At 55.5% G+C, this 56,289-nt stretch carries 57 protein-coding genes and 3 tRNA genes (2 of these 60 running past the window's edge); 34 read left to right on the forward strand and 26 right to left on the reverse strand.

Going from position 1 to position 56,289, the window contains the following annotated elements:
• Positions 1-382, reverse strand: the 5' end (the start) of a protein-coding gene (acnB, locus tag HCU74_RS10860; RefSeq protein ID WP_168450431.1) for a bifunctional aconitate hydratase 2/2-methylisocitrate dehydratase. It extends 2,246 nt beyond the left edge of the window; only the first 382 of its 2,628 coding nucleotides appear in the window; the start codon lies at positions 380-382; the stop codon falls past the left edge of the window.
• A gap of 202 nt (positions 383-584) precedes the next feature.
• Here acnB and HCU74_RS10865 point away from each other — a divergent pair, with 202 nt between their 5' ends.
• Together HCU74_RS10865 and HCU74_RS10870 are read left to right on the forward strand one after the other, a co-directional pair.
• A complete protein-coding gene (locus HCU74_RS10865; RefSeq protein ID WP_246864575.1) occupies positions 585-1,052 on the forward strand; it encodes a DUF1289 domain-containing protein in 468 nt (155 codons plus the stop codon).
• 49 nt (positions 1,053-1,101) lie between these two features.
• A complete protein-coding gene (locus HCU74_RS10870) occupies positions 1,102-1,713 on the forward strand; it encodes a MiaE family protein (protein ID WP_168450433.1) in 612 nt (203 codons plus the stop codon).
• Between the two features lie 107 nt (positions 1,714-1,820).
• On the opposite strand, the gene HCU74_RS10875 is transcribed toward HCU74_RS10870, so the two are convergent.
• The 7 genes from HCU74_RS10875 to HCU74_RS10905 all read right to left on the reverse strand — a co-directional run bounded on the left by HCU74_RS10875 (position 1,821) and on the right by HCU74_RS10905 (position 8,589).
• Complete coding sequence (locus tag HCU74_RS10875; RefSeq protein WP_168450434.1) at positions 1,821-2,390, reverse strand: ANTAR domain-containing response regulator; 570 nt, start codon at positions 2,388-2,390, stop codon at positions 1,821-1,823.
• 5 nt (positions 2,391-2,395) lie between these two features.
• Positions 2,396-3,694: a CmpA/NrtA family ABC transporter substrate-binding protein gene (locus tag HCU74_RS10880; protein WP_168450435.1), complete on the reverse strand. Its 1,299-nt coding sequence runs from the start codon at positions 3,692-3,694 to the stop codon at positions 2,396-2,398.
• Between the two features lies 1 nt (position 3,695).
• Positions 3,696-4,568 carry an ABC transporter ATP-binding protein gene (locus tag HCU74_RS10885; RefSeq protein ID WP_168450436.1) on the reverse strand — a complete coding sequence of 291 codons (873 nt, stop codon included), beginning with the start codon at positions 4,566-4,568 and terminating at the stop codon, positions 3,696-3,698.
• 10 nt (positions 4,569-4,578) lie between these two features.
• Entirely contained in the window at positions 4,579-5,598 is a 1,020-nt protein-coding gene (locus tag HCU74_RS10890; RefSeq protein ID WP_168450437.1) for an ABC transporter permease, read from the reverse strand.
• Positions 5,599-5,654: 56 nt separating this feature from the next.
• A complete protein-coding gene (locus HCU74_RS10895; protein ID WP_168450438.1) occupies positions 5,655-7,016 on the reverse strand; it encodes a CmpA/NrtA family ABC transporter substrate-binding protein in 1,362 nt (453 codons plus the stop codon).
• A gap of 352 nt (positions 7,017-7,368) precedes the next feature.
• Positions 7,369-8,091, reverse strand: coding sequence for a UDP-2,3-diacylglucosamine diphosphatase (locus HCU74_RS10900; protein ID WP_168450439.1), 723 nt, complete (start codon positions 8,089-8,091; stop codon positions 7,369-7,371).
• Positions 8,092-8,094: 3 nt separating this feature from the next.
• Positions 8,095-8,589 (reverse strand): peptidylprolyl isomerase, encoded by a 495-nt coding sequence (locus tag HCU74_RS10905; protein WP_168450440.1) that lies wholly within the window; start codon positions 8,587-8,589, stop codon positions 8,095-8,097.
• A gap of 153 nt (positions 8,590-8,742) precedes the next feature.
• Here HCU74_RS10905 and HCU74_RS10910 point away from each other — a divergent pair, with 153 nt between their 5' ends.
• Both HCU74_RS10910 and cysS read left to right on the forward strand, forming a co-directional pair.
• A complete protein-coding gene (locus tag HCU74_RS10910; protein ID WP_168450441.1) occupies positions 8,743-10,425 on the forward strand; it encodes a glutamine--tRNA ligase/YqeY domain fusion protein in 1,683 nt (560 codons plus the stop codon).
• Positions 10,426-10,506: 81 nt separating this feature from the next.
• Complete coding sequence (cysS, locus tag HCU74_RS10915) at positions 10,507-11,910, forward strand: cysteine--tRNA ligase (protein ID WP_168450442.1); 1,404 nt, start codon at positions 10,507-10,509, stop codon at positions 11,908-11,910.
• Here cysS and HCU74_RS10920 read toward each other — a convergent pair.
• From HCU74_RS10920 to folD, 3 genes are read right to left on the reverse strand one after another with little or no spacing between them, the layout of a single operon-like run.
• Complete coding sequence (locus HCU74_RS10920) at positions 11,891-12,289, reverse strand: VanZ family protein (RefSeq protein ID WP_168450443.1); 399 nt, start codon at positions 12,287-12,289, stop codon at positions 11,891-11,893. The two genes, cysS and HCU74_RS10920, sit on opposite strands and share 20 nt — an antisense overlap.
• A complete protein-coding gene (locus HCU74_RS10925; RefSeq protein WP_168450444.1) occupies positions 12,286-12,939 on the reverse strand; it encodes a DUF374 domain-containing protein in 654 nt (217 codons plus the stop codon). Before HCU74_RS10925 ends, HCU74_RS10920 begins: the two co-directional genes overlap by 4 nt.
• 10 nt (positions 12,940-12,949) lie before the next feature.
• On the reverse strand, positions 12,950-13,795 hold the full coding sequence (gene folD, locus HCU74_RS10930) for a bifunctional methylenetetrahydrofolate dehydrogenase/methenyltetrahydrofolate cyclohydrolase FolD (protein ID WP_168450445.1): 846 nt from the start codon (positions 13,793-13,795) through the stop codon (positions 12,950-12,952).
• Positions 13,796-13,962: 167 nt separating this feature from the next.
• On the opposite strand from folD, the gene HCU74_RS10935 reads away from it, so the two are divergent.
• From HCU74_RS10935 to HCU74_RS10945, 3 genes are all read left to right on the forward strand, one after another.
• Positions 13,963-14,039: transfer RNA gene (locus HCU74_RS10935), tRNA-Pro, on the forward strand.
• A gap of 26 nt (positions 14,040-14,065) precedes the next feature.
• Positions 14,066-14,142: transfer RNA gene (locus HCU74_RS10940), tRNA-Arg, on the forward strand.
• A 26-nt stretch (positions 14,143-14,168) separates the two neighbouring features.
• Positions 14,169-14,244 (forward strand) — tRNA-His (locus HCU74_RS10945).
• A gap of 168 nt (positions 14,245-14,412) precedes the next feature.
• Here HCU74_RS10945 and HCU74_RS10950 read toward each other — a convergent pair.
• The 5 genes from HCU74_RS10950 to HCU74_RS10970 all read right to left on the reverse strand — a co-directional run bounded on the left by HCU74_RS10950 (position 14,413) and on the right by HCU74_RS10970 (position 17,522).
• Positions 14,413-15,171, reverse strand: a complete 759-nt coding sequence (locus HCU74_RS10950) for a pyridoxine 5'-phosphate synthase (protein WP_168450446.1) — start codon at positions 15,169-15,171, stop codon at positions 14,413-14,415.
• Between the two features lie 10 nt (positions 15,172-15,181).
• A complete protein-coding gene (locus HCU74_RS10955; RefSeq protein ID WP_345889679.1) occupies positions 15,182-15,754 on the reverse strand; it encodes a peptidylprolyl isomerase in 573 nt (190 codons plus the stop codon).
• 2 nt (positions 15,755-15,756) lie between these two features.
• Positions 15,757-16,428, reverse strand: a complete 672-nt coding sequence (locus tag HCU74_RS10960; RefSeq protein ID WP_168450448.1) for a TIGR04211 family SH3 domain-containing protein — start codon at positions 16,426-16,428, stop codon at positions 15,757-15,759.
• A gap of 84 nt (positions 16,429-16,512) precedes the next feature.
• A complete protein-coding gene (locus tag HCU74_RS10965) occupies positions 16,513-16,812 on the reverse strand; it encodes a YciI family protein (protein WP_168450449.1) in 300 nt (99 codons plus the stop codon).
• 2 nt (positions 16,813-16,814) lie between these two features.
• Entirely contained in the window at positions 16,815-17,522 is a 708-nt protein-coding gene (locus HCU74_RS10970; RefSeq protein ID WP_168450450.1) for a VC0807 family protein, read from the reverse strand.
• 225 nt (positions 17,523-17,747) lie between these two features.
• Between HCU74_RS10970 and HCU74_RS10975 the strand changes: the two genes are divergently transcribed.
• The 5 genes from HCU74_RS10975 to rluB all read left to right on the forward strand — a co-directional run bounded on the left by HCU74_RS10975 (position 17,748) and on the right by rluB (position 21,702).
• Entirely contained in the window at positions 17,748-18,569 is an 822-nt protein-coding gene (locus tag HCU74_RS10975) for a PHP domain-containing protein (RefSeq protein WP_168450451.1), read from the forward strand.
• Positions 18,570-18,619: 50 nt separating this feature from the next.
• Positions 18,620-19,249 (forward strand): L-threonylcarbamoyladenylate synthase, encoded by a 630-nt coding sequence (locus HCU74_RS10980; protein ID WP_168450452.1) that lies wholly within the window; start codon positions 18,620-18,622, stop codon positions 19,247-19,249.
• Between the two features lie 148 nt (positions 19,250-19,397).
• Positions 19,398-20,219, forward strand: a complete 822-nt coding sequence (locus HCU74_RS10985) for a segregation and condensation protein A (protein ID WP_246864606.1) — start codon at positions 19,398-19,400, stop codon at positions 20,217-20,219.
• A complete protein-coding gene (scpB, locus tag HCU74_RS10990; RefSeq protein ID WP_168450453.1) occupies positions 20,216-20,899 on the forward strand; it encodes an SMC-Scp complex subunit ScpB in 684 nt (227 codons plus the stop codon). The genes HCU74_RS10985 and scpB overlap by 4 nt, the downstream gene beginning before the upstream one ends.
• Complete coding sequence (gene rluB / locus HCU74_RS10995) at positions 20,899-21,702, forward strand: 23S rRNA pseudouridine(2605) synthase RluB (protein WP_168450454.1); 804 nt, start codon at positions 20,899-20,901, stop codon at positions 21,700-21,702. The genes scpB and rluB overlap by 1 nt, the downstream gene beginning before the upstream one ends.
• 78 nt (positions 21,703-21,780) lie before the next feature.
• On the opposite strand, the gene rmf is transcribed toward rluB, so the two are convergent.
• Positions 21,781-21,984 carry a ribosome modulation factor gene (rmf, locus tag HCU74_RS11000; protein ID WP_168450455.1) on the reverse strand — a complete coding sequence of 68 codons (204 nt, stop codon included), beginning with the start codon at positions 21,982-21,984 and terminating at the stop codon, positions 21,781-21,783.
• Between the two features lie 262 nt (positions 21,985-22,246).
• On the opposite strand from rmf, the gene rlmKL reads away from it, so the two are divergent.
• Positions 22,247-24,421, forward strand: a complete 2,175-nt coding sequence (rlmKL, locus tag HCU74_RS11005) for a bifunctional 23S rRNA (guanine(2069)-N(7))-methyltransferase RlmK/23S rRNA (guanine(2445)-N(2))-methyltransferase RlmL (protein ID WP_246864576.1) — start codon at positions 22,247-22,249, stop codon at positions 24,419-24,421.
• Between the two features lie 130 nt (positions 24,422-24,551).
• Here the strand turns inward: rlmKL and HCU74_RS11010 are convergent, their stop codons facing one another.
• On the reverse strand, positions 24,552-24,758 hold the full coding sequence (locus tag HCU74_RS11010; RefSeq protein ID WP_168450457.1) for a cold-shock protein: 207 nt from the start codon (positions 24,756-24,758) through the stop codon (positions 24,552-24,554).
• A gap of 201 nt (positions 24,759-24,959) precedes the next feature.
• Positions 24,960-27,086 carry a YgiQ family radical SAM protein gene (locus HCU74_RS11015; RefSeq protein ID WP_168450458.1) on the reverse strand — a complete coding sequence of 709 codons (2,127 nt, stop codon included), beginning with the start codon at positions 27,084-27,086 and terminating at the stop codon, positions 24,960-24,962.
• A gap of 168 nt (positions 27,087-27,254) precedes the next feature.
• Between HCU74_RS11015 and HCU74_RS11020 the strand changes: the two genes are divergently transcribed.
• The 10 genes from HCU74_RS11020 to phoU all read left to right on the forward strand — a co-directional run bounded on the left by HCU74_RS11020 (position 27,255) and on the right by phoU (position 38,415).
• A complete protein-coding gene (locus tag HCU74_RS11020) occupies positions 27,255-27,710 on the forward strand; it encodes an NfeD family protein (RefSeq protein ID WP_168450459.1) in 456 nt (151 codons plus the stop codon).
• Between the two features lie 99 nt (positions 27,711-27,809).
• Positions 27,810-28,655, forward strand: coding sequence for an SPFH domain-containing protein (locus HCU74_RS11025; protein ID WP_168450460.1), 846 nt, complete (start codon positions 27,810-27,812; stop codon positions 28,653-28,655).
• A 32-nt stretch (positions 28,656-28,687) separates the two neighbouring features.
• The gene (purU, locus tag HCU74_RS11030) at positions 28,688-29,542 is read left to right on the forward strand and encodes a formyltetrahydrofolate deformylase (protein ID WP_168450461.1); all 855 of its coding nucleotides are present in this window, start codon (positions 28,688-28,690) and stop codon (positions 29,540-29,542) included.
• Positions 29,543-29,628: 86 nt separating this feature from the next.
• Positions 29,629-30,336, forward strand: coding sequence for a phosphate regulon transcriptional regulator PhoB (phoB, locus tag HCU74_RS11035; protein ID WP_168450462.1), 708 nt, complete (start codon positions 29,629-29,631; stop codon positions 30,334-30,336).
• Between the two features lie 10 nt (positions 30,337-30,346).
• Entirely contained in the window at positions 30,347-31,639 is a 1,293-nt protein-coding gene (gene phoR, locus HCU74_RS11040; protein ID WP_168450463.1) for a phosphate regulon sensor histidine kinase PhoR, read from the forward strand.
• 113 nt (positions 31,640-31,752) lie between these two features.
• Positions 31,753-32,721 (forward strand): PstS family phosphate ABC transporter substrate-binding protein, encoded by a 969-nt coding sequence (locus tag HCU74_RS11045; protein WP_345889680.1) that lies wholly within the window; start codon positions 31,753-31,755, stop codon positions 32,719-32,721.
• Between the two features lie 119 nt (positions 32,722-32,840).
• The gene (locus HCU74_RS11050; protein WP_168450464.1) at positions 32,841-35,063 is read left to right on the forward strand and encodes an ABC transporter permease subunit; all 2,223 of its coding nucleotides are present in this window, start codon (positions 32,841-32,843) and stop codon (positions 35,061-35,063) included.
• 16 nt (positions 35,064-35,079) lie between these two features.
• Entirely contained in the window at positions 35,080-36,786 is a 1,707-nt protein-coding gene (pstA, locus tag HCU74_RS11055; RefSeq protein WP_168450465.1) for a phosphate ABC transporter permease PstA, read from the forward strand.
• Positions 36,787-36,798: 12 nt separating this feature from the next.
• Positions 36,799-37,653: a phosphate ABC transporter ATP-binding protein PstB gene (gene pstB, locus HCU74_RS11060; protein WP_246864577.1), complete on the forward strand. Its 855-nt coding sequence runs from the start codon at positions 36,799-36,801 to the stop codon at positions 37,651-37,653.
• A 33-nt stretch (positions 37,654-37,686) separates the two neighbouring features.
• The gene (gene phoU, locus HCU74_RS11065) at positions 37,687-38,415 is read left to right on the forward strand and encodes a phosphate signaling complex protein PhoU (RefSeq protein ID WP_168450466.1); all 729 of its coding nucleotides are present in this window, start codon (positions 37,687-37,689) and stop codon (positions 38,413-38,415) included.
• An 83-nt stretch (positions 38,416-38,498) separates the two neighbouring features.
• On the opposite strand, the gene HCU74_RS11070 is transcribed toward phoU, so the two are convergent.
• A complete protein-coding gene (locus HCU74_RS11070; RefSeq protein ID WP_168450467.1) occupies positions 38,499-40,007 on the reverse strand; it encodes an AbgT family transporter in 1,509 nt (502 codons plus the stop codon).
• Complete coding sequence (locus HCU74_RS11075) at positions 40,000-40,212, reverse strand: hypothetical protein (protein WP_168450468.1); 213 nt, start codon at positions 40,210-40,212, stop codon at positions 40,000-40,002. Before HCU74_RS11075 ends, HCU74_RS11070 begins: the two co-directional genes overlap by 8 nt.
• Positions 40,213-40,605: 393 nt before the next feature.
• Here HCU74_RS11075 and HCU74_RS11080 point away from each other — a divergent pair, with 393 nt between their 5' ends.
• From HCU74_RS11080 to HCU74_RS11105, 6 genes are read left to right on the forward strand one after another with little or no spacing between them, the layout of a single operon-like run.
• Positions 40,606-42,942, forward strand: a complete 2,337-nt coding sequence (locus HCU74_RS11080) for a FimV/HubP-related protein (RefSeq protein ID WP_168450469.1) — start codon at positions 40,606-40,608, stop codon at positions 42,940-42,942.
• Entirely contained in the window at positions 42,917-43,654 is a 738-nt protein-coding gene (locus tag HCU74_RS11085) for a TIGR01621 family pseudouridine synthase (protein ID WP_345889681.1), read from the forward strand. Before HCU74_RS11080 ends, HCU74_RS11085 begins: the two co-directional genes overlap by 26 nt.
• Positions 43,655-43,680: 26 nt before the next feature.
• Complete coding sequence (locus HCU74_RS11090) at positions 43,681-43,998, forward strand: DUF2288 domain-containing protein (RefSeq protein ID WP_168450470.1); 318 nt, start codon at positions 43,681-43,683, stop codon at positions 43,996-43,998.
• Position 43,999: 1 nt separating this feature from the next.
• Positions 44,000-44,293: a hypothetical protein gene (locus HCU74_RS11095; protein WP_168450471.1), complete on the forward strand. Its 294-nt coding sequence runs from the start codon at positions 44,000-44,002 to the stop codon at positions 44,291-44,293.
• A gap of 4 nt (positions 44,294-44,297) precedes the next feature.
• Positions 44,298-46,370, forward strand: a complete 2,073-nt coding sequence (locus tag HCU74_RS11100; RefSeq protein ID WP_168450472.1) for a GNAT family N-acetyltransferase — start codon at positions 44,298-44,300, stop codon at positions 46,368-46,370.
• A 41-nt stretch (positions 46,371-46,411) separates the two neighbouring features.
• On the forward strand, positions 46,412-46,807 hold the full coding sequence (locus HCU74_RS11105) for an HIT family protein (protein ID WP_168450473.1): 396 nt from the start codon (positions 46,412-46,414) through the stop codon (positions 46,805-46,807).
• Positions 46,808-46,835: 28 nt separating this feature from the next.
• Here the strand turns inward: HCU74_RS11105 and HCU74_RS11110 are convergent, their stop codons facing one another.
• A complete protein-coding gene (locus tag HCU74_RS11110; protein ID WP_168450474.1) occupies positions 46,836-48,773 on the reverse strand; it encodes a B12-binding domain-containing radical SAM protein in 1,938 nt (645 codons plus the stop codon).
• 198 nt (positions 48,774-48,971) lie between these two features.
• Here HCU74_RS11110 and HCU74_RS11115 point away from each other — a divergent pair, with 198 nt between their 5' ends.
• The gene (locus HCU74_RS11115) at positions 48,972-49,400 is read left to right on the forward strand and encodes an SRPBCC family protein (RefSeq protein WP_168450475.1); all 429 of its coding nucleotides are present in this window, start codon (positions 48,972-48,974) and stop codon (positions 49,398-49,400) included.
• Between the two features lie 4 nt (positions 49,401-49,404).
• Here the strand turns inward: HCU74_RS11115 and HCU74_RS11120 are convergent, their stop codons facing one another.
• Positions 49,405-50,676 carry a CinA family nicotinamide mononucleotide deamidase-related protein gene (locus HCU74_RS11120; RefSeq protein WP_168450476.1) on the reverse strand — a complete coding sequence of 424 codons (1,272 nt, stop codon included), beginning with the start codon at positions 50,674-50,676 and terminating at the stop codon, positions 49,405-49,407.
• 107 nt (positions 50,677-50,783) lie between these two features.
• Between HCU74_RS11120 and HCU74_RS11125 the strand changes: the two genes are divergently transcribed.
• The gene (locus HCU74_RS11125) at positions 50,784-51,182 is read left to right on the forward strand and encodes a phospholipase D-like domain-containing protein (RefSeq protein WP_168450477.1); all 399 of its coding nucleotides are present in this window, start codon (positions 50,784-50,786) and stop codon (positions 51,180-51,182) included.
• Positions 51,183-51,212: 30 nt separating this feature from the next.
• Here HCU74_RS11125 and HCU74_RS11130 read toward each other — a convergent pair whose 3' ends face one another.
• Positions 51,213-51,449 (reverse strand): DUF2789 domain-containing protein, encoded by a 237-nt coding sequence (locus HCU74_RS11130; RefSeq protein ID WP_168450478.1) that lies wholly within the window; start codon positions 51,447-51,449, stop codon positions 51,213-51,215.
• 111 nt (positions 51,450-51,560) lie between these two features.
• On the reverse strand, positions 51,561-52,334 hold the full coding sequence (locus HCU74_RS11135; RefSeq protein ID WP_168450479.1) for a glucose 1-dehydrogenase: 774 nt from the start codon (positions 52,332-52,334) through the stop codon (positions 51,561-51,563).
• A 124-nt stretch (positions 52,335-52,458) separates the two neighbouring features.
• Between HCU74_RS11135 and HCU74_RS11140 the strand changes: the two genes are divergently transcribed.
• A complete protein-coding gene (locus HCU74_RS11140) occupies positions 52,459-52,920 on the forward strand; it encodes a hypothetical protein (protein WP_168450480.1) in 462 nt (153 codons plus the stop codon).
• 75 nt (positions 52,921-52,995) lie between these two features.
• Here HCU74_RS11140 and HCU74_RS11145 read toward each other — a convergent pair whose 3' ends face one another.
• Positions 52,996-53,658 carry a crotonase/enoyl-CoA hydratase family protein gene (locus HCU74_RS11145; RefSeq protein ID WP_168450481.1) on the reverse strand — a complete coding sequence of 221 codons (663 nt, stop codon included), beginning with the start codon at positions 53,656-53,658 and terminating at the stop codon, positions 52,996-52,998.
• A gap of 289 nt (positions 53,659-53,947) precedes the next feature.
• Between HCU74_RS11145 and HCU74_RS11150 the strand changes: the two genes are divergently transcribed.
• A complete protein-coding gene (locus HCU74_RS11150) occupies positions 53,948-55,312 on the forward strand; it encodes a DUF2130 domain-containing protein (RefSeq protein ID WP_168450482.1) in 1,365 nt (454 codons plus the stop codon).
• A 149-nt stretch (positions 55,313-55,461) separates the two neighbouring features.
• Positions 55,462-56,289: the 5' portion of a lipoyl synthase gene (gene lipA, locus HCU74_RS11155; protein WP_168450483.1), read on the forward strand. It continues 159 nt past the right edge of the window; the window shows 828 of its 987 coding nt (coding positions 1-828); it begins with the start codon at positions 55,462-55,464; its stop codon lies off the right edge, out of view.

Consider the following 56,289-nt stretch of genomic DNA (forward strand, 5'->3'; position numbering starts at 1 on the left):
CGTCAAACATCAGCAGGGTGTGTTTCAGCTCTGTCGCAGCAAGAGGAGCCAGTGCTGCGTCGTCGAGCAGTTCAACCAGAGTTGCGATGTTGTAGCCGCCGTGCATATTGCCCAGCAGAACGACCGCTTCTTCCTTGCTGATAAGAGGGCTGCTTGCCTCGCCTTTAACGATGGCTGACAAAAAACCGGCTTTTACGTAAGCCGCTTCGTCAACACCCGGTGGCACGCGGTTGGAAATCAGCTCAACCAGCGTTTCTTCTTCGCCAGCTGGCGGATTTTTGAGCAGCTCAATAAGGCCTGCTACTTGCTCAGCGTTCAAGGGCTTGGGGACGATACCTTGCGCCGCGCGCTCCTCGACATGCTTCCGATATGCTTCTAGCACAGTAAACTCCTCTTTTCAGTTTCGGTACCCGTAGCTCCGGGATCGCCGGAGTCCGGGGCTATCGATGCCCGTCATCGATGCGAACCAGGGGGACGCAAGTATACTGAAAAACCCTACATACGTTAAGCGAATTACCTGCCTTGCCAGCTTAACGCCGGTGCCTTACCCTTTAGGCCCGATAATCACCCCCTCGGAGAGAACGTTGTCCGATCTGCTACGCCGTATTGCAACCCCGTGTATTGGTGTCTGTTCCACCGGTATCGGCGACGACGTGTGCCGCGGCTGCAAACGCTTCAGCCACGAGGTGATTCACTGGAACAGCTACAGCCAGGAACAAAAGCGCAGCATTGACCAGCGCCTCGACCGTTTTCTGGTGCAGGTCATGGCCGATAAACTGAGCATATCCGACGTGAATTTGCTGCGCTGGCAGCTCGATGTGCAGCGTATTCGCTATAATCCGCAAAAAGATATCTACGTGGCACTGTTTCAACTGCTGCGTGCCGGTGCCGCGCAGATTGACGACCCGAAGTCCTTTGGATTTCAACTGAACCACGATTGGCAGGGATACACACTGCTGGCCTTGCGGGAAATCATCGATCGCGAGTTTTACCTGCTGTCCGCCGCCCACTACGAGCGTTATATCGGGCGCTACCTGTCCAAAGAAGGCTGAGTCGAGTCGACGCTGCTGATATAATCCGCCTTTTTGCTCAGGTGGTAGCATGGCCGTAGACATTAGCGAAATACTCGCATTCCTTCCCTGTGAAACCCCCGATGCATGGGTGGAAGCGGCACTGGCTCATCCCGAAGAGTTGTTGATCGACCACGCCAACTGCGAGAAAAAGGCGGCGGGTACCGCGCTGAACCTGATGTTCCGCTACGTGGACAAGCTGGACCTGCTCAATAAAATGTCGCGCTTGGCCAGGGAGGAGTTGCGTCACTTTGAGCAGGTATTGGCGATTATGAAAAAGCGCGGGGTAGAGTATCGCCATCTTTCGTCGGCGCGCTATGCCAACGGCCTGCGCGGCATCGCCCGTACCAGCGACCCGAATAAACTGGTCGATATATTGATATGCGGCGCCTTGATCGAGGCACGCAGCTGTGAGCGGTTTGCCAGAATTGCCCCCCACCTGGATGATGAACTGCAGGACTTTTATCTATCGCTGCTCAAGTCGGAGTCCCGGCATTTCAAAGATTACCTCGCGCTGGCCCAGCGCTATGCAGTGGAATCTATTGATGATCGCGTAGAGGCCTTCCGTCAAAAGGAGCGGGAACTGATTCTCGGCGAAGACAATGAGTTTCGATTCCACAGCGGCCCGCTGCGCGCGGCCTGACTCCTGGTCCTTGGTGACACTAATTGCATCACCGCAATTGCGGCTAACCAAGCACCTCCAGCGGCCATGATTCAATTAGTGTGAACAGGCCCTGGTGTAAAGAGCCCCTATACAAAGGAGCCAGTCTCCAGCAGCTGTTGGGCCAGTTCGGTCACACTGCGCTGCTGACGGCTGGCGTTCTTGTTCAACAAATCCTGCGCCTGATCCTCCGCAAGATCGTAGGTGTCCATGATGTACATCAGCGCCTTGTTCACGAAGTGGCGCTGTTCGACAGCGGGCTTCATCGCCTGAACCTCCATCCGCAGTCGATCGATGCTGTGAAAGTAACTGATGGTAATGTCGATTAACGCCTGCAACAGACTGGCGCGCACATCGTTAATGGCATAAAGACTCAATCCCACCTCGGCGGCGAGGCGGTTTATGCCCTCGGAGTGGTCTCCGTTCAGGGTGAATACTGTTTGCGGGCTATCCGGCTTCAACTGGGCCAGATGTTCCAGGGTGTCACGACGGGGAGAGTTGGTGTCTACCAAAATGATTTCGGGGTTTAATTCGCGGATGGAGTGATAAAGGTCAATATCGCTCGGTTCCAACCTTATCAATTCCATGCCGACCCAGGATAGGATCGGGTCAAGTTTTTCCGCCTGTTTGGGGTCTATATCCAGAAGCAAAACCTTCATGCAGCTTATTTCTCGTTATCGGTGTTAATCAATCGCAATGCGGGAATATCCGCCTGGGACAGGCTTTGCTGTTCCAGATATTTAATGATGCCGCCCACTGAGATCACCTTGCCGTCCATAAACTGATTGGGGCCAAGGTGCTGTGATTTGGGCAGCATCATTTTTTCGTGCAGGTTACCTTCGGTCTTACGGTCGATATTGGGGCTGTCCAGACCGATTGCAGCAGCAGCTATCCTGAATTCAGCGGGTTTGTAGACCGCGCGTACAGTTTCGTCGATGTTCAGGGCAACGTTGAGCTGGCCCCAGCGGTACATCTGGGAAATAAACCATTCACCGTGATTCAGCCAGGGAAAGTTGGCCGAATAACGGTGAAAGACATGGAAGTCATCGACTCGCTCCGGGGGCTTGCCATGATGTTTCAGTGAAAAGCCGGTAAGAGAGAGGGCGACAGTTTCCTCCGGAAGGGCAATATAAGCCGCCTGGCTAATGATTTTTGCTGCGCTGCGGCGATTTTCCTTTTTGTCCAGCCAGATACAGGCGCGCAGCAGTGCGCGGAGAATCGCCTGATGGGTGCCCGGATGCTTTTTAGCCCAGGACTCACTGACGGCAAAAACCTTTTCCGGGCTGTTATTCCACAACTGGTATTTGGTGGCGACCACATGTCCCAATTGCTGTTGAACAGCCAGTGTATTCCAGGGTTCACCAACACAAAACCCGTGGATATCACCTTCGCTCATTGCCTGTACCATTTTGGGCGGCGGAACCACCACAATCTCGATATCGGTGTCGGGGTTGATGCCGGCACTGGCAAGCCAGTAGCGCAGCTCATAACTTTGGGTAGAGCAGGGGTAAACAATACCAAAACGCAGCTTGGGACGTTTCGCGCGTTTGTTTTCCTCGACGAGACACTGCAAAGCCTGGGCCGCGATCAACGGGCTGAATTCGCTGCGCGGATCGATGTCGTAGAGGTGGTTGTACAGCTCGTTATTGATGGTAATGGCATTGCCATTCAAATCCAGCACCATCGCGCTGATAAGGTCGATGCGGGGACCACCCACTCCCAATCGCGCGGCAACCGGCATCGACGCCAGCATTTGTGCACCATCCAGAATTTCCAGCCCTACCTTGTCGCGGATACCCGCCCAGGACGACTCCCGTTGCAGGTTAACGTTGAGTCCCTCGGCGTTGAAAAATCCCTTTTCCTGAGCAATAACCAAGGGAGCGCAGTCAGTAAGCGGAATAAAACCCAGATTAATATCGCTTTTTTCAAGCTCGGGTGTGCTTCCGCTACGGGCGCTGGGCATGTCAGGCTCCTACGACTTTATCAAGTTTTTGATCGGTATCGGCGGCGTCCGCCGGCGTTGCAGTGGCCGACTTGGCCACTATGGGCACATCCGGCTTCGCCTGTTTCTGGTGAAGGAAAGTCAATACCTCGGCGCGATAGTGGTTGTAATCCGGCGAATCCGCCAAAGCCAGACGATCGCGAGGCCGCGGCAGATCGATCGACAGTATGTCGCCGACGCTGGCGGCGGGGCCATTGGTCATCATTACGATGCGGTCAGAGAGCAGCACCGCCTCATCGACATCGTGGGTAATCAGAATAACCGTGTTATTCAGCTCCGCCTGTATTTCCATCAATGCGTCCTGTAAGTGAGCACGGGTCAACGCGTCCAGAGCACCAAAGGGTTCGTCCATCAACAGCACCTTCGGCTCCATCGCCAGCGCCCGGGCAATGCCCACTCGTTGTTTCATGCCGCCGGATATTTCTGCCGGATATTTGTGCAAAGCGTGGCTCATGTGCACTAGTTCGAGGTTGTGCGCCACCCAGTCGCGGATTTCCGCCTTATTCTTTTTGCCCTTGAACACCTGTTTTACCGCTAACTCCACGTTTTCGTACACCGTAAGCCAGGGAAAGAGGCTGTGGTTCTGGAATACTACAGCACGATCCGGGCCAGGTTCATTCACCTCTTTGGACTCCAGCACCACGGCGCCCTCTGTCGCCTGATAAAGTCCAGCGACGATATTGAGTACCGTCGACTTGCCGCAGCCCGAGTGACCAATCAGGGAGATAAACTCCCCCCGGGCAATTTTTAAATCGACCTTGTCCAGCGCCTTGAACGGCCCGTTTTTCGTGGGGAACTCAATACTGATATGGGATATATCCAGGTAGTGTGACATGGTGAACTCCTTACGAGACGGCGTCGTCATGGGCGACGAGTTTGTGAAGGGACTGCATCATAGAGTCGAGAATGAAGCCGATCAGACCGATGGTGATAACCGCAAACATAATACGAGCCAGGGATTCCGAGCTGCCGTTCTGGAATTCATCCCAGACAAATTTGCCCAGACCGGGGTTTTGCGCCAGCATTTCCGCAGCGATCAGCACCATCCAGCCGATACCCAGCGAGATACGCAGGCCGGTGAAGATCATCGGCAGCGACGCCGGTATGGCGATTTTTCTGACCTGGGTCATCCAGCCCAACTGGATGACTCGACCGACATTGATCAGATCCTTGTCGATATTTGCGACGCCCATGGCAGTGTTGATCAGCGTCGGCCACATACAGCACAGGGTGACGGTAATGGCGGAATTAACGAAGGACTTTGGCATCATCGGGTCGTCGCTTACATAGAGCGCGCTGACTACCATAGTCACCAGCGGCAGCCAGGCCAGCGGCGAAACCGGCTTCAGCACCTGAATAATCGGAGAAATCGCGGTGTTGAGCAGGGGACTGAGACCACAGGCCACACCGATAGGGATGGCGATCACCGATGCCACCAAAAACCCGGTAAACACGGTTTTCAGGCTGGTGACAATCTGATCGAGGTAGGTCGGCTTGCCGGTGTAGGGCCGAATTTTAACTTCCGCGTCGGGGTTTTTCGCCAGCTTGGCCTCATTGCGCTTGTGTTGGCGCTCGTAAAAGGCCTCGGCTTTTTGCCGTTCGGCTTTGTGTTCCTGCCACAGGGACTGTCCTGCCTCGACAACGGCACCGGGGCCGGGCAGCGTACCCAAGCTGGTCACCACTTTCGCCGCACCGGTTGACCACATGGCCAAAAACAGCAGTATCGCCACAATGGGCAGGCCAATTTGCCGGGCAATTTCTGCCCCCTGTTCCCGGGGGTTGTCCCACATGGCTAGCTTAACCACCGGTATCATCCATTTGAAACCGGCAAGATTTAAGTAGTGAAGGGCGTTTTGCTTGAACATCTTTTTCTCCAAAGGCCCGCCACAGGGGCGGGCTTACCGAATACTGCTATGGATGCTTACAGGCTATCGCCTTTCTTCAGCCCAATTTTGAACTTATTCAAGTATTCATTAGGCTTGCTGCCGTCAAAGGTAATACCGTCGATAAATTCAGACTGAGGTGGCTTGAAGCCCGTCTCGGTGGTGAAATCGGGGAATTCGCTGGCCTTCATTTTGCCTTCTGCGATCAGCTCCTGAGCGGCAATGGCGTAGATGTCAGGGCGATAAACCTTTTTGGCAATGTCCATATACCAGCTGTCTGGCTTATGCTCGCCAATTTGTCCCCAGCGGCGCATCTGCGTCAGGTACCAGATAGCATCGGAGTAGTAAGGGAAGGTCGCGTTGTAGCGGAAGAACACGTTGAAGTCAGGGACCTCACGCTTGTCGCCTTTCTCGTACTCGAAAGTACCGGTCATGGAGTTGGCAATAACGTCGTAGTCAGCGCCCACGTAATTTGAGCGGGAGAGAATTTTTACCGCTTCCGGACGGTTGGCGTTGTTGTTGTCGTCCAGCCACTTGGCGGCGCGGATCATCGCCTTCACCACGGCAATATGTGTTTGCGGATATTTATCAGCCCACGCCTTGCTCACACCGAAGACTTTCTCGGGGTTATTTTTCCAGATTTCGTAATCGGTAATCACCGGTACGCCAATACCCTTGAACACCGCTTGTTGGTTCCAGGGCTCACCCACGCAATATCCGTAGATGGTGCCAGCTTCCATCGTCGCCGGCATTTGCGGCGGGGGGGTTACTGAAAGCAGCGCATCCGCATTGATCTGACCGCTGATGTCGCCTTTGGCGGGCGCATAGTAGCCGGGGTGAATACCACCGGCTGCCAGCCAGTAGCGCAGCTCATAGTTGTGGGTCGATACCGGAAATACCATGCCCATTTTGAAGGGTTTGCCTTCAGACTTGTATTTATCGACCACCGGTTTGAGGTAATCGGCTTTGATCGGGTGTACAGGCTTGCCATCTTTTTGCTTGGGAATATGGGGCTTCATTTCTTCCCATACCGAGTTGGAAACGGTGATGCCGTTGCCGTTCAGATCCATACTGAATGCGGTAATGATGTGCGCCTGGGTGCCGAAGCCGATGGTCGCCCCCAGCGGTTGCCCCGCCAGCATATGCGCGCCGTCCAGCTCGCCGGTGATAACCCGATCAAGCAGCACTTTCCAGTTAGCCTGGGCCTCGAGCGTGACATAAAGGCCCTCGTCCTCGAAGAATTGCTTCTCGTAGGCGATGGCCAGTGGGGCCATATCGGTAAGCTTGATAAAGCCGAATTTAAGTTCTTCCTTTTCAGGTTCAACGGCGATGCTCAATGAGCTAACACCAAGGGCCAGTGCGCTCAGGGTGGCGGTAAGTGCGCTTTTATACCAGGACATTGTCTGTCTCCGTTCAGAAAATCCGGGTGCCAAGTGGGTGATCAAGCCCTGGGCTCCCTTAGTCGATCCCGCCAGTATTGGCAGAGTGAGTTTTCAGTCAGAACGTTCTGGTAAGCGAAAGAGCAATTGCTATGCCACAAACAATATTTCTATAAAAATCAGTTAGATATGTTTATTTCGGCGCGACCTGCCCCGAGCTCGGTGCGCTAAAGGTGTGCTTTTTTCAGGCGAAAATGGATTCGTGTGGCGGCGTAGTGGGGCAATATTGGTGCAGTAAAGACTGGTTTGATATGCGGCTTAATGCCCCCAAGTGGTGAATGCCGGGGACAAAGGCCCCGGGGGCAGAGTCAATTCAGAGCGGAAAGTGCTGTAGATCAATCACATCATCACGCACGTCCAATACCCAGCCCTGACTGTCCCAGTCGCCGAGCACAATGCGCTCTGCCGACTCACCGGCAAGGTCGATGTGATGCCGTTGGGGGCGATGGGTATGGCCGTGAATCAAACGCAGGCACTGGTAGTCGAGCATTTGTCGCTGCACTTCAGCGGGATTTACATCCATGATGTCGGCTGCTTTATTACTATTGGCCTCGTTACTGGCCATGCGCAGCTGCCGGGCCAAGGCACGTCGCTCCTCGAGGGATTTACTCATCGCCTCCTGCTGCCACGCCGGGCTGCGCACCATGGCACGAAACTGCTGGTATTGGGGATCGTCAATACACAGGCTATCACCGTGCATCAGCAGGGTAGGCTGGCCAGCGAGCTCCAGCTGAAAAGGGTCGGGCAGCAGCGTTGCGCCCACCGCCTTGCAGAAATCGTCTCCCAGCAGAAAGTCGCGATTGCCGTGCATCAGGTAGAGGTCAGTACCGTTTTCGGTCAGCGCCCTGAGCGCCGCGGCGACCTGCTGAGCAAGGTCACTGTCATCATCATCGCCAACCCACATTTCAAAGAAATCGCCGAGGATATACAACTCGTCAGCGGCACGGGCTCTGGTCTCCATAAAATGAAAAAACGCCCGAAGAATCTCCGGGCGTTTTTCATCCAGATGGAGGTCTGAAATAAACAGACGCTGCATCAATCAGCCCTGCCAAACAGCCTGTTCAATGATAACGTCCTCAGCAGGAACATCCTGGTGGCCGCCGGCACTGGTTGTACGCACGGCTTTGATCGCGTTGACCACATCCATGCCTTCAGTCACTTTACCAAACACCGCGTAACCCCAGCCCTGCATGTTTTTGCCGCTGTGGTTGAGGAAATCGTTGTTCTTGACGTTGATAAAGAACTGGGCGCTGGCCGAGTGGGGGTCCATGGTGCGTGCCATCGCCAGAGTGCCCACTTCGTTTTTCAAGCCGTTGTCCGCTTCGTTTTCAATTGGGTCACGGGTCGCCTTTTGCTTCATGCCCGGCTCAAAGCCGCCGCCCTGTACCATGAAGTTGTCGATAACACGGTGGAAAATGGTGCCGTCGTAGAAGCCTTCTTCTACATACTGCTTGAAGTTTGCGGCAGTTTTAGGTGCATTGTCGAAGTCCAGTTCGATCTTGATTTCGCCAAAATTTGTTTTAAAGATAACCATTTGCGCTGATCTCGCTTATAAGCCGAATTTAAAGCCGGTATAATACGGCTTTTGGCTCGAGGGTGAAACCAACCGGCTAGGCTTGACCCCGAGACTTCACAATTGCCGCTATACGCGCATAACATCGCGCGCTGACATGAGATTTTCAATTCAATGAGTGAACAAGACGCCGCCGGAAACAATTTTCTGCGCAGTATTATCCGCAAAGACATTGAAGCTGGCCGCCTGGAGGGAGAACTGGTCACCCGTTTTCCCCCTGAGCCAAATGGCTTTCTCCACATCGGACACGCCAAGTCCATCTGCCTGAATTTCGGCCTGGCCGAGCATTTTGGCGGCAAATGCCACCTGCGTTTTGACGACACCAACCCCGCAAAGGAAGAACAGTCCTACATCGACGCCATCCAGGAAGATATCACCTGGCTGGGTTTCAACTGGTCTGGCCCGGTGCGCTATGCCTCGGATTACTTTGATACGCTCTATGAATACGCCCTGCACCTGATTCGTGAAGGCAAGGCCTATGTCTGCGAACTGTCGGCAGATGAAGCCCGGGAGTATCGCGGCACACTGACCGAGCCGGGCCGCAACAGCCCTTATCGCGACCGCAGCAGCGAGGAAAATCTGGCGCTGTTTGAAGCCATGCGGGCAGGGGAGTTTGACGAAGGCAGCAAGGTGTTGCGGGCTAAAATTGATATGTCGGCACCCAATATCAATCTGCGCGACCCGATTATTTACCGCATCCGCAAACAGCACCACCACCAGACTGGCGACAAGTGGTGTATTTACCCCACCTATGACTTCACCCACGGCCAATCCGATGCAATCGAGGGGATTACCCACTCGATATGCACCCTGGAATTTGAGGATCACCGGCCTTTATACGAGTGGTTTATCGAGAACCTGCCGGTTCCCGCTCAACCCAGGCAATACGAGTTTGCCCGGCTGAATGTCAACTACACGGTGACCAGCAAGCGCAAACTGAAGGCGCTGGTTGACGAGCAGGTTGTGGCAGGCTGGGACGACCCCCGTATGCCTACCATTGCCGGCATGCGCCGTCGCGGCTTTACGCCCCGATCATTGCGCCACTTTTGTGAAATGGTCGGTGTAGCCCGCAGCGAAGGGGTGGTCGATGTGGCGATGCTGGAGCACGCCATTCGCGACGATCTGGACAAAAACGCCCCCCGGGCAATGTGCGTGATGGCGCCGCTGAAGCTGGTGATTACCAATTATCCCGAGGACAAGGTTGAATGGCTCAGTGCCCCCGGACACCCGAATCGCGATGACCTCGGCACACGCTCGTTGCCCTTCACCCGCGAAGTGTTCATTGAACAAGACGACTTTCGCGAAGAGGCCAATAAGAAATTCAAGCGCCTGGTGCTGGGTAAAAAAGTCCGATTGCGCAACGCCTATGTCTTGCTGGCCGAAGAGGTCATCAAAGACGCCGAGGGAAATATTGTCGAAGTGCATTGCAGCTACGACGCCGACACCTTGGGAGAAGACCCGGCAGACGGCGTCAAACCCAAAGGGGTAATTCACTGGGTATCGGCCAGCCACGGCCGCCGCGCCGTTGTACGCTGCTACGACCGGCTGTTCAATCACGAGTCGCCGGACCGAGGTGGCGAAGACTTTATGCAGCACGTAAATCCCGACTCCCTGCAGGTGTTCAACGATTGCTGGATAGAACCGGGACTTGCCGACGCGCCCGCAGAAAGCCACTTTCAGTTTGAGCGCACTGGCTATTTCGTCAGTGACCGCATCGATCACTCCACGGAAAACCCGGTGTTCAACCGTACGATTGCCCTGCGCGACAGCTGGGCCAAAGCAGGTGGTGCCGAGTAGGGCTTGCGGGCGAGCCGCTCCCCCTACGTCATACATACTTTGGGCAGCCCAGCGCTGCCCCTAACGAGAAATCGCAGGTTCATGAGCATACATATCTACAACACCCTGAGTCGCAGCAAGCAGCCGCTTAATCCAATAGAGCCTGGCAAGGTGAAAATGTATGTTTGCGGCATGACCGTCTACGATTACTGCCACCTCGGCCACGCCCGGGTCCTTGTTGCCTTTGACGTCATCAGCCGCTATCTGCGGGCCAAGGGCTTTGAGCTGACCTATGTGCGCAACATCACCGATATCGACGATAAGATACTGCGTCGGGCAGAGGAGAATAACGAACCCTTTGAGGCGCTGACATCACGCTTTATTCAGGCCATGCACGAGGATGCGGAGCGCCTGGGTATCGAGGCTCCCGACGCCGAGCCTCGGGCCACCGCCCACATCGCAGACATTGTGACAATGACCGCGACCCTGATTGACAAAGGCTACGCCTACCACGCTGAAAATGGCGATGTTTACTACCGGGTAAGTCGTTTTGACGGCTACGGGAAACTCTCGGGCAAGAATCCCGAGGAGTTGCTCTCCGGTGCTCGAATTGCCGTAGACGAAGCCAAGGAAGACCCTCGGGATTTCGCCCTGTGGAAGGCGGCAAAAGCCGGTGAGGTCAGCTGGGAGTCCCCTTGGGGGGCAGGCCGCCCAGGCTGGCATATTGAATGCTCGGCGATGTCTACCTGCTGTCTGGGGGATAATTTCGATATTCACGGCGGCGGCCCCGATCTGGTATTCCCCCACCACGAGAATGAAATCGCCCAATCTGAAGCGGCTACCGGCAAGGCCTACGCCAACACCTGGATGCACGCGGGTGCGGTGCGGGTAGACAATGAAAAAATGTCCAAGTCGCTGGGCAACTTCTTCACTATTCGGGAAATTCTGGACAAATATCACCCCGAGGTAGTGCGCTATTTCCTGATTTCCAGCCACTACCGCAGTGCCATTAACTACTCCGAGGACAATCTGCAAATTGCCAAGCAGAACCTTGAGCGTTTTTACCATGCCCTGAAAGGTCTGGGGAATATCGCCGAACGGCCCTACGCCGAGCTGGATCTGGCCGAGCCCTATGTAGCGCGCTTTGACGCTGCTATGGCCGACGACTTCAATGCCCCCGAAGCACTGGCGGTACTCTACGAAATTGTTCGCGATATGAACAATGCCGGGGCCGCTGGCGACACTGAGCGACAACAGGAATTGGCTGCATTACTCAAGTCGTTGGCCGCAGTGCTGGGCATTCTGCGCACAGGCGCAGAAGAATTTTTACAGACAGCCACAGAGGGAGCCATCAGCGCAGAGGAGATCGACGCGTTGATTGCCGACCGTGCCCAGGCAAAAAAAGACCGGGACTTCGCCCGCGCCGACCAGATTCGTGCAGAACTGACTGATCGGGGCGTAGTACTGGAAGATAGCCGCGAAGGGACTACCTGGCGCCGCGCTTGACGGCACGCTTAGCCGCGCGGCGCTCCCTGCGCGCGGCCAGCAACAGGCTGACACAGCTCATCAGAATAAATGCGCAGATAACCCCAAGGGCATTGGCGATAAAATCTTCAATAGACGGTACCCGATTGGGGGTGAGTCGCTGTAAATATTCGATAAACCCACTGTAGGCGAGCACGGTAACCGCCCCCAGAAACCGGGTCAGGGCTGTGTTTGCCAGTGGGTAGGCAAATACCATAAACAAAAAATAGGCGATAAAGTGCTGGGCCTTATCCCACAAGGTCACGCTCGGCAAGCTGCTGCTGGGCAGTACCGAGAGCACAGTGATGGCAGTGGCGTAGGTGGCCAGCAAGGCAGCTTGCTGCCAGCGTCGAAGTGTCATGCAGGGGCTCGATAGTCGTCAGTCAGTAGCGCCCGCATTCTTTCCTGGGCGTCTTTCATAATGACTTCGACATCGATGTCGCTACTATAGTTCTCCAGCGGGAATCGCTCGGTGTGAAATGTAACCTTTGCGCCGGGGTAGGGGATTTTGAACTTGTCCCAGGTAGACTCTACCCGCCAGCCCTTAACCTCGGTTCTGGCCAGATACAATGGCATTTTTGCCTTGCGCGCCAGCATTATGGCCCCGGCTTTCATCTCGTGGCGTGGTCCCCTGGAACCGTCAACGGTAAAGGCCACTGTGCGGCCTTCTCTGGCGGCACGCAGTAGCTGAAAGAAAGCGTCGCGACCGCCACGGCTGGGGGAGCCCAGTGCCACCTCATAGCCATACTTCTCCATTGCTTTGCCAATGGAATAACCGAAGTGATTCTGTGACGCGATGGTGGCGAAGTCGCTATGGGCGTAATAGCGGCAAATAGCCAACAATTCATCGTGGAACACTGCAATAACACAGGGCTCCTCTATTTCCGGCTTATTGGTGAAACGCAATGTTCCGCACAGCGCGAACAGGCCGTGCATAAAGCTGATTAGAATCCCGCGAGCCAGCTTTTGAGCTGGCCCGATGACTTTTTCTTTACGTTGTCGTCTTGCCACAGCTAGATACTCAGGCCAGGGCTTTTTCGCCGGAGTCTACACTCTGGAAAATCAGGGTATTAATGGTCATGGGGCCAACACCGCCGGGAACCGGGGTGAGGGCGCTGACGCGATCGTGCAGGGGCGCAAGTTCAATATCGCCGACGCCACCCGGGTGATAACCGGCATCAACAACCACAGCACCGTCCTTGATCCAGTCTGCTTTGATAAACTCCGGCTTACCCACAGCGCCCACCAGAATATCCGCTTGTTTGATAAGCTCGGGCAGGTTTTGTGTGCGCGAGTGGCAAATGGTCACCGTAGCATTGGCCTCCAACAGCATCATCGCCATTGGCTTACCGAGGATGGCGCTGCGACCCACCACAACGGCGTGTTTGCCTTCTATGTCGATCTGGTAGTGCTCCAGCAAGCGCATAATGCCCTTGGGGGTTGCACAGCCATAGGCGTCTTCTCCCATCGCCATACGACCGAAGCCAAGGCAGGTCACGCCATCTACGTCCTTGCTCAGACTGATGGCGTCAAAACAGGCGCGCTCGTCGATTTGCTCTGGCACCGGGTGCTGAAGCAGTATGCCGTGCACGTCGGGATTGTTATTGAGTTCGTCGATCTTTGCCAGCAGCTGTTCCGTGGTGGTTGAACCAGGCAGCTCAACTGCCATGGAGTCCATGCCTACGCGCCTGCAGGCATTGCCCTTCATCTTTACATAGGTCGCCGAGGCGGGGTCGTCACCGACCAATATGGTCGCCAGAATTGGCGTCTTGCCAGCCGATTTTTCCTTGAGTTGGGCAACCCGCTTTGCCAGTTGCTCTTCCCAGCTTGCCGCCAGTGCCTTGCCGTCCAGAATCTTCGCCGCCATCCGGATGTATCCCCAAAAAGATGATTGAAATTAAGCTGTTATTGTCGCACGGTGGAAAAGTAGAGGCCAAGAAAACTGTATAAAAAATTTTGGCAAAACCGTTGACGAGAAAGTGGGGGCTGCGTATCATGCGCAGCTCCTGTAGCGGGGCATAGGATTACACACATCGGGGTATAGCGCAGTCTGGTAGCGCGCCTGCTTTGGGAGCAGGATGTCGGGAGTTCGAATCTCTCTACCCCGACCACTTTTTGTAATGTTATGGCGTTTGCTGCGCCCGTAGCTCAGCTGGATAGAGCAACGGCCTTCTAAGCCGTCGGTCACAGGTTCGAATCCTGTCGGGCGTGCCATTTATACAGGAGTGTCATTGTTAATGGTGGCCGTAGCTCAGTTGGTAGAGTCCAGGATTGTGATTCCTGTTGTCGCGGGTTCGAGCCCCGTCGGCCACCCCATTCTTTGATAACCCCCTTCGATAAGTTACCGATTTCTCTGATTCTCTCGCTTTATCTGCTGGAAATTACCTTCGGAACACTGGCGCTTGCATTGCGTTGCATTGCCGAAAAATATCTCTTGTGTGGTGTATTAATGAGGGATGTCGCCCGACCGGGTTTTAAAGCAACTTAGGCCAGGCGTTCGAGATAGGCCGCTATCGCGCGATCCAGCCCCAGATCAATGGCATCTACCGTAAATGCATGACCAATCGAGACTTCCAGCAAGTGATGTACGCGCTGCTTAAACAGGGCGAGATTGTGCAGATTAAGGTCGTGACCGGCGTTGAGCCCTAGCTCGCATTCAGCTGCCACTTCGCTAGCCACCACAAACTGCTGGAGCACTTCGTCGCGCCGCGCGCCGGCAAAGGCATCGGCATAAGGACCGGTATAGAGCTCAATGCGATCTGCACCGACCTCCCTGGCCAGCCGAATCTGCTCCGGAACAGGGTCCATAAACAAGCTGACCCGCGCCCCCAGGCTTTTTAATTCAGCAATCACTGGCGCCAAGCGCTCGCCATCGCGGGTCAAGTCGAAGCCGTGGTCTGAGGTGAGCTGATCGTTGTTATCAGGCACCAGCGTGCACTGGGCAGGCCGGGTGGCGCGGATAATCTCCATAAATCCCGGGTAGTCGCTTACGCCCTGGCGGTCGCTTTTCATCGCCGCAGCAAAGGGGTTGCCTTCAATGTTGAATTCCACATTCAACACCTTGGCCAGGTCGTAGCAGTCGTCGGCCCGAATATGGCGTTGATCCGGGCGGGGATGCACGGTAATACCGTGGGCTCCTGCGGCTATGCAACGCTGCGCGTGGTGGATAACACTGGGATATTCGGTATCGCGAGAGTTGCGAATCAGCGCAATTTTATTGAGATTGATACTTAGCGCGGTCATGCTGACACCCCTAGGGTTGTGGCGAATGTACAACGACAGCGTTCAGTACCACAGGCTCCAGCGGCACGTCATCGAAATCTCCCACGCGGTGGGTTTTTACTCTGGCGATATCCTCGGCAACGTTATGGCCGCTGATTACTCGGCCAAACACCGCGTAACCGTCCTTGCCCATACGGGCATCCAGCGCCAGATTCATGCGCATATTGATGTAAAACTGCGAGCGGGCGCTGTTCGGGTCATCGGTGCGAGCCATGGCTACGCTCCAACGCTCATTGCGCAGGCCGCTGCTTTTCGATTCATTGATAATAGGGTCGCCATTGGGTTTTTCGACCAGGTCAGGGGTAAAGCCGCCACCCTGGATGGCGAAGCGCTTGATGACCCGATGAAAGATAGTGCCATCATAGAACCCGCTATTGGCGTAGCCGAGGAAGTTGGCGACGGTGACCGGAGCCTTTTCCGGGAGTAACTCAATGACGATATCACCCTTGCTGGTTTGCAGCGTCACCAGGGGGTTGCTCTCCGTCGCATTAAGGGCAGAGCACAACAGGGTAAACAGCAGGATAACGCGCGTAATATAAGTCACGATCAACCCCATTCCGAGCGGCGTTTAGGCATTAAGCGGGGAATAATCAGTGTTAGCATGACCCCGATCAACACCGCAAATGCGCCATTGAGAAAAAACTCATTTTCCTTGTTTTCGCGCAGCCGAGCGTTATCGGTTTTCAGAACATCAACCTCACTACTGAGCATTTGATTGCTCTCAAGCAAACGTCGATTATCGGTATCCAGTTTCACTGCAGCGGCGGATATGCGCTTAATTTCTTCCAGCTCTTCAGTTAACGCAGCGTTTTCCCGCTCCAGCTGCGCCGCCGTGGCTGAGGTCTGGCTGCTGGTCTGACTGGTATCCTTTAGCTGCTCGCGCAATTCCTTGTTAGTGGCCTCCAGAGAGGCGACCCGTGCATTGGCCTTGTCCAACAGGGCCGCCGCCACCGGACGCTCGGTCAGGTAGTGGCTGGGTAGCCAGCCTTCTATACCGGAATCGGTGCGCACCAGCGAATAGCCACTGTCGTCGTTACTGTCGAGCAACTGCAGTCGCGTACCACTGGGCAGGCCGCGATGCACAATCCGGTGTTTCACGCTGTCACCCACCCGCAGGGGCACGTATATTTTATCGCTGATATAGCGGGTTTCAGCTGCTGTGGTCATGGCGCTTGCCATCAGCAGGGCAAAGAGTCCGAGCAAAATCGCTTTGTTCACTGGAATATCCACTTTAATTAATTGCGATAAGATATTAATGGAAAAGAATAAAACACTTATTGAAGCAGTTCAATTTTGCGCCGCTCATGGCAGTACTTTTTTAAACGGCTTGACCGTCACCCGGGCATAGACACCTGCCTCAATATAGGGGTCGCAGTCGGCCCAGGCCTGGGCATCATCGAGACTGGGGAATTCGGCGATCACCAGGCTGCCGGTAAATCCCGCCGCGCCGGGATCGGGATTGTCGATCGCAGGGTGGGGGCCAGCCACGAACAGTCGGCCCGCCGCTTTCAGCTCTTCCAGCCTGGCGAGATGGGCGGGGCGCGCAGCCATGCGTTGTTCAAGGCTGTTTTCAATGTCTTCACTAATAATGGCGTAAAGCATGCTTACTCCTCATGCAGTCGAAAGATGTCTTCAAGCCCCAGCGATGTGAGCTTGCGAATGCGGTTCAGCAAATAAAACAGGGCTCCCATCATTACCAGCGTGCAGGGCAGGGCAATTACGGGAAAGCTCAGTCCGGTCATTTTGCCAAGTTCTGCACTGTATTCCGGCGTTCCAGGTGGACTGACCAGCAGCACTTTGGCGAGAATGTAGTTCAATGTTGACGACAGAAAAAATGAAAATGCGAGCATATAGGTCGCGTTGCGCAACGACTGTTCAAAGTCCTGCTCGGCGTCCCTTGCCTTCAACGCCTCTGCGACCTTGTCAACATCCATGACCTTATCGTTATAGAGAAAGGTTTTGATAAGGGGGTAGGGGGTATACAGGGAAATCAATGTCGCCAGCCCGATGAGCGCAGGAATACTGGCCTCTTTGATAGCGATATATTTCGCGTCCAATTCCAGCAAGCTGATGCCGCCGGTCAGCAGCACACTGACAAAACCAAGAATTGAAAAGAAATTGGCTCGCCGGGTTTGAACGAAATCCCACATACCAAAGCCCAGCGGAAAGGCCAGCGCGACCACAATGCTTAAACGCGGCCCCAGCGAATCCACATCGCTGAGCTTGGTTAAAATGAGCGTCGGGATAATGATGTTGAATAAAAGGTTGGTCAAAACATTATGTTGTGACTCAGCCTTTGCCCCATTAGGCATAAGCGATCCCGTTGATTTGCATGTGAGAGCGGAGATGTGTCGGCCAATTACGCGGGCCACTATAACCATTTTCAAAAAGCATCACTAGTGCCCGATAGAACATGAATGCCGTCAGAAAGAGGCCAGACGATGGCAATTGGTATATCGGGTGAGCAGAGCAAGTACAAAAGGAGTAGAATTGCCCTTTACCGGGCCAATACGACACGAAGTGAGAGGATACGCCCTTTGATAGTTGATTTGCATACCCACACGACCGCCTCCGACGGTGGCCTGACGCCCCAGGCGCTGGTGGAGCGCGCAATCGAGCGGGGCGTGGATATGCTGGCGATTACCGACCACGACACCCTCGACGCTTACCAGCAGCTGGGTACGGAGCTGCGCAACGCCATTCACCTGGTAGTGGGCGCGGAATTCTCCTGCAATTGGCAGGGCGTGAACATCCATATCCTGGGGCTTAACCTCGACCCCACCCAAACATCAATGATTACCGCGATTGACGTGCAGAAACGCGCGCGGGAACAGCGCGGCGAAGAAATTGACCGGCGTCTGGCCAAAAAAGGAATTTCCGGGGCGCTGGCGGCGATTCGCGAGACGGTAAAGGATCGTCCGATTGGTCGGCCGGATTTCGCCCGCTATATGGTGGAGCAGGGTCACGCGTCGTCGATGAATGACGCCTTTGATCGCTATCTCGGGGCGGGAAAAATCGGCGATGTAAAAGCCATGTGGCCTGGCTTGCCGGAAATTGTCGCGGCAATACATCAGGCCGGAGGTGTCGCTGTCATCGCCCACCCCATGCACTATAAAATGACCAACGCCAAGCTGCGTCGGCTGATTGTCGAATTTTGCGAACTCGGCGGCGACGGCCTTGAAGTCGCCAACGGTCGCCCTCCCGAAGTGGAGCTGCGCTATCTTCGCGACCTGTGCAACCACTATGGATTGAAGGCATCGGTCGGTAGCGACTTCCACAATTTAACGACCTGGAGTGACCTGGGTTGCGCGGCAGACCTGGTGGGCAATTGTTCACCAATATGGCAACACTGGCAGTAAGGTTGGCAAATCCCCGACAAGTTGGGGTAACACAATGATTAAGGACAGCAATGAGCCAGTTTTTTCAAATACATCCCGAGAATCCCCAGGCGCGCCTGATTAAGCAGGCGGCGGATATTATCCGTGGTGGCGGGGTGGTAGCCTATCCCACCGACTCGGCCTATGCCCTGGGTTGCCATCTCGGCGACAAGGATGCGCTGGAACGTGTGCGACGTATTCGTCGCCTCGACGAAAAGCACAACTTTACGCTGATGTGCCGCGATTTATCCGAGCTGGGCAATTACGCCCGGGTCGATAACTCGGCCTTTCGGCTGTTGAAGGCGCTGATACCCGGGCCCTATACCTTTATCCTAAGAGCCACCCCGGAAGTGCCGAAACGCCTCCATCACCCCAAGCGTAAAAGTGTCGGGCTGCGTGTGCCCAACAATCAGATTTGTCTCGATCTACTGGCGGAGCTTGGCGAGCCGCTGATGAGCGTCACCCTGATTCTCCCCGGTGACGATCTGCCGATGACCGACCCCTACGATATTCGCGACACCCTGGGCAATCAGGTCGACCTGGTCATCGACGGTGGATACTGCGGCATGGAACCCACCTCGGTAGTCGACCTGATAGATGATGTCCCGGTGGTACTACGTCGCGGCCTGGGTGATGTCAGTCTGTTTGAGGAAGCACTGTGACGGCGACGCCGTTCACCGTATAATCGCGACCGATACCGACAGAAGGCGAGAACCAGGCGTGCAGGACGAGGATAATCAGCGGAAGTCAACGGATGCCACGGTAGTGATGCTGCCGGTAGCCCCGCGCCCCGCACCTCGCCAGCAGGCGATGGAAATACTCAGCTTGCAGGCGTTGCGGTCGCAGCCCTCCCAGGGGGAAATGCCCTTTGCCATTGTTCAGGGCAAGCCGCTTACCCAGCTGCCCAAAGACCTGTACATCCCCCCCGAAGCCCTCGAAGTCTTTCTTGAAGCCTTTGAGGGGCCGCTCGATCTGCTGCTATACCTAATCAAACGGCAGAATCTGGATATTCTCGAAATTAACGTCGCTCAAATCACCGAGCAGTATATGCAGTATGTGAATATGATGAATGCCATGCAGTTCGAGCTGGCTTCAGAATATTTGCTGATGGCGGCCATGCTGGCGGAAATCAAGTCGAGAATGCTGCTGCCGCGCTCTGCCGAGACACTGGAGGAAGAGGAAGACCCCAGAGCCCAGTTGATTCGCCGGCTGCAGGAATACGAGCGCTTTAAACAGGCCGCAGAAAATATCGACGCCATGCCGCGCATCGGCCGCGACTTCTATCAAGCGGAGATAGCACCGCCGCCGATGGAACGCACTGCCCAGGAGCCGGATATCGACCTGAAGGAATTGATGTTGGTGCTGGGTGAGGTCTTGCAGCGGGCCGACCTCTACATCAGCCACCAGGTAGAGCGCGAAAAACTTTCGACCCGGGCACGCATGTCCGAAGTCATGGCACGGTTACGAGACGACACCTTTGTTCCCTTCGTCAGCCTGTTTCGGCCTGAGGAAGGACGCCTCGGTGTAGTGGTGACCTTTCTGGCGATAATGGAACTGATCAAGGAGTCGCTGGTGGAAATCGTGCAGACCGAATTTTTCGGGCCGATACACGTAAAAGCCAAGTCCGCATGATGATTGATGAACAAAAGCTGAAACGCATACTCGAAGCAGCGCTGATGGCCGCCGGCAAGCCCCTGTCCACCCAGCAGCTGATGGATCTTTTTGACCTTGAAGGCAAGCCTTCGGCCAGTGAACTGCGCGACGCCCTGGCTGAACTCGAGCGGGACTGCGCCGACAGGGGCTATGAGCTAAAGCTTGTGGCCAGCGGCTACCGCTACCAGGTCAGGGAAGAACTTGCGCCCTGGGTTGGCCGACTCTGGGAGGAGAGACCCCAGCGCTACTCACGGGCACTATTGGAAACACTGGCGTTAATTGCCTACCGGCAACCCATCACGCGTGGCGATATTGAAGAAATTCGCGGTGTTGCCGTCAGCTCTCAGATAATGAAAACACTGATAGAACGCGAGTGGGTGAGGATTGTCGGCCACAAAGATGTGCCCGGGCGACCCGCGCTATATGCCACTACCCGAAAATTCCTGGATTACTTCAACCTGAGTAACCTCGATGAACTGCCCAGCTTGGCGGAAATCGCCGATCTGGACTCCCTGAACGCGGAATTTGAGTTTGAACAGACCGACCTTGCGGGCACTCCCGAAGAGGCGGACACTGATTTAGCCGAAGCCGAAGCCGAAGCCGAAGCCGAAGCAAAACTCGTCGATGAGGACGACACAATGAATGAGTACAAAGACTGATGACCGGAGCTGACGAGAAATTACAAAAGGTACTGGCGCGAGCCGGTATCGGTTCACGCCGTGAAATGGAACGCGCGATCAGCGACGGTCGCGTACGTGTCAACGGCGTGGTTGCCACATTGGGCGACAGGGTCGATGCCAGCGCAAAGCTGCAGTTCGACAATAAGCCGGTAAAACTGGACAGCGCCAGCAAAAAACCGCGGGTGCTGCTCTACAACAAACCCGAGGGAGAAATTTGTTCGCGCAAAGACCCGGAGGGTCGACGTTCGGTATTCGATCGCCTGCCCAGGCTGAATGGCGAGCGCTGGATCTGCGTTGGGCGCCTGGACTTCAACACTACCGGCCTGCTGCTGTTCACCACCGACGGCGACTTGGCAAACAAGCTGATGCACCCGTCAACGGTTATCGAGCGGGAATACCTGTGCCGGGTTATGGGCACGGCAACTGAAGACAGCCTTAAACAACTGGTGACCGGCGTACAACTGGAAGATGGTGCCGCCCGCTTCAGCGATATCGTCGATGGCGGTGGCGAGGGGATCAACCACTGGTATTACGTGGTCATTATGGAGGGACGCAACCGGGAAGTACGCCGCCTGTGGGAATCACAGGGCTTGCAGGTCAATCGCCTGAAACGGGTACGCTACGGCACGGTATTTATTCCCTCCAAGGTCAAAGTAGGGCAGTGGACAGAGTTGCCGGAAAAAGAAGTCAGCGATATCTACGCCATGGCGGGGCTGGAAATGCCAGTACAGGAGACAGAGGTCAAACCCCGTGGCCGCAGGCAGCAGCGCGAGCGTCGATAAGCCGGGCTAAGCCCAATGAGAAAGGCCCGCTTGAGCGGGCCTTTAAAATATATTGCTTACGATGAAAGTTCGAGGTTGTTAGTGAAACGCCTGTTTTTGGAGCGACGCGGCAGTGTCCAATCCGTCCCAGTGGTCAGTGCGTCCTTCTCTCCAGCCTGAGAGCCATTCCTGACGAAGTTGTTGTTGGCTGTGTGGGCAGTTCTCCTTCTGTCGGCCGGAAATGCCAGCCTGATAACCACGTTGGTATGCGCGCTCGGTCATGTCGCGTTTCTGTCTTCTCATAGGGCAAATGCCTCCATTGTTCAACGTGCACCCGCTGCGGAAAAGGGTCAAAACCCGCAGCGAACCTACATTGTGGAGCCGGTTTATCTGTCTCCACAATGGACTTATCATGTAACCAAACTTTCACACTTTTAGTCTACGACCGTTTTAGTATAAGCCTGCGCGCCTTTATAGGCATGCCGTATAAAGCGGACAACTTATTGAATAGTAACTATTTTATGCCAACACGCAACGTCACTTCGGGTGCTGAATGAGTCAAATAATGGAAATCACATTGAGCTGCCCAAAGGGGCTTGAGGCCTTGCTGGCAGATGAAGCCCGCAGTCTTGGCGCCGAGCCATTGAAGGAAACGGTGGGGGCAATACAGGTTACCTGCGATCTCAACACCACCTACCGGCTGTGTTTGTGGTCGCGCCTGGCCAACCGCGTATTACTCCCCCTCACAGAGTTTCGCGGTGACACCGCAGACGCCTTGTACGAAGGGGTGAGCAGTATTGACTGGGGCAGACACATTGCCCCGGCGTCCAGTCTGGTGGTGGACTTTGGCGGCAAGAGCGACGATATCCGCAACAGCCACTTCGGCGCGTTGCGCTGCAAAGATGCGATCGTCGATCACTTTACCCGACAGGGCCTTGAGCGGCCGTCGGTGGCCAAAAGCCAGGCGGATGTGCGCGTACACGTGCGCCTGCGCAAGGGCCGTATTCAGGTGTCCCTGGATCTGTCCGGCGAAAGCCTGCACCGCCGCGGCTATCGCCAGAGTGTCGCTCTGGCGCCCCTAAAGGAAAACCTGGCCGCCGCCCTGCTGATGCGTGCAGATTGGCCCGGCATCGCCAGTCGCGGCGGAGCCCTTATCGACCCGATGTGTGGCAGTGGTACGCTGTTGATCGAAGGCGCGATGATGGCGATGAATATCGCCCCGGGCTTGCACCGGGAATATTGGGGGTTCAGCGGCTGGCTCGGTCACGACGGTGCTCTTTGGCAGGACGCACTCGCCGCGGCCAGGGCCCAGCGGGAGCTCGCCATGCAGCGCAACTGGCCGGAAATCCGTGGCTATGATGCCAGTCCCAAGGTCATCGACCAGGCCGAGGAAAATATTCTGCGCGCAGGGCTCGAAAAAGTAGTGCGGGTGTCCCGCAGGGATCTTGCAGGCCTGAAAAAACCCAGCCACCGCGATACCGACTTTGGCTTGCTGATTACCAACCCGCCCTATGGCGAACGACTGGGGGATGAGTCGGAGCTACTCCACTTGTATCGCCGTCTTGGGCAGGGGATGCGCGACGAATTTTTCGGCTGGGAAGCGGCGGTATTTACCGGCAACCCTAACCTGGGCAAACGCATGGGTTTGCGCAGCCGCCGTCAGTATCAACTTTTTAACGGCACCATTCCCAGCAAATTATTGTTGTTTACCATTAACGACGAGGCCGTGGTTAATGAGCGCCCCGCCGGTGACAAGCCCGCCAACCACAGCAACAATGACCGGGCACCGTTGACCGCCGGCGGGCAGATGTTTGCCAATCGGCTACGCAAGAACCTCAAACGTCTGGAAAAATGGCGGCGAAAGGAAGATATCAGCTGCTTTCGTGCCTACGATGCAGACATGCCCGAGTACGCCGTCGCCGTGGATTGTTACGGCAGCGCGGTACATGTCAGTGAATATGTTGCGCCGGCGTCAGTCAGTGAGGAGGATGCTACCCGCCGGCTAAGGGAGGTGCTGGACGCCTGCTCCGAAGTGTTCAACATTTCTGCCCGGGACATCGCGGTCAAAGAGCGCCGCCGCCAGCGTGGCGTAGCCCAATACGAACGCATCGCGCCTACAGGGAAAACCCTTGAAGTGCGCGAAGGGCAGGCACGGCTGATTGTGAATCTTCGAGATTATCTCGATACCGGCTTGTTCCTCGACCACCGCCCGGTGCGCCTCGATATTGCTGCACGGGCCAAGGGCAAGCGCTTTCTGAATCTGTTCTGCTACACCGCTGTAGCCAGCGTTCACGCGGGACTGGGCGGCGCTCGCTCAACCACATCGGTGGATATGTCGCACACCTATTTGCGCTGGGCGAAACAGAACCTGGCGCTTAATGGCCTGAGTGAAGGTCGTCATATGACGGTGCGGGGCGATTGCCGAAAATGGCTGGCGGAGTGCCAGGACAAGTATGATTTGATCCTGCTCGATCCACCGACCTTTTCGAATTCAAAGAGAATGGACGATGTACTGGACACCCAGAGGGATCACCCCGAACTTATAGCCCAGGCGATGAAGTGCCTCAGTAAGGATGGTCTGCTGATATTTTCCACGAACAAACGGGGCTTTATACTTGAGCCCTCACTGGAGCAACAGTACCGGATTGAAGATCGCTGCCGCTGGTCACTCGACGAAGACTTCAAACGCCGCAGTAAGCCTATCCACTATTGTTGGTATATTCAGCACGGCGGTAAATAATTGCAGGCATAAAAAAACGGCGGTTGCCGCTCATCTCAGATTTGCTGCAGTGCGTAACTGCAAACGCCTGTCACAACCAAGGGGTTGAGCCAGAACTGTGATGGGGGAACCGCCGTTCTCAATGACGCATTTACAGGACAGTAACGTTCGCTGCCTGTGGGCCTTTCTGGCCGCTTTGTACGTCGAATTCTACCGCTTGACCTTCGGCCAGAGTTTTAAAACCTGAACCGCTGATCGCGCTGAAGTGAACGAAAACGTCTGGGCCTGAGTCCTGCTCAATGAATCCAAAGCCTTTAGTTTCGTTGAACCATTTTACTTTACCAGTACTTCTGGACATTGTATTAAACCTCGTTGTTTAAGTTTGCCTTGTTTGGCGAGAGCTGAGATAGGCAGGGTAGTTATGAAACAGAACGAGGTACTAAAAACGACTTCGTGGTGCTTTTACATAAAACCAAGCTGCATCTATTGCCAGCTCGCTCATTATATACACAGGAAATACCGGTATAGAAAGCCTTTTGGCCGCTATAAAATGAATTTTTTATGTCCTTTTTCGCGGCGGCAACCCGGTGTGCTGGGTGAGAATACGTTTGCCCTTGCCATTTTTAGGCACCCAGTTCGCCGGTTGACGAGGTGGCACCAGATGTTTTTTACCGTAGCCAATCAAATCCTTACGGCCCATAGCTAACAGGGAAGCACGCAGCGCTGGCCAACCTTCAGGGTCGTGGTAACGCAAATACGCCTTGTGCAAACGGCGCTGTTTCAAGCCCTTGGCACTGAACACTTCCTCGCTGTTGCGGGTCACCTTGCGCAGCGGGTTTTTACCCGAATAGTACATTGCCGTCGCGTTGGCCATTGGCGAAGGATAAAAAGCCTGCACCTGATCTGCCCGGAAACCGTTTTGTTTCAACCACAGGGCCAGGTTCATCATGTCTTCATCGCGGGTGCCCGGATGGGCAGCAATAAAGTAGGGGATCAGATACTGTTCCTTACCCGCTTGTTTTGAATATTTGTCGAACATCGCCTTGAAGCGGTCGTAGCTACCCATGCCCGGCTTCATCATCTTCGACAAGGGCGAATCTTCCGAGTGCTCCGGCGCAATTTTCAGGTAACCGCCGACATGGTGGGTGACCAGCTCCTTGACGTATTCAGGGGTTTCCACTGCCAGATCGTAGCGCAGTCCCGATGCTATCAGCACTTTTTTCACGCCCTTGACTGCGCGTACATCCCTATACAGGTCAATCAGAGGGGTCTGGTCGGTGTTCAGGTTTTTACAAATACCGGGATAAACACAGGACAAGCGCCGACAACTTTTTTCTATTTCCTCGCTCTTGCAGGTCAACTGCCACATATTTGCGGTCGGTCCACCCAGGTCGGACACCACGCCGGTAAAACCCGGTGTGGTGTCGCGGATTTTTTCCACTTCGCGAACAATCGATTCCTGGGAACGACTCTGAATAATTCGCCCCTCGTGTTCGGTGATTGAACAGAAGCTGCAACCGCCAAAACAGCCCCGCATGATGTTCACCGAGGTACGGATCATTTCATAGGCGGGTATTTTCGCGCTGCCGTATTTAGGGTGGGGCAGACGCTGGTAGGGTCTTTCGAAAACCCAGTCCAGCTCCTCAGTGGTCAGCGGAATCGGCGGAGGGTTCAGCCACACCTCTTTGTCGCCGTGGGCCTGCACCAAGGCGCGGGCATTGCCCGGGTTGGTTTCCAGGTGAAGCACTCGGGCCGCGTGGGCGTAGCTGACCGGATCACTTTTTACCGTTTCGTAGGCCGGTAGCCGAATGACCGTGGTTTCCGCGGCGGCACCACTTTTGCGCGCGTGGCGGGGATCGATAATCGTCACCGTTTGCACTTCATCAGCGGGAGCGGCTTGTTGTTCGGTTTTGCACGCGGGATCGGCGCTGGTGTCTACATAGGGGCTGGTAATCGGATCGACCTTGCCCGGCTGATCGACATGACTGGAATCGACAACCGTCCAGCCATTAGGGACTGCATCGGCAATATAGGCAGTACCACGGAGGTCGCGGATGCTGTCAATGGCTTCACCCCGGGAGAGGCGATGGGCCAGGTCGACAATCGCGCGCTCGGCATTGCCATAGAGCAACAGGTCTGCACGGGAGTCCATCAATATCGAGCGACGTACCTTGTCACTCCAGTAGTCGTAGTGGGCGATGCGGCGCAGACTGGCTTCAATAGAGCCGATCACAATGGGGCTGTCTTTATAGGCCTCGCGACAGCGCTGGGCGTAGACAATCACCGCGCGGTCCGGCCGCTTTCCGCCAACGTTATCGGGGGAGTAGGCGTCGTCGTGGCGCAAACGTCGATCTGCGGTATAGCGGTTTATCATCGAGTCCATATTGCCCGCCGCAACCCCAAAGAACAGGTTGGGCTGGCCCAGTGCCTTGAACGGCTCCGCTGACTGCCAGTCAGGCTGGTCGATAATTCCCACCCTGAAACCCTGGGCTTCCAGCACACGACCGATTACTGCCATACCAAAGCTGGGGTGGTCGACGTAGGCATCGCCAGTGACAATTATTATGTCGCAACTGTCCCAGCCCAGCGCATCCATTTCCTTGCGGCTGGTAGGCAGGAAAGGCGCTGTGCCGAAGCACTCTGCCCAGTACTGGCGGTGGCTGAAAATAGGTGGGGGTAAAGACATACAACATACACTCTCGATACAGGCGCGCATTGTAGCTGATCCGGCGGCTTTTTGCTGGCCTGATCAGCACTTGAGATATGTGAATTTGGGGGTGTTATGCTTGCTATTACTGTCGATACTGGCTAAATAAAGCGTCTTACACACGAGTGGTTAACAGGAGTCGTTAAAATGGAGTGGTTAGACGCCAATATTCAATACTGGCACTGGATGGTTTTTGGACTGCTGCTCGTGGCTAGCGAAGTGTTCGTGCCCAGCTTTGTAATGTTGTGGTTCGGAGCGAGCGCCATTGCAGTGGGGTTGATTACCGCAGTGGTGCCACTGAGTATCACAGTGCAGCTACTTATCTGGGGCGCACTGTCCGCTATTGATCTGTTTATCTGGTTCCGCTTTGTGCACCCGAAGATGAAAAGTCGCAGTTATTCCGGGATGGGCCGAGAGCAGATTGTTGGCAAGGAGGCGATGGTGATTGATGTGTCGGAGCGGGGCCAGGGGCATTTGCGCTTCAGTGTACCCATTCTCGGCAGCGAGGAGTGGAGCTTTCGCTGTGAATCTGCCGTCGCGATTGGCGACAAGGTCGTAGTTCTGGACGTCACCGGTAACTCACTTCTGGTTAGACCCAGCTGAGTTGAACAAATGCCGGACGGCGATTTCAGCCATGACATACCCCTACCTATGGAATACTGCGCCCAACAGCGAGTGGGCGCCACACTAAAGGACAACACTATGGATGGCTTAGCCATTACCGGAGCACTTCTCGTACTGGTTTTCGTGACCCTCTCAATGGGCATCAAAACTGTTCCCCAAGGCTACAAGCATATTGTGCAACGCCTGGGGAAATACCACAGCACCCTTAACCCGGGCCTGAACTTTATTATTCCCTACATTGACAACGTCGCCTACAAGCTGACGACCAAGGATATTGTGCTCGACATTCCCTCACAGGAAGTCATTACCGAAGACAATGCGGTTATCATTGCCAACGCGGTGGCCTACATCAACATCGTCTCTCCGGAAAAGGCGGTTTACGGGGTAGAAGACTACAATATCGCCATCCAGAATCTGGTGCAGACCGCGCTGCGGTCAATCATTGGTGAAATGGCGCTGGACTCAGCACTGTCCTCACGGGATCAAATCAAAGCGAAACTGAAGGCGGCAATTTCCGACGATATCTCTGACTGGGGCATCACCCTGAAAACCGTCGAGATACAGGACATTAACCCATCGACAACCATGCAGCGTGCCATGGAAGAGCAGGCGGCCGCCGAGCGCCTGCGTCGCGCGGCGGTCACCAAGGCCGAAGGGGAGAAACAAGCCGCGATACTGGAGGCAGAAGGGCGTCTGGAAGCCTCTCGTCGCGACGCCCAGGCCGAGGTGGTACTGGCCAAGGCGAGCAGTGCCGCCATCGAAGTGGTGTCCGAAGCGGTAAAAGGCGACGAACTGCCAGTGATGTATCTACTCGGCGAAAAATACACCCAGGCCTTGCAGGAGCTGGCATCGTCGAACAACGCCAAAACCGTAGTGCTGCCCGCAGACCTTCCCCAGGCACTGCGCGGCATGTTGAACAAATAGTGTAAACAGACCCAAAGGATCTAGCAGGATTTATGGAACACACTTATCGACTCATTACCCATTGTCCCGATCAGGTGGGTATCGTCGCCCGCGTCAGCCAGTTTGTCGCAGAGCACGGGGGCTGGCTGACCGAAGCCAACTACCACGCCGACGCCGAGAGCAACTGGTTTTTCATGCGCAATGAGATCAAGGCGGATTCCTTGACCATGGGCGCCGACGCGGTACGCGAAGCGTTCCGGCCTATCGCAGAAGAATACGGCATGAACTGGGAACTGGTCGACTCGGCCAAGCGCCGCCGAGTGGTGATTCTCGCCAGCCATGCCTCCCACTGCATTGCCGACCTGTTGCACCGCTGGCACAGCGATGAACTCTACTGCGATATTCCCTGCGTTATTTCCAACCACGAAAACCTGCGCAGCATGGTCGAATGGCACGGCATCCCCTTTGAATACGTGCCGGTCGACCCCGCTAACAAAGCCCCGGCCCACGCCAGGGTGCAGCAGCTCACCGCTAAATATCAGGCAGACTGCGTAGTGCTGGCGCGCTACATGCAAATTATTCCAGCGGAATTCTGCCGTGCCTATGCGGGGCGCATGATTAATATCCACCACAGTTTCTTGCCGTCCTTCATCGGCGCAAATCCCTACCAGAAGGCCTTTGATCGCGGCGTGAAACTGATTGGTGCAACAAGCCACTATGTGACAGAACAACTCGATGAAGGGCCGATTATCGAGCAGGATGTCATTCGAGTGTCACACAGGCACAGCAAGGAAGACTTGGTAAGACTGGGCAAAGATGTAGAAAAAGCCGTTCTGGCCAGAGCCTTACGTAATCATCTTGAGGATCGGGTGCTGGTTCACGGAAACAAGACCGTTGTTTTTGATTAGGCCTCAACGTCGCGCCTCTGTCATAAAATCGTCATCAAATGTCGTTTTAATGCACTCTAAGTATAAGTATTGGTAAAGGTAATCTTATGAGCACAAAAACCATACTCATCGTAGATGACGAGGCAGCGATACGTGAAATGATTCGCGTTGGCCTGGAACTGGCCGGCTACGATTGTCTTGAGGCAGCCAACGCCCAGGATGCCCACGGCATCATCATAGACCAGCGGCCAGACCTGGTATTACTCGACTGGATGATGCCCGTAACCAGCGGCATTGAACTGCTGCGCCGGCTGCGCCGGGAGGAGCTCACCCGCGACCTTCTGGTGATTATGTTGACCGCCAAGGACGATGAAGACAACCGTGTGCAGGGGCTGGACGTCGGTGCCGACGACTATATCACCAAGCCATTTTCCTCGCGGGAGCTGATGGCACGCATCAAAGCAGTGATGCGCCGACTGTCGTCGCCGGAGAATGAGGAGAGCATCGAAGTTGACGGTCTGAAGCTCGATCCTGCCAGTCACCGAGTGTTTGCCGACCAAAATCCCTTGGAGATGGGGCCAACAGAATTTAAACTCCTCAAGTTTTTTATGACCCACCAGGAGCGGGCCTACAGTCGCGGACAATTACTGGACCAAGTTTGGGGTACCAACGTATATGTCGAAGAGCGCACAGTCGATGTGCACATTCGGCGTTTGCGCAAGGCACTGCTGACCGACACCCGAGATTTCGGCCAGTTAATTCAAACCGTTCGCGGCACCGGCTATCGCTTTTCAGCCACCGGAGTAAGCGCCTAGCGCCGGACGCATGCGGTATTACAACTGGAAGACCGAACTTGTTCGCGTCACTCTCCCTTTGGCCACAGCGGCCATATTTTCAACAGCTTTTGATCTTGGCGTATGGCCGGTATTCATCGTGGCCGCTGCTGTTTGCACCTGGCTGCTTTGGCAAATGCAAAGATTAAACGACTGGCTGTACCGAGGTTCAGGGACTGAGCCACCAGAGGCGATAGGAATGTGGGGTCAGATTTTCGACACAATATATGACATGCAGAAAACCTCCGTGGCAGGCCACGAGCGTTTGCAGGCTCTTATCGACTACCTGCAAGCCTCCTTTGCGTCAATGTCTGACGCGGTGGTGATGCTGGACGCCTACGGCAATATCGAATGGTGCAATGACGCGGCCAATACGCTGCTCGGGCTGCGCAGCGAAGACGTTGGCACGCCCCTGTTGAATTTGCTGCGAAGTCCAGGTTTTCTACGCTATTACGAAGCTGAAAAATTCGCGCTGCCCTTCGAGATGGTGTCACCGCGCAATTCCGAGATACAGCTGAGCATTAGTATCAGCTTCTTTGCCGAGCGCAATCGGCTGCTGTTCGCCCGGGATGTGACCCGCACCTACCGACTGGAAAAGATGCGCAAGGACTTTGTCGCCAACGTCTCCCACGAGCTGCGCACCCCGTTGACCGTCATTAATGGCTACCTCGAAACCTTTGCCGAGCATGGCGGTGAAAATCCCCGCTGGGACCGGGCAATAGCGCAAATGCTGCAGCAGTCGCGGCGTATGCACCAGTTGATTCAGGACCTGATGCTGTTATCGCGACTTGAGTCGCTGCCCAAGGCCGCAGACCATCAGGTTATCCATATGCATTCGCTGATGGATATGATTCGCGAAGAGATCCTCGCTGCCGCCAAAGGCCCCCGCACCGTGGTGATCGAATGTGACGATGCCATTACCCTCAAGGGGCAGTCGGCGGAAATTCGCAGTGCATTCTCCAACCTGGCGGTCAACGCCGCCCGCTATACCGGCGACAACGACACCATCACCCTGCGCTGGCGGCAGGATCAGGGGCACCTGGTGTTCGAAGTGGAGGATACCGGAATCGGCATCGAACCCCAGTATATCCCCAGACTCACCGAGCGCTTTTACCGGGTAGATCAAAGTCGCTCACTGGATACTGGCGGAACCGGCCTTGGACTGGCAATTGTCAAACACGTACTTTTGCGCCACCGGGGTGAATTAAAGATACAGAGCGTCCCGGGGAAGGGCAGTATCTTCGCCTGCTACTTCCCACTGGCCCTGGCGGCCAAGGTCGATTAAGAAAACAGAAATATTACAAAGCGGCGACAGGGCGCGTCTCGCTGTAACAATTGTGTCATATTGCAGCGATAGAATTGCCCCAGCTACAACAATGAAGGTTTCAGGAGAAGTCGGTGAAATTTACAAAATGTCTCGCACTCGTTGCAATGTCCCTTACTCCGGTACTGGCCTCAGCCGCTCCCGCGGTTGACCCCAACCTGCCGGTATACCAAAAATCAGCCGGCGTATCCGGGAACGTGTCCAGTGTCGGCTCTGACACCCTGGCCAACCTGATGACGCTCTGGAGTGAAGACTTCAAGCGGGTTTACCCCAATGTCAATGTTCAAATACAGGCGGCGGGTTCCTCTACAGCTCCTCCGGCGCTGACCGAAGGCACCTCGAACATGGGGCCGATGAGTCGCAAAATGAAGGACAAGGAAATCGAAGCCTTCGAAAGCAAGTTTGGCTATAAACCAACAGCGGTTCCCGTCGCGATCGACGCCCTGGCGGTTTTCGTGCACAAGGACAACCCCATTGAAGGCATGAGCCTTGAGCAAGTCGACGCGGTATTTTCCAGCACTCGCAAGTGCGGCGCGGCAGACGATGTTCGCGACTGGGGCCAGCTCGGTATGACCGGCTCCTGGAAAGGGCGCGACATTCAGATGTTTGGCCGCAACTCGGTGTCTGGCACCTATGGCTACTTCAAGGAAAAAGCGCTGTGTAAGGGCGATTTCAAAAACGGCGTAAACGAGCAGCCTGGCTCCGCCTCCGTTGTTCAGTCGGTATCGACCTCCATTAACGGTATTGGCTACTCGGGCATCGGTTACAAAACCTCAAGCGTACGCGCAGTGCCTATTTCCAAAAACGAAAAAAGCGGCTTTGTAGAAGCCAACTCTCAAAATGCCATCAGTGGAAGCTACCCGCTGTCGCGTTTCCTCTATGTCTATGTGAACAAGGCCCCAAACAAGCCTCTGGCGCCGATGGAGCGTGAGTTTATCAAGCTGATCTTGTCCAAGCAGGGCCAGGAAGTTGTCGTGAAAGACGGCTATATTCCGCTCCCGGCGACGGTTGTAGAGCGCATCAGCAAGAAGCTGGAGCTCTGATCCAATGCCGAAGGAACGGCGTCGCAAATAAGCTTGCGACGCCGTTCTTTTTTGTTTGTCACAAAACTGTAACAATTTCGTCATAATATTCGCCCTGTAATCCCAAGAGCATCCTAGGCATGAACCATTCCGAAGTGCGGGCTACGGCATCTGCGCAACGCCGGTGGCGTCAGATCAAAGATATGATGACCACAACGACGATCACCGCTGGTGGTATCGGCGTTCTGTTGTCGATTCTGCTGATATTTTTCTATCTGCTATATGAAATCATGCCGCTGTTCCGCACCGCAGGCATCGAAAGCCACTCTCACTACAGCTTGCAGAGTGACTCTCCCGCGATATTTCTGGCCATGGAAGAACAGGCTGAGGTGGGCTTTCGTATTTCCGAGTCAGGTCAGGTGCTGTTTTTTCAGGTAGCCGACGGCAAAGTGGTACTGGAGCCAGACCTTCCGCTGTCTGCCCCGGTGCGCAGCTTTGCCCTCGAATCAGAGGACTCCCGGGTCTTTGCGCTCGGCATGGAAGACGGCAACTTTGCTATTGCCAAGCACGATTACAAAGTCAGCTACCCCGGCGACCAGCGCCTTATCACCCCCAGTGTTAGCTATCCCTACGGCGAAGACCCCCTGTTTTTGAGCGACAGCCCGATTACCCAGCTGGCAATTCGCGACAGCGAGGAAGCGCTGGTTGTGGTCGGTGTTGCCGATAACCATCTGGTGGGTCGTCGCTGGAACAAGGAAGAAGACTTTCTCAGTGATGAAATTACTCTGGTCGATGAAACCCTGAACCTGCCGACATTGGACATCAACGCCGACCGTCTGTTGATTGGACCTACCCAGCAATGGCTGTACGTCGTGAGCAATGAAGGTGACTACCGACTGATAAGCCTGCGCACTCTGAAAATTGCCGACCGCGGCCGCCTGTTCGAGGATGCGGGGCTAAGTGACGTGCGCTTTTTGCTTGGGGGAATTTCGCTGATCGCCTCCAGTGACGACGGCAGAGTTGCCCAGTGGTTCGTTGTGCGGGACAAGGCGAGGGAATCAGGCTACCGCATGCAGTTTGTCCGCGACTTCAAGGCCAAAAAGGTTGCGAGTAATCTGGTGACCGAACATCGCCGCAAGGGCTTTATTACCCTTAGCGACGACGGCGAGCTGAATATTTTCCACAGCACCTCCGAGCGACGATTGCTGCGGGAAGACCTCGACATTGGCAACATCCAGAGCATCGCGATCGGGCCCCGTGCCGACACCTTGCTCGTCGAGACCGTCGACCGTGAAATCCATACCTACGCTATTGAGAACGAACACCCGGAAGTGTCCTGGTCGGTACTGTGGAGCAAAATCTGGTACGAAAGCTACCCGGAACCGAGCTACGTATGGCAATCCTCGGCGGCCAATAACGATTTCGAACCCAAATACAGTTTCGCGCCACTGGCCTTTGGCACCCTGAAAGCGGCGTTCTACGCCATGCTTATCGCGGCGCCACTGGCCATTTGTGGCGCAATCTACACCGCTTACTTCATGGCCCCGGCACTGCGACGCAAGGTCAAGCCGTTGATCGAGCTGATGGAAGCCCTGCCAACGGTTATCCTCGGTTTCCTTGCCGGGCTTTGGCTGGCACCGTTTATTGAGCGGAACATGCCCGCTGTCATGTCGATATTTATCGTCATGCCCATCGGTATTCTATTGTTTGCCTGGCTGTGGTCGCGCCTTCCCGTTGGGCTGCGCAGCAAAGTGCCAGAGGGGTGGCACCCCGTGCTGCTGGCGCCAGTGATTATCTTTATTGTGTTGGGTTGCGTGGAAGCCAGCGCGCCGATGGAGCGGGCCTTCTTTGCTGGCGATATGCGCGCCTGGCTGACCAACGACCTGGGTATTTCCTTTGACCAGCGCAACGCAATGGTCGTCGGTATCGCCATGGGCTTCGCGGTTATTCCCACGATTTTCTCCATTGCCGAAGACGCCATATTCTCTGTGCCCAAACACCTGAGCTACGGTTCGCTGGCATTGGGCGCAACCACTTGGCAGAGCCTGGTAGGGGTGGTCATGCCAACTGCCAGCCCGGGGATATTCTCCGCACTGATGATAGGTATGGGGCGCGCCGTCGGCGAGACCATGATCGTGCTGATGGCCACCGGCAATACCCCGATTATGGACGCCAATATCTTTGAGGGTATGCGTACTCTTGCGGCCAATATCGCGGTAGAGATTGGTGAAACCGAAGTCGATAGTAGCCACTACCGAGTGTTGTTCCTCGCGGCATTTGTGCTGTTTATGTTCACCTTTATTGTCAATACCGTTGCCGAAACTGTCAGGCAGCGTCTGCGTCAACGCTACGGCAATCTCTGACAGGGGCGAGTAATCCATGACGACTTTGCATAAAAACGAAACCGACGGGCTGCGTGCGTGGTTCAAGCGCGGCGAGCCGATGATATGGATCAATGCCTCGGCGGTGACCGTGAGCACCCTCGCGGTTATTGGTCTGCTGGTATTGCTGGCGGTGCGCGGTTTTAGTCACTTCTGGCCCGCAGATGTGTTTGTGGCGGAGTACCAGCTACCCGGTGAGGGCTCGGCGGTATTGATGGCCGAGCGCGTCGAGAGCGAAAGCGTTGCCATAGAGCAATTGCGCAGCGCCGGATTCAAACTTGATACTGAAGACCCGTTTATCGAGCGCGAACTGGTAAAGATCGGTAACCGCGATGTCTACGGTTCCGACTTCCGCTGGGTACTGACACGCTACCTGAAGGAGGTGGATTATCCCGTCGACGCGGTGGTCATGGAACGACGCGAGTGGGGTAATTTCTATGGTTTCCTCAAGGCCTTGAATACCGGCGACGGCCGCACCGACCTGAGCCAGGGCGATGCTGAACTGTGGCAGGCTTTTCAGCATAGCATCGAGCGGGCTGAAACCATCCATGAGGATATAGAGCGTATCGAGAAGAAAGACATCGGTGCCATCAACTATCGTCTTGAAAAACTGCGCCTTAAAGAGCGCGGTCTGGAGCTGGATACGGATTTATCCGACACTGTGCGCCAGCAGCGGCAAATGGAAATCGACGCCGAAATCGCCGAGCTCGACGCGAAGTACGAAGTATTACAGCGCGAGTTGCGCGAGCTCTACCAGCAATGGAATCGAGATACCTTTATCGCCGCTACCGTGGCTGGCGACGAGCGCGAGCTGCGGGTTTCGACGGTCGTTAAAGCGTTTCGCCCCAACGCGATGTCAGGTTTTGACAAGGTTGTGTTCTACGTGAAGAAGTTTGGTGACTTCCTCACCGATGAACCCCGCGAGGCCAACACCGAGGGCGGCATCTTTCCGGCGATTTTCGGCACTGTGATTATGGTGTTAATCATGTCGGTGCTGGTGACCCCCTTTGGCGTTGTCGCGGCCGTGTATCTGCGGGAGTACGCCAAACAGGGCGTAATGACGCGAATTGTCCGTATCGCGGTAAATAATCTGGCAGGGGTGCCATCCATCGTCTACGGTGTATTTGGTCTGGGTTTCTTTATTTATTTTATCGGCGCGGAAATAGACCAGGCATTGTTCGCTGAGGCACTGCCTTCGCCAACCTTTGGTACTCCGGGCCTGCTGTGGGCCTCAGTGACGCTGGCGTTGCTCACCCTGCCCGTGGTTATTGTCGCTACCGAAGAGGGCTTGTCACGCATTCCCAGAAACCTGCGCGAGGGCAGCCTGGCGCTGGGAGCGACCAAAGCGGAAACGCTGTGGCGCGTGGTGCTGCCGATGACCAGCCCGGCGATGATGACCGGCTTGATTCTGGCGGTTGCCCGCGCAGCGGGGGAGGTGGCACCACTGATGTTGGTGGGTGTGGTGAAACTCGCACCATCACTGCCGGTGGACGGCAATTTCCCGTATTTCCACCTGGATCAAAAATTTATGCATCTGGGTTTTCACATCTACGATGTTGGTTTTCAAAGTCCCAATGTCGAGGCAGCGCGGCCATTGGTGTACGCTACAGCATTACTGCTGGTAGTGATTATCGCGTTGCTCAATCTCAGTGCGGTGGCACTGCGCAATCATTTGCGCGAAAAATACAAATCATTGGAAATGTAAACTGGCGTAGTTATGACGGTAAATTATATGGACACGAAGAAGGCACCGGGCAGTCACGGCATAAATCTTGAGTCACTGGGTCGTTCCCGCAGTGACGTCGCGTTCGAAGACGAAGATATCACCCTGACCGTCGACAATCTGGATTTGTTCTATGGCGAAAAGCAAGCGCTTTACGACGTCAGTATGAGCATTCCCCGGCAAAAGGTAACAGCCTTTATCGGCCCCAGCGGCTGCGGTAAATCCACCTTGCTGCGCTGTTTCAATCGAATGAATGACCTGGTAGATACCTGCCGGGTAGAAGGCAAGATCAGCCTTGACGGTGACAATATTTACGAGCGTGGCGTCGATGTGGCCACACTGCGCCGCCGTGTCGGCATGGTGTTTCAGAAACCAAACCCCTTTCCAAAGTCCATCTACGAAAACGTGGCCTATGGCTTGCGGATTCAGGGTATCAACAAAAAGCGCGTGCTCGACGAAGTGGTCGAACGCTCTCTGCGTGGCGCGGCGCTCTGGGACGAGGTGAAGGATCGTCTGCACGACAACGCACTGGGCATGTCCGGTGGTCAGCAGCAGCGTCTCGTTATTGCGCGCACCATCGCCGTCGAGCCCGAGGTACTGCTTCTCGATGAGCCAGCCTCGGCACTGGACCCCATTTCGACGCTGAAAATTGAAGAGCTGATCTACGAACTTAAAGACAAATACACGATCGTAATTGTTACCCACAATATGCAGCAGGCCGCACGGGTTTCTGACTATACTGCGTTCATGTATATGGGTAAGTTAATCGAGTTCGACAACACCGACACCTTATTCACCAACCCCGGTAATAAGCAGACCGAAGACTACATCACCGGCCGCTATGGCTGAGCCTTGAAACAGGCTCAGCTCAAGGAATAACGCATGAAAGATAAAGATTTACACGCCCACCACATCTCCCAGCAGTTCAACTCCGAGCTGGACGATATCAAGACCCGCATGCTTGAAATGGGCGGCTTGGTCGAAAAGCAGGTGGCGGATTCCATAAACGCCTTTATGAGCCTGGATAGCGGCATCGCAGAAGAGGTCAAGCGCGGCGACCAACTGGTTAACGCTCTGGAAAGTGCGATCGATGAAGAATGCACCATTATTCTTGCCCGGCGCCAACCCACTGCCAGTGACCTGCGTATGGTACTGTCAATCAGCAAGGCGCTGAGCGACCTTGAGCGCATGGGTGACGAAGCGACCAAAGTGGCCGACGCGGCAATGAAGCTCGGCGAACTTGGCGGCCTGCCGCGCAGCGTACTGGAAATTCGCCATATCGGCGATCATGTGCTGACCATGGTACGCAATGCCCTCGACGCCTTTGCCCGCTTTGACAGCGAAATGGCATTGAAGGTCGCCGAAGAAGACAGCGCCGTAGACATGGAATACGGCACTGCGATGCGCAGTCTAGTGACCTACATGATGGAAGACCCCCGCAGTATATCCTCAGTGCTGCAGGTACTGTGGGCGCTGCGCTCGCTGGAGCGGGTAGGGGATCACGCGCGCAATATTGCCGAACACGTGATCTATCTGGTCAAGGGCGCGGATGTGCGCCACGCCGACATCGAAGAAATGGCGGCCACAGTGCAGGAACTTCCTGACCGTTAAACCTCCTTCCCATAGCCGTCAACCCAGATGGCTATGAACCTCGCCGGATCGCCAACGCGTCCGGCTGCACTTTTTCTCTGTTTTCACCCCGGGCCAAGAGGCAAGCCAGCACCGAGCCAGGCCGCAAGCAACAGCGACCACCCCAGCAAAAAGCATATCGAGTAGGGCAGCATCATCGCGAGGAGCGTACCCATACCCGCCTCATTGTCGTGGCTTTTCATAAACGCCACGACTACGCCAAAGTAGGGCATCAATGGCGTTATGATATTGGTGCTGGAGTCGCCAATGCGATAGGCCATTTGTGCCGCTTCCGGGCTGACTCCCAGGAGGTAGAACATCGGAATAAAAATTGGCGCCATCAGTGTCCATTTCGCCGACGCGCTGCCGATCAACAAATTAATCATTGCCGAAGTCAGCACAAAGCCCACAATCAATGTGGTATGCGACAGCTCCAGGGCGGACAGTGCGTTGGCACCATTCACTGCCGCCAGCGCCCCCAGTCCTGACCAGGCAAAGTAGTTAACAAATTGAGCGGCGAAAAACATCAATACCAGATAAGCCGACAGCGTGGACATGCCTTTTTCCATCGCCGCCAGACCGTCGGCACTTCCGCGAAATTGCCCGGTCATTCGACCGAAAATCATCCCCGCTATCGCCGCGTACAAGGCGATAAACACCACGATGCCCTTGAGCAGGGGAAGTGCCGCCAGGCCTGCTGGATCAGGGTTACGCAACAGACCGTTCTCTGGCAGTACCAGACCTAGCAGCAGCGCAAAATAAACGAGGCTGAATAACGTGACGGCACGAACGGCGCGGCCTTCGGCGGGAGAGTTGTCTGTACTCGGCAGCACCGAACTGTCGGTATCAGCTGGAGCTTGCAAGCGCGGCTCAACGATTTTTTCAGTGACCCAGGCCCCCACCACAGTAATAAACACCGTTGATACCGCAATGAAATAATAATTCGCGCTCACCAGTATTCGGGCATCAGGGGCAACCAGGCGAAGCGACTCGGTAGAGATGCCGGCCAAAATGGCATCTACCGGCCCCAGCATCAGATTGGCGCTATACCCCCCCGAAACGCCGGCAAAGGCAGCGGCGATACCCGCCAGGGGAGAGCGTCCGGCGGCGCGAAATACCAACGCCGCTAAAGGGATAAGAACCACATAGCCAGAATCAAAACCGATACTGGATATCACCCCGCAAAATACGATGACCGCGCTGAGCAGGCGCGGTGGCGCACGACGGGTCGCCGCCTTGAGCACATAGGCCAAAAGTCCTGAATGCTCGGCGACGGCAATGCCCATGATGGCGACAATGACTGAACCGACCGGCGCAAAGCCCATAAAATTTGCCACCGCATTGTGAATGATCCAGCGCAGCCCCTCATCGGACAGTAAAGAGCGGCTATACAGGTGTTCACCACTGGCCGGATGTGTGGCACTCACGCCCAGCGACGACACCACCGCCGACAGCACCACGACCGCGACGCTGAGGATAATAAAAAGCAGGGCGGGGTGGGGCAGTTTGTTGCCTGCACGTTCAATACCATTCAGCCAGCGCTGTCCAAGGCTTACGGTGGTATTTTTATTCATAATAATGACTTAGCTCGTTGAAAAGAGGGTGTAGAAAGAGCAGAAAGTGTGCCAGAACACGCCTGAGGAAGAAACGACCCAGCGCCGGCTTTGTGTTGGCAGAAGGGTGTCGGGGCTCGATGCCACCCGGCTGGTTAAAAAATACCCGCATCTGCGCAACGCCGATGAGCTGCGCACCAAGGCGGTAATTAACAGTGTTATCCACAGCCTTACTCACCGATTTTGGGGAAAACTCCTGTGCATAATTTTCCCTCAATGTGGATAACAGAACTGGCAGCTGGCTGTTTTTAGACCAACACTTAACCGTAAGTATCTATAATATAAGCATTACTTGACAAAAGACGATAAACTCGGTCATAACACTGCTTTACCTCCTTCGTTTCCGCATTATTCGGGCCAACGCAAAAACGCAATGTCAAAAATGTGTAATAGAGCAAATTATGCACAGGTGGGCGGAGGGGCAAAGGTATGGAGTCAGGCGTGAAACTTGGTGTTGCTCTACTATACTGAGGTGTAATAATGACTACAGCATTGCAGGGAAGCGGTGCCGCATCGCTACTACCATTACGTAAATTAAACGAAGGTGAGTAAGACTTTAATGAAAATACGCAGAATTCCGGCGATGCTCCCCCTCTGTATTGCATTAGCGTCTGGCAGTGAATCCTTCGCGCTTGGTCTGGGTAACGCCGCACTTGAATCCGAGCTCGGACGGCCGCTGTTGGCCAAGATTCCGGTAATACGTGCCGAAGGCCTCGACTCCGCCCAACTACTGGTAAACGTATTGCCGGTATGGGATCAGCTCAGCGACAGCGCCATTGGCGGGCTTGACCCCCGCACGATAAACATCGCCAGCGAACTCGACGAGGATGGCAATGGCTTTATCTATCTGCGTAGCAATACGGCCATTGTTGAACCATTTCTGAATTTTATTCTGAGTGTCCGCTGGCCGATGGGGCATATCAGTCGCGAATACACCTTGCTGCTGGAACTTCCCAACGCACTGGAAGCTGTGCCCCGTAGCGAGCAGAACGAGCGATCGACAAGCGGCAACATCAGCCGTCATCAGCAGCCCGTCGCTGCCATGCCAGCGAGCGCTCCGCGTACCCTGCCGACACCCCCTAAACCTTCGAAAATTCCGCCCGGCAGCGACGTCTATACCACCCGGCGGGGCGACAGCCTGTGGAAAATTGCAGCAATGCTGCGTCGCTCTCGCGGGGGTAGCCAAAACACCTTGATGGAACAACTATTCGCCTTAAATCCTCATGCTTTTATACGTGGCGACCGGGCGATGCTCAAAGAACGGGTGACGCTGGATATTTCGCCAGAAGCCCTGGCAAGCACCAGTGGCAGGGCAGCTGCCTCCCCCCCGCCACCGGTGAAAAGCCCACCGCCAGAGCCAAAGCTTAACGACAAAAGCCCTGCACCAACACCAGCGTCGGCAGTTCCCAGCCCAGCGCAAGCACCATACACCCCGACAAACAGCTCTGAACGCGCTACTGAACTGAGTCAGGCTCTGCTGGATGTAAGCAACCAGGTCACCGAAGTGACCGCGAATATCGAGGCAATGACTCAGCGTCTGAATGCCCTGCAACAGCGTTTGCAGCAATTGCAATCCCAGTACGAAACCGAACAGGCAGTAGCGGCACAAGCGGCGCCGCAGATAAGCCTGACGACTGATACTTCCGGCGAAACAGAAAATCTGACGACCGAGCCTAGTGCAGAGGATGCGTCATCTTTCGTGGAGCAAGCCCCACTGGATACCACCCTGCCAAATAGCGATGCCAGCAGGGTGCCTGCCACAGAGTTTAACGGTGCATTGGCGAAGATCGCGAATGCCACCCCCGAGCCCGATGAAACGCCAGCGCGTGAAGAACCCTCGCGAATGACTGCGCTCGAGTCCGTCACCGCAATATGGATGAAAAACTCCTGGATACTCCTCGGGGTGGTCGTCGCATCGACAGCGGTTGCGCTGATTGTGCGTCGGCGCCGCAACACTTCGCAGGAAGCTCCCGGAGATATCGCGCTGGCCGCCCGTCGCTTTCCCCAAGCGGATTTTGACACTGACGAGAGCTTCGACAGCTTGTTTCAGGATGACGATGATTTACCGTCGGCAGAGCCCCTTGGCCCCGTAAGGTCAGTACCCAGAAGCCGTCCGACCGGTGACAGCGTAGGAGATTTTGCCGATATTGACGTCGCCAATAAAGGCTCGGCACTCGACAACGAACCTCCCGCAGCGGCCCAGGACGCCGGTCCCTCGTCCATCCCCGACGATTTTCTATCCTCAATCACCACTGACAAAGACGGCGACGCGGCCGAGGTACTCAACCGTCTTGCTGAGCGTTTAGCGGCCGCTGCCGATAACAACCTCGGTTCGGCATCCTCTGACAGTGCCGAGAATACGCCAGAAAGGGAGTCTGCTGCGGAGGACCTCGACGACGAGGCCCTTATCGACAAGAACCTTACCGAGGCTTTCAGTCAAGAAGATTTCAAACTTGATGAATCGGCCTTCGATGATCTTGACCTCACCGGCGAAGACTTAAGCGCAAACTCCGCTCCCACGACCCAATCCGACGCGAACGACGACGAAGACCTGATAAAACGCGCCAGAAACATGAGCCCCGCAGACTGGTTGGGGTTCAGCTCCTCGGTAGAGAAACAAGCCAGCCCCGCAGATTCTGCCGCCGCCTTTATCGAATTAAACGACTACGAAGGTGCCAGAAACGTACTTGAACAGGCCATCGAAAGAGACGAAGAGGACACTGCGCTGTGTATGCAGCTTCTCGATGTCTACGCCCATTTGGGCGAAACCGAAGCCTTTGAAGCCCTGGCATTCCAACTGGAATTCCGCGGTGAAGACGCCGACACCCTGGCCGAGGTAGATATCATGCGTGTCGCAATGCGAAACGAAGGTGGTCGCGATAGCCTCAGTAGTTAATGGGTCACCCGCGCCACTCAACTACAGGGTGGTTGCCGATCACGACGACTTTCTTCTTATCGACAAGAGCCCTGGCGCGAACTTGCACCGCAACCAGCGCGGTCGCAGCTTGCTGGATCAGCTCGCCGATGATTTTCCCGCCCACCGCTTGCTGCTGGTACATCGCCTCGATGATGTGACCTCTGGTTTGCTGTTACTGGCCAAGCATTCGGCCGCTGCGGCAGAGTTAGCCGAGCAGTTCCGCAGCCGAGCTGTGCAAAAATTTTACCTTGCCATCGCCGACGGCAAACCCCGAAAAAAGCAAGGACTGATCGTGGGTGACCTTGAGAAATCCCGTGGCGGCAGCTACAAACTCAGTCGGCGCACCGACAACCCTTCACGCACACGTTTTATCAGCGCTTCTGTGGTCGCGGGTCAACGCCTATACCTGTTGCGACCAGAGACCGGTAAAACCCATCAGCTAAGGGTGGTATTATCCAGCCTTGGTGTACCGATACTGGGAGATCGTCGCTACGGTGGTGCCGACAGCGATCGTGCCTACCTGCATGCCTGGGCTCTGTGCTTTCGCTACGGTGGGCAAGACTTTCGCTTTCAATGCGCTCCGACATACGGTATTCGCTTTCAAAGCCCGGCAGTGAACGAAGCCTTGCGGCACTGGCATGAACCATGGCAACTCCCATGGCCCGGTGCCGCTGCACAAAACACGCTATAAATGTCCACGTTTTTTGAGTTTCTGAAATGAATGAGCAACCCCCCGAGCGCGTTGAGCTGATGAGCAAGCTCAACCGCGAAACCGCCAAAATCCCCTGGCTGGAACTCCAACATTTCCAACAGCAGGAAGCGGTCATCGAAGTCTCGTCACGGCTTGATCTGGTGGCGGTCGCCGTCGCCATGGCCGAAGACAATAAATATCAGATAGCCGAGTACCTTAATCGCGGTGAAATCAAGCGCGTCTCCGCTGAGCGCGCCGCCGAGTGGACCGAGGCAAGCGCCGCACTATGGGCCGTGGTGGTAGCGCCCTGGGTGCTGGTACAAACCCATAAAGAACAGTCCTGATATGTCACTTGAGGCCCTTGAGCAGTGCATAGCCAGCAGACTGCAAAGCTTCTTTGCCGATCAGGCGGCGGGCTTGGACATCGCCCCCGCTGATCTCTACCGCCTGGAAGGGCTTCTGGAAGCCTCACTTTTACTGGGCCTGTATAGCGAAGACCAAATCAGGGACCAGCTGTGCGCCTTGGCAAAGGAACACCTCTCAATGGAAATTACCGAGTTTTATCGGCAGGATTACCGGCTAATTCTACATATGCATATGCGCGAGGCGCCGGTCTATCCCAGCGGTCATCGCAACTGATCCCATGGTGAGCACCACCCCGTTAGATCAGTTCTGCCAAACCCTGCAACAGATTGGCCGCTTGTCGGGGCATCGCTATTTGCTGATGCTCAGTGGGCCGCGCGATTGGGCTGAGCAGATGCTTGCACCGGTGCTGGCCCCAGTCATTAATACCACCGTGCTACTGGGAGACGCACCGTTCTGTGGTATCGAAGCCCATCGACAGCAGCGTGTACTGGGCAGTGAACAGGATATCGTGCTGATCGATGCCCATACCCGCTTCGATATTAACGGCGCACTGGCCGCCGCTGGTGGGCTGCGCAGCGGGGGCCTGCTATGCCTTATCACCCCCGAGTGGTCAGCCTGGCCTAAGCACTATCGCGAACAGTGTGCAGGCGAGGGTCTGTACCCGGTCGCCGACCGTTTTCTGCAACGTTTGCTAGGGCTGCTGCAGGCCGATTCGAGGGTGCTGCACATACAGCCGGGCAAACCGCTGCCCGCACTGCCGCTCGCTGGCGAAGCGTGGCAACAACCGCTCCCCAGCTCAGAACAGCAGCATTGTATCGACGCCATTGGGCGGGTCGCGACGGGCCGCAACAAGCGGCCCCTGGTGATTCGCGCCGATCGCGGGCGGGGCAAGAGCGCAGCGCTGGGGCTGGCCGCCGCTGAATTACTCAAACAGGGTAAATCTCGCATTGTGATAACAGCGGCGCGCTTCGATATGGTCGAAATTGCATTTCGCCACGCCCACAGCGCACTGCCTGAAGCCCAGCGCAGCAATCAGGGCTTGCACTGGGGGGAGGGCAACCTCGTCTTTGTTCCTGCTGCGGAGCTTACCAATCACCCCGACGACGTTGATCTGGTAATGGTAGATGAAGCGGCGAATCTGCCGTTATTTCTTCTCACACGCTTTATCACGCGCTTTTCCCGCATCGTCTTTGCCTCCACAGCCCAGGGGTACGAGGGTAGTGGTCGCGGCTTTGATCTCCGCTTTCGCAACATTCTGAATGAGTTACGCCCCCAGTGGCGCAGAGCACAGCTGAATACCCCGCTGCGCTGGGCGGAGACAGACCCACTGGAGTCGCTGCTGAATGATTTGTTTCTGCTTTCAACTCCTGCAACCAACGGCGTTTCGGCACATATAAGCCCGTCATCCCCTACTTACCGCTGGCTTGACCTCAACGCCCTTGCAAAGGACGAAACGCGCTTGAAACAGGTGTTCGCCCTGCTGATCGACGCCCACTACCAGACCACCCCCCAGGATTTGCAGTACTTACTGGATATGCCAGTGCGGCTATTGATTGCCGAAACCCCAGACCGGGTGGTAGGCGTTTGTCAGGTGAACGAAGAGGGCGGCTTTGGCCCCGCGCTGGCGGCGGATATCTGTCGTGGTAAACGCCGCCCCAAAGGGCATCTCGCCGCCCAACGCCTGGCATTGATTTCCGGTAACGATGACTACCTGATCCAACCGAGCTGGCGAATCAGTCGCATTGCCGTTGCCACAGATTGCCGCCGCAAGGGTGTCGGCGCGGCATTGCTTCATCAGGCCGAGGAAGCCGCAGCCAACACGAAAGCCGCTTTTATCAGTTCGAGTTTTGCCGCAGATCCGGCCATACAGCAATTCTGGCGCAACGCAGGGTTTGCCACGGTGTCGCTGGGCAGTCGCCTGGACACCAGCAGCGCTAGTTATTCCGTTCTGGTGCTTCGGCCTCTCACCGAACAGGTCAGCACCGCACTGGGTCATTGGCAGCAACAACTCGCCGACAACTTGCTCGCTAATGCGCCGCTACTCTGGCCCCGTCTGAGGGCAGACGTCGCCGCAGACCTGTTAAGGGAAATGGCCGTGCGGACAAGTGACTTCGACCACCATCAATGCCGTCGCTATGCCCGGGGCGAAGTCACTCTGGAAGTCGCCCTGGCCAGCCTGAAGCGGGCGGTAGTGGGCCGCGAGCAGACGCCGGCCAGTTTTATTGGCAAATGCTTTTTGCACTGGGAATGGAGCCGGGTCTGCGAGGAATTCAATCACCGCGGACGCGCCGACTGTGAAGCGGAATTCCGCCACTATTTTGCTACACTGACCGCCGATTTCGACAACTGACCTCAGCAAAAAACACAATACCAACCTGGAGGGAACACAGCATGGCAAGTATTTTTAGCCGAATTATCGCGAAGGAGCTACCCGGACATTTTGTATGGGAAGATGAGCAAGCGGTGGCAATTATGACCATTCAACCGGTTCGCCCAGGCCACCTGCTAGTTATTCCCAAACAGGAAGTCGATCACTGGGACGACCTTCCGGAAGCCCTCAGCGCCCACCTGATGACAGTGTCGCAAAAGCTCGCAAAAGCGCTGAAAACGGTCTATCAATGTCAGCGTGTCAGTTTGCAGGTGGTTGGTCTGGAAGTCCCCCACGTGCATTTCCACCTGGTCCCACTGGACAGCATGAGTGACGCTGATTTCAGCCGAGCCAGTAACGCCGACGGCGACGCACTGGCCACCGAGGCGGAAAAAATCCGTCAGGCACTGACCCGCTGAGGTAATTGACCGCTGGCCCGTGCAAATACTACAGCGCGCGGGCCAGCGCCTCGGAACCGGGTTGCATGATTCGCACGGCCTGGGGTGCTTCTTCAGCCGAGTCGGCATTCCCCTCAACAATCTCGGCCCTGAGCCAGGCGCCGCCGTCCGGGTCTTGTAAAATGGTTCCGACACCGCCGGGACTGCGGCTGCTAACTTCCTGCCGCTGGGGCTGAAAGCTGGCGGCTTCAGGGCGCTCCATCGCATCGAGGCGGCGTTTCACCGCCAACAGGTCAAAATCCACCACGCTGTGGCGAACCGATGCGTCTCCCCACTGGGGTGACAGCAATTCGTCGAGTTGAATAATACACTCCAATTCCCGCAGGTTTTCCGTCGACAGCTGCCCACCACACTCCTGGCGGAAAAAGGCCAGAATATCGCCATACAGCCCATCCCGATCCGCCAATATTTGCAGATAAATTTCACTGCGCGCTTCGTAGATGGCCAAAGGGTCATCCAGAGCAATATCCGCCAGCGTCTCGCGACGGCGCTCGCAGATAAACCGTAACAAACCACGCATCAGTGTGGCGGTGGTCAGCCCCGATTGCTGAGCGAGATAGCGGGTACTGTAGGGTAGAATATGACCATGGGAAAACAGAATATGGGCGGTGATAAGCAGATACCCTTGCAGCCCCTCGTTGCGGTCGAAGGTGTGACAGGCGACGACATACTCGCCCTTCGCCTTGCCGTAGCCCGCTACGGGAATCGTTTCAATGCGATATTCATGGCGTTTTTCGTAGAACTCTGTCCCCGGTAACAGGGTGTAAGCGAAGATATTCAGGGCCGGAAAGACCTGCAATAACTGGTCGAGATTGCGCTCAAAGTCGGCAAGATTGTCTCCCGGCAGCCCCCAAATCAACTCAGCGGCGATGGGCACGCCTTGCTGCGCCATATCCCGGGCGATGGGTTCGTATTTGTTCGCCGCCATATTCTTGCGATTGCTCAACTCCAGCGCCAGCGGGGTCAGAGTCTGCAGTGCTAACTGATAGTGGGGCAGCAGGCCATTTCGATGCAATAACAGCACAATTTCCTGCACTCTGGGGCTGTGTTTCTTTGACCAGGAGGTGGCGAAACTGCTGGGCAGACCGTGGCTTGTTTTCAGTTCGCAAATCAGGCGAGCCTTGTCGAGATCCTCCCGCAACGCACCGAAATTGGAATCGGCCAGCCAGATGTCTTTAATACCCGCAGCAATCGCCTTGCGCCAGTCCCGCTCGATTCGCTCCATCGAGAACTGGTACATTTTTGTCCCGATTGCACCGGTGCCCCATTCACAAAATGCGCATTTAAAGGGGCAGCCGCGGCTGCTTTCATAAGCCAGAGAATCGTAAATCGGCGCACCGTTGTCGTCGATCAAGGGCACCACATCCAGGGCCGAGGGCAGGGCGTCCAGCTCCTTGCGCCGGGCTCTTTCAGTGGTGGTAACAATCTCGCCGTTATCAACGAAGGCCAGTCCGGCAATGTCCCGCCACTGCTCCCGGGTAGCAGCGTCAAGAAACTCCTGAAAGCTACTTTCCCCCTCACCGAGCACAATGGCGTCGATGGGGTCGTCATGCAGATAATCCTCGGCCTGTTGCACATGGGGGCCGCCGGCAATACACAGAACCTGAGGCACCTCATTTTTTATCAGGTGGATCAGTTCCAGAAACTCCGCAGCGTTCCAAGTATACATGCTAAAACCGACAACCGGACGCATGCCGCTATCGACGGCGAGCTGTAACTCCCTCTTGAAGCCTGGCCAGGCTTCCCGCCAGGCGTCGATATGGGCCTGATCCTTGAAGTGCAGCAGCTGTATATCCGTGGTGTCGGCGTGATGCCCATATTCCAGGTAGTAGGCCTTCAATCCGCCGGTGGTGGAGGGCACGGCCCAAAATCGTTCTGAATCTTTACTAAACAGGTAAACCGGACGTTTCAGGCGGGTTGCAGACATGTACTTTCTCGTCATTAGTGGCTATCCGCCACCAAGCTGCGGCGATGCGGGGTCTAAATGATGTGAACTCCAGACTAACAGTGTTTACCGCACACTGAAATATCGGGAGGCGTAAATTCCCTCGAAACAGCTACCTCGTACGGAGGAGGAAAAGCTCAGGACACTGATGCATCATCGTCCAACTATAACGAGGAGAATATGATGATAGAGGTTCACGTCACCCGGCAGTGGAATATCCCCGCGTCGCAAGTGTGGGCACTGGTTGCCGACTTTGGCGATATCAGTTGGGCAGACGGCATTGACCGCGTTGAGGTTGTTGGCGAAGGGGTTGGTATGGCGCGCCATATCTACATGGGCGACATGCCGCCGATAGAAGAGGTGCTCACCAGCCAGAACCCGGAGGAGATGACCTTTTCCTACGATATCCCCCGGGGCATTCCCATGCCGTTGGCCGATTACTCGGCTAATGCGAAAATCACCGCGCTAAGCCCGACCCGCTGTCAGGTAGATTGGTACGGTCGAGCGCGGCCGGAAGGCATGACTGACGACGACGCCACCGCCATGCTGCAGGGCACCTACGACATGCTACTCGGCTGGATTGCCCGGCGACTTGGTGTCACCGACTAGGCACTCAGGATTGGACAAAGCGCTGCACAATGTTGGGCATATTCGGCAAGCCGAGCACGTGGCGCCTCAACAGATCGAGGCCCAGGGCCGCCACCCAGCGCTGAAAACCCTGCCGATCAAAGGGCAGGCGCAACTCACAGGCATGCATCGATGCCTCGCCGCCCCAGGCGATCCACACTGTGCCCACGGGCTTATCGGCCGTCCCCCCGGCGGGGCCGGCAATACCGGTTACCGCAATACCTACCTCGGCGCCACAGGCCGCTAACGCGCCACTTAACATCTGCCGCACAACGGCTTCACTCACTGCGCCCTCGCGATCCAGTACCTGTGCATCAACCCCTAGCTGGCTGATTTTCACGCCATTGGAGTAACTGACAATGCCCCCCTGAAAGACAGCCGAAGACCCGGCAACCGCCGTTAGCTGTGAGGCAATCAGCCCCCCTGTGCAGGACTCCGCGGTACACAAACGCAACTCCTGTTGCTTGCAGGCCTCCAGCACAGCGGAGGGCAGGCTCACCGGAATTTCACCCAGCAGATGATCCGCCATCAGTGCTTCAACTCGCCCGCGCCAGTGCGCCATATGGGCAGGATCAATCGACTCTCGGCAGGTAAGTTTAACCTCGAGTACCGGCATCGATGCCCTGAAGCCCAGTTCAATATCTGCGGGCCAATCACTCAGTTCCCGGTTAATCATTTCCTGTATCCCCGACTCGCCAAGCCCGAATACACCGAGACGCAAAGTGCGAATAAATCCAGGGGAAAAACGCTGTTCCAGCATGGGCATCACCGCGTTATCGAGCATGGCATCGAGCTCACTGGGCACACCGGGTGTGGCCAATAACAGGCAGTCGTTGTGGGTCATGGCAATACCCACCGCGCTGCCGCGGGTATTCGCCAGAATCCCGCAGCCCTCGGGCAACACGGCCTGCTTGTAATTGGCCTCGGTCAGTGGGTAGTTGCGACGCTCGCACCATGCTTTCAGACTCGCCAGCGCTTCCGGGTGTTCGCACACCTGAACGCCTGCAACTCTGGCCATCGCCTCGGCAGTCAGGTCGTCAACCGTCGGCCCCAGACCACCATTGATAATCAGTACATCGGCATTTTCGCTAAGGGATTCGATTTCCGCACAAAGCTCATCCACATCGTCACCAACCGTGACTTTTTTACTCACTCGCCAGCCAAATGGAGCAATACGTTGGGCAATCATCGACGAATTGGAGTCGATGATATCGCCGGCCATCAATTCATTACCGGTTAACAGCAGGTTCAGTTTCATTCGGGTAAAGTATCCTTGCTCAGCGAATAGCGACCTATATTATAGTAGTCGCCAATCGAATAAGAGTCGTAGATTGGTCTCGTAAGCTATTGTTTTTGGAGTTAACAATGAAAGTTTCGCTCAATGTGGTGTTTGCTACGCTGCTGGTCATTATTGTGGCTGGCTTTGAATATTGGCAATATCAGGACGCACAAACCCACCGCGAAACCTTGAATAAGCAATTGATTGAACTGCACGGCCGGATTGAAGCGGTGGATGCCCGACTGAGCAATACCCGTGCACAAATCCAGCGAATGGAAGAATCGTCGTTAAGTGGGGTGATCGAGGGCGCAAACCAGGCGCTGATAAGCGGCTGGTCGGAAATGCTGGAAAGTGTCGAGCGCGAACTGGAGGCGGCTCGGGAAAAATTTCACTCGAGTAGGAAAAAGGCCGACCCCGCTGACCCGCAGCAGGCTGATCCCCAGCCCAGTGCCCCGTCGCGAAGCAATGGCCAGGGGCCACTGTAATAGACGCGAGGGGGCCTTCGCGGCGCTGGCTCAGTGGCGCATGCGGGCATCCAGCTCATCGACGATCTCTGCCCACTCGGCGTCCTCATCCAGCGATTCCTTGAGAAACGCCGCCTGGTTGGGCTTCCAAAAACTGGCCTCGTGGAGTAGCAAGTCCCGTGGCAAAGGGCGGTGACGCACTATAAAACGCTCTATGGCCTCTTCACTGTCTTCCAGCCCAAGCTGCTGAAAGAGTGATTTCATAGAGTGTGTACTATCGATATCCATGCCGTTCTGTCCTCATTTATCGGTGAACAATACAGACCCGTTCGAGCCTCGTTTTCACTATAGAAGACAGCCAAAAGACTTGCCAAGTTTCACCCGCAGATGAAGCCCTGTTCAGGAGGTTGGCAATAAATCCAGACGCAAGCCGGCGTTCCAGCCGCCATCGACAATAAATTCTGCGCCGGTAGAGTAACTGCTTTCGTCCGACGCCAGAAAAAGATTCATATTGGCCACTTCCACCGGCAGGCCAACCCGGGGCAAGGCGTGGTTTACGTAGAAGGCATTGTCCTGCTCACTGGGCTCTGCCTGATCCCCGGAGCCGTGCATGGCGGTAAAAACCCCGCCGGGGTGGACGGTATTCACTCGAATATTATGAGGGCCAAACTCGATCGCCGCCGACTTGCTCATGCCGCGCAGCGCCCATTTGGACGATGCATAGGCACATATGCCATTTTTTGCCTGCAGCCCATCGATGGATGAGGTATTGATAATCGAACCGCCGCCGGCCCGCTTCATCGGCTCCAATACAGCACGCATTCCCAGATAAGGTCCTAGCTGGTTCACTCGAATGATTCGCATATAGTCTTCACCATCGGAATCGGCAATCGCCGCGAAATGCAAAATACCGGCGTTATTGACCAGCACATTCAACGGCCCGAATTCCTCGGCGGCCTCCACCAGGGTGTCCCAGTCCTGCGCCTGGGATACGTCGGCGCGGACATAACGAGCGGCCTCGCCCAGCTCCGCCGCCAGACTTTGCCCTGCGTCATCGAGAATATCGGCGATAATCACCCTGGCGCCTTCCTCGACAAATCGTCGTGCAGTCACCGCGCCCATGCCCCGGGCCGCGCCAGTGATTATTGCAACTTTGTTCGCTAATCTACTCATTTTCCCGCTCCGGGCTTGTACGTATTACCGCCGCATTAAATCCTTGGGATATTCTGTGGTCAAACCCCAATCGGACGATGGCTGTCGTACCGTATACTTGGGACTACTTTCGTGGAGTTGTGCTATGCCCCGTAACATTCTGCGTTCAGCCGCCATTGCGATACTGGCCAGCAGCCTGCTGGCCTGCAACGACGATGCTGAACCCAACAAAATCAACACCAACAATGCCTCAGCCGAGAGTGAGGCCAGTATTGAAGCCTCCCAGGACACGAATCCGCCTGCGATGACTGCGGTAGAGCAGAACAGCGCTCCCGCGCCACGACAAAGCCCGTCACCCACACCAACAAAACCGCTGGATTTGAGCCTTGCCGATGACCAGCCAGGAGGCGAAGACTTTGCCAACACCGACGACGGTAGACGCTACCAGCTGGACAATTTATTCGATAAATCGTCAGAGGAAGAAAAACGGCTGAAATTCAAAAGCAAACTGCGGGTGAAGGAGGGCGCCACCCTGGACCAAGCGATGGATAATTATTCCGACAGTATCGACGGCGCGGAAATGGGTTTTGAGTACAAAACCAAATAAGCAAAGGCTATCGACAGCAAGGGAGAAGTCGGCCCAGATGCGTTATCAGGGCCGAACACACAAGGGGGTGCCAGACTACCCCTTTGCCAGCGAAGCTTTCATCGCCCGCAGCGCATCCGCGCGAATATCCCGTTTATTGGCGCTGTAGCGTTCCTTTGGCAGGGCCATCAGCTTCTCCGCCAGTGCCTCTACCTGGGGTGTCAGTTGCTCAATTTCCACCACCGCGTCCAAAAATCCGGCGTCCACCGCTTGTTCGGGAGAGTGCGGTACTGACTGCAAGGCCGCGGTTGTCAGGCATTGGCTGGAAACCCGCTCCTTGAGCAGCTGCATCAACACCGGCGTAAAAGGCATGCCAATCGCGGTTTCCGGCAATGTCACCTGGTAATCACCCGCCGAGCCAACACGATTGTCGGACACCAACAACAAAAACGCCCCTATACCGATTGCATGACCCGCACAGGCCGAAATCAGCGGTAGCGGAAATTCGTACATCCGCACCAGCATCTCCATGCCCCGGTGAACCAACTCATCTGCCGATGCTTGACTGGCTTTCAACGCCTTCAGATCAAATCCCGCTGAAAACATGCCCGGTCGCCCGGTGAGAATAACCGCAGACGCCTCGCGCTCTGCCGTATCCAGGTGGCGATACAGCTGGTCGATAAAGGCCATATTAACCGCATTGACCTTGCCGTCGTCGATGGAAATGGTGGCGATATTATTATTCAGTTGATAGCTCATGGTTATCCGTCTGTCTGACCAATTGGGTATTGGGATTATGCGCCGGCAGCGACAGCCTGTCACGGCGCGCAGCAAAGGAGGGTAACGTTGAACGGCAACAAGTTCCCTGCCAATGTCGACGACCTGTCTGCACCTCAGGCTGCCCCATTAAACCAGAGCCTGTAAAAAGCACCGGTGAATGAGGGAAGAGGGGCAATGACGAACAACTTTGCTGATCTTCTGTTGTTTCACCCGTATTTTGGCGGTTGAATGGGCGCTCACAGAGAGCGGTATTTAAAGGATGTTAGCCATGAACGAAATAATGTGTCCCCACTGTAGCAAGGCCTTCAAAATAGACGAAGCGGGCTATGCAGACATCCTCAAGCAGGTTAGGGACCATGCGTTTGAAGAACAATTGCAGGAACGACTCAGGCTGGCGGAAAAAGACAAGGAAAGTGCCGTCGCCCTCGCCAGAGAAAAAACCGCTGCTGAAATGCAAAAGGCAGCGTCGCTCAAAGAGGCCGAAATTCAGGAGCTCAAATCCCGACTGGAAGCAGGGGACGTCGCCCAAAAACTCGCCATTAGCGAAGCGCTCGGCACAGTAGAAAAAGAGCGCGACGCGCTGATGAACGAGCTTCAGCAGGCTAAACGCGACAAGGACACAGCGACCCAACTGCTGGAAGCCCGCCTGACGCAGGAAATTCAGCAGCTTAAGTCCAAACTCGACACCACCGATGTGAATCGACAACTCGCTGTCACCCAGGCGGTTGCTATTGTCGAAAAAGAGCGCGACCAGCTACAGCATAAACTGAGCCAGGCACAGCTGGAAAAGCAGGCCTCGGAGCAATCCCTCAAAGACAAATACGAAACTCAGATCAAAGACCGGGACGACGCCATCGAACGCCTTCGGGATATGAAAGCGCGGCTATCCACCAAAATGGTCGGCGAGACCCTGGAACAGCACTGTGAAACCGAGTTCAACCGTATTCGAGCCACCGCCTTCCCCAGAGCCTACTTTGAGAAGGACAACGACGCCCGATCCGGCAGCAAGGGCGATTATATTTTCCGTGATGCAGATGAAAGCGGTACGTCCATCGTCTCGATTATGTTCGAGATGAAAAACGAGAGCGACACCACCGCAACAAAGAAAAAAAATGAAGACTTCCTGAAAGAACTGGACAAGGATCGAAACGAGAAGGGCTGTGAATACGCGATTCTCGTCTCACTACTGGAGCCCGACAATGAGCTGTATAACACGGGCATCGTCGACGTTTTCCACCGCTACCCCAAAATGTATGTTATTCGACCCCAGTTTTTCATTCCGATGATAACCTTGCTGCGCAATGCCGCAATGAACTCACTGGAATACAAGCAAGAGCTGGCCTTGGTAAAAGCCCAAAATATCGACATCACTAATTTCGAAAACGACCTGAACGTATTCAAAGCCGCCTTCGGCAAGAACTACGAGCTGGCCTCGCGCAAATTCCAGACCGCCATTGATGAAATTGACAAGTCCATTAACCATCTGCAAAAAACCAAGGAAGCCTTGCTGGGCACCGACCGCAACCTGCGCCTGGCAAACGACAAAGCCCAGGACGTGACAGTAAAGAAACTGACGCGCAACAACCCCACCATGGCGTCGGCCTTTAAGGAACTTGACGCCCCGGGGAGCTGACGCACCACCGTGTGGGCTTCGCCAGCCCGTAGACGCCCAGACAGCAGAGAAGGGCACGGCCCCAACGGAGATTTCGCCTACTCGAATCTGATATACTTTGGCGCAAATGGGCGTTTTGGCCGCCGTCTTCAATAATGAGTTGCAGTCCTATGTCAGAGAATAAGCTTATACCCGCAGTTCAAATCTATAGTGGCGAAAAATTCACCACCGAGCGGGGCGTAAGGGCCATTAAAGATGGTATTAAATCCTCCAACCAGCCCAATAACACCCTTGCAAAGCCGGATTGGCTGCGCATCAAAATCAAGGCTGGCGCCAGTCACAAGAAAGTTGCCGATATCGTCTCCGAACATAAACTGGCGACGGTTTGCGAAGAGGCCAAGTGTCCCAACTTGAGTGAGTGCTGGAGTGCCGGCACCGCGACGATAATGCTGATGGGCGACGTGTGCACCCGGGCATGCCGGTTTTGCTCGGTAAATACCGGCAATCCCAAAGGCCTGTTGGACGCCGACGAGCCGGATCGTACTGCTCGGTCAGTACAACTGATGAATCTAAAGTATCTGGTGCTCACCTCGGTGAACCGGGATGACCTGGAAGACGGCGGTGCCGGCCACTATGCGGCCTGCGTCCGACGGGTAAAGGAGGTTAACCCGGATACCGCGGTAGAGGCATTAACCCCCGACTTCGAGGGCGTACTCAGCGATGTCGAAGCGGTTATCGATTCCGGTATCGAAGTCTTCGCGCAGAATGTGGAAACCGTCAAGCGCCTGACTCACCCCGTGCGCGACCCCAGAGCCAGCTACGAGCAGACCATTAATGTGTTGGCCCATGCAAAGCAATACAAGCCCGAACTGATTACCAAAACCAGCCTGATGCTCGGTCTGGGTGAAACAGATCAGGAGATACTCGACACCATGGACGACCTGCGGGCGGCGAATGTCGATGTCTTGACTCTGGGCCAGTATCTTCAGCCGACAGTG

It is taken from the genome of Spongiibacter thalassae, assembly GCF_012272835.1.
Lineage (GTDB): Bacteria > Pseudomonadota > Gammaproteobacteria > Pseudomonadales > Spongiibacteraceae > Spongiibacter > Spongiibacter thalassae.

What these genes read in the sequence shown, in the direction of transcription:
- HCU74_RS10870 (WP_168450433.1), top strand. Translation starts at nt 1,102, where the DNA reads ATGGCCGTAGACATTAGCGAAATACTCGCATTCCTTCCCTGTGAAACC.
- HCU74_RS10875 (WP_168450434.1), bottom strand. Translation starts at nt 2,390, where the DNA reads ATGAAGGTTTTGCTTCTGGATATAGACCCCAAACAGGCGGAAAAACTT.
- HCU74_RS10880 (WP_168450435.1), bottom strand. Translation starts at nt 3,694, where the DNA reads ATGCCCAGCGCCCGTAGCGGAAGCACACCCGAGCTTGAAAAAAGCGAT.
- HCU74_RS10885 (WP_168450436.1), bottom strand. Translation starts at nt 4,568, where the DNA reads ATGTCACACTACCTGGATATATCCCATATCAGTATTGAGTTCCCCACG.
- HCU74_RS10890 (WP_168450437.1), bottom strand. Translation starts at nt 5,598, where the DNA reads ATGTTCAAGCAAAACGCCCTTCACTACTTAAATCTTGCCGGTTTCAAA.
- HCU74_RS10895 (WP_168450438.1), bottom strand. Translation starts at nt 7,016, where the DNA reads ATGTCCTGGTATAAAAGCGCACTTACCGCCACCCTGAGCGCACTGGCC.
- HCU74_RS10900 (WP_168450439.1), bottom strand. Translation starts at nt 8,091, where the DNA reads ATGCAGCGTCTGTTTATTTCAGACCTCCATCTGGATGAAAAACGCCCG.
- HCU74_RS10905 (WP_168450440.1), bottom strand. Translation starts at nt 8,589, where the DNA reads ATGGTTATCTTTAAAACAAATTTTGGCGAAATCAAGATCGAACTGGAC.
- HCU74_RS10910 (WP_168450441.1), top strand. Translation starts at nt 8,743, where the DNA reads ATGAGTGAACAAGACGCCGCCGGAAACAATTTTCTGCGCAGTATTATC.
- cysS (WP_168450442.1), top strand. Translation starts at nt 10,507, where the DNA reads ATGAGCATACATATCTACAACACCCTGAGTCGCAGCAAGCAGCCGCTT.
- HCU74_RS10920 (WP_168450443.1), bottom strand. Translation starts at nt 12,289, where the DNA reads ATGACACTTCGACGCTGGCAGCAAGCTGCCTTGCTGGCCACCTACGCC.
- folD (WP_168450445.1), bottom strand. Translation starts at nt 13,795, where the DNA reads ATGGCGGCGAAGATTCTGGACGGCAAGGCACTGGCGGCAAGCTGGGAA.
- HCU74_RS10950 (WP_168450446.1), bottom strand. Translation starts at nt 15,171, where the DNA reads ATGACCGCGCTAAGTATCAATCTCAATAAAATTGCGCTGATTCGCAAC.
- HCU74_RS10965 (WP_168450449.1), bottom strand. Translation starts at nt 16,812, where the DNA reads ATGCTTTACGCCATTATTAGTGAAGACATTGAAAACAGCCTTGAACAA.
- HCU74_RS10970 (WP_168450450.1), bottom strand. Translation starts at nt 17,522, where the DNA reads ATGCCTAATGGGGCAAAGGCTGAGTCACAACATAATGTTTTGACCAAC.
- HCU74_RS10980 (WP_168450452.1), top strand. Translation starts at nt 18,620, where the DNA reads ATGAGCCAGTTTTTTCAAATACATCCCGAGAATCCCCAGGCGCGCCTG.
- HCU74_RS10985 (WP_246864606.1), top strand. Translation starts at nt 19,398, where the DNA reads ATGGAAATACTCAGCTTGCAGGCGTTGCGGTCGCAGCCCTCCCAGGGG.
- scpB (WP_168450453.1), top strand. Translation starts at nt 20,216, where the DNA reads ATGATGATTGATGAACAAAAGCTGAAACGCATACTCGAAGCAGCGCTG.
- rluB (WP_168450454.1), top strand. Translation starts at nt 20,899, where the DNA reads ATGACCGGAGCTGACGAGAAATTACAAAAGGTACTGGCGCGAGCCGGT.
- rmf (WP_168450455.1), bottom strand. Translation starts at nt 21,984, where the DNA reads ATGAGAAGACAGAAACGCGACATGACCGAGCGCGCATACCAACGTGGT.
- rlmKL (WP_246864576.1), top strand. Translation starts at nt 22,247, where the DNA reads ATGGAAATCACATTGAGCTGCCCAAAGGGGCTTGAGGCCTTGCTGGCA.
- HCU74_RS11010 (WP_168450457.1), bottom strand. Translation starts at nt 24,758, where the DNA reads ATGTCCAGAAGTACTGGTAAAGTAAAATGGTTCAACGAAACTAAAGGC.
- HCU74_RS11015 (WP_168450458.1), bottom strand. Translation starts at nt 27,086, where the DNA reads ATGTCTTTACCCCCACCTATTTTCAGCCACCGCCAGTACTGGGCAGAG.
- HCU74_RS11020 (WP_168450459.1), top strand. Translation starts at nt 27,255, where the DNA reads ATGGAGTGGTTAGACGCCAATATTCAATACTGGCACTGGATGGTTTTT.
- HCU74_RS11025 (WP_168450460.1), top strand. Translation starts at nt 27,810, where the DNA reads ATGGATGGCTTAGCCATTACCGGAGCACTTCTCGTACTGGTTTTCGTG.
- purU (WP_168450461.1), top strand. Translation starts at nt 28,688, where the DNA reads ATGGAACACACTTATCGACTCATTACCCATTGTCCCGATCAGGTGGGT.
- phoB (WP_168450462.1), top strand. Translation starts at nt 29,629, where the DNA reads ATGAGCACAAAAACCATACTCATCGTAGATGACGAGGCAGCGATACGT.
- phoR (WP_168450463.1), top strand. Translation starts at nt 30,347, where the DNA reads ATGCGGTATTACAACTGGAAGACCGAACTTGTTCGCGTCACTCTCCCT.
- HCU74_RS11050 (WP_168450464.1), top strand. Translation starts at nt 32,841, where the DNA reads ATGAACCATTCCGAAGTGCGGGCTACGGCATCTGCGCAACGCCGGTGG.
- pstA (WP_168450465.1), top strand. Translation starts at nt 35,080, where the DNA reads ATGACGACTTTGCATAAAAACGAAACCGACGGGCTGCGTGCGTGGTTC.
- pstB (WP_246864577.1), top strand. Translation starts at nt 36,799, where the DNA reads ATGACGGTAAATTATATGGACACGAAGAAGGCACCGGGCAGTCACGGC.
- phoU (WP_168450466.1), top strand. Translation starts at nt 37,687, where the DNA reads ATGAAAGATAAAGATTTACACGCCCACCACATCTCCCAGCAGTTCAAC.
- HCU74_RS11070 (WP_168450467.1), bottom strand. Translation starts at nt 40,007, where the DNA reads ATGAATAAAAATACCACCGTAAGCCTTGGACAGCGCTGGCTGAATGGT.
- HCU74_RS11080 (WP_168450469.1), top strand. Translation starts at nt 40,606, where the DNA reads ATGAAAATACGCAGAATTCCGGCGATGCTCCCCCTCTGTATTGCATTA.
- HCU74_RS11090 (WP_168450470.1), top strand. Translation starts at nt 43,681, where the DNA reads ATGAATGAGCAACCCCCCGAGCGCGTTGAGCTGATGAGCAAGCTCAAC.
- HCU74_RS11095 (WP_168450471.1), top strand. Translation starts at nt 44,000, where the DNA reads ATGTCACTTGAGGCCCTTGAGCAGTGCATAGCCAGCAGACTGCAAAGC.
- HCU74_RS11100 (WP_168450472.1), top strand. Translation starts at nt 44,298, where the DNA reads ATGGTGAGCACCACCCCGTTAGATCAGTTCTGCCAAACCCTGCAACAG.
- HCU74_RS11105 (WP_168450473.1), top strand. Translation starts at nt 46,412, where the DNA reads ATGGCAAGTATTTTTAGCCGAATTATCGCGAAGGAGCTACCCGGACAT.
- HCU74_RS11110 (WP_168450474.1), bottom strand. Translation starts at nt 48,773, where the DNA reads ATGTCTGCAACCCGCCTGAAACGTCCGGTTTACCTGTTTAGTAAAGAT.
- HCU74_RS11115 (WP_168450475.1), top strand. Translation starts at nt 48,972, where the DNA reads ATGATGATAGAGGTTCACGTCACCCGGCAGTGGAATATCCCCGCGTCG.
- HCU74_RS11120 (WP_168450476.1), bottom strand. Translation starts at nt 50,676, where the DNA reads ATGAAACTGAACCTGCTGTTAACCGGTAATGAATTGATGGCCGGCGAT.
- HCU74_RS11125 (WP_168450477.1), top strand. Translation starts at nt 50,784, where the DNA reads ATGAAAGTTTCGCTCAATGTGGTGTTTGCTACGCTGCTGGTCATTATT.
- HCU74_RS11130 (WP_168450478.1), bottom strand. Translation starts at nt 51,449, where the DNA reads ATGGATATCGATAGTACACACTCTATGAAATCACTCTTTCAGCAGCTT.
- HCU74_RS11135 (WP_168450479.1), bottom strand. Translation starts at nt 52,334, where the DNA reads ATGAGTAGATTAGCGAACAAAGTTGCAATAATCACTGGCGCGGCCCGG.
- HCU74_RS11140 (WP_168450480.1), top strand. Translation starts at nt 52,459, where the DNA reads ATGCCCCGTAACATTCTGCGTTCAGCCGCCATTGCGATACTGGCCAGC.
- HCU74_RS11145 (WP_168450481.1), bottom strand. Translation starts at nt 53,658, where the DNA reads ATGAGCTATCAACTGAATAATAATATCGCCACCATTTCCATCGACGAC.
- HCU74_RS11150 (WP_168450482.1), top strand. Translation starts at nt 53,948, where the DNA reads ATGAACGAAATAATGTGTCCCCACTGTAGCAAGGCCTTCAAAATAGAC.